The 43,461-nt window shown below is 66.2% G+C and carries 37 protein-coding genes (1 of these 37 running past the window's edge); 20 read left to right on the top strand and 17 right to left on the bottom strand.

The window, feature by feature from the left end; translation table 11 throughout:
• From AB4Y44_RS25695 to recD, 7 genes are all read left to right on the top strand, one after another.
• The coding region (locus AB4Y44_RS25695; protein ID WP_368701223.1) for an NAD(P)/FAD-dependent oxidoreductase at positions 1–1,091 on the top strand (1,091 nt) is incomplete at its 5' end.
• A gap of 311 nt (positions 1,092–1,402) precedes the next feature.
• Complete coding sequence (ugpA, locus tag AB4Y44_RS25690; protein ID WP_254317602.1) at positions 1,403–2,284, top strand: sn-glycerol-3-phosphate ABC transporter permease UgpA; 882 nt, start codon at positions 1,403–1,405, stop codon at positions 2,282–2,284.
• Positions 2,284–3,129 carry a sn-glycerol-3-phosphate ABC transporter permease UgpE gene (gene ugpE / locus AB4Y44_RS25685; protein WP_368701222.1) on the top strand — a complete coding sequence of 282 codons (846 nt, stop codon included), beginning with the start codon at positions 2,284–2,286 and terminating at the stop codon, positions 3,127–3,129. The genes ugpA and ugpE overlap by 1 nt, the downstream gene beginning before the upstream one ends.
• Before the next feature lie 25 nt (positions 3,130–3,154).
• Positions 3,155–4,231 (top strand): sn-glycerol-3-phosphate import ATP-binding protein UgpC, encoded by a 1,077-nt coding sequence (locus AB4Y44_RS25680; RefSeq protein ID WP_368701221.1) that lies wholly within the window; start codon positions 3,155–3,157, stop codon positions 4,229–4,231.
• 263 nt (positions 4,232–4,494) lie between these two features.
• A complete protein-coding gene (recC, locus tag AB4Y44_RS25675; RefSeq protein WP_368701220.1) occupies positions 4,495–8,079 on the top strand; it encodes an exodeoxyribonuclease V subunit gamma in 3,585 nt (1,194 codons plus the stop codon).
• A complete protein-coding gene (gene recB, locus AB4Y44_RS25670; RefSeq protein ID WP_368701219.1) occupies positions 8,076–11,912 on the top strand; it encodes an exodeoxyribonuclease V subunit beta in 3,837 nt (1,278 codons plus the stop codon). The genes recC and recB overlap by 4 nt, the downstream gene beginning before the upstream one ends.
• A complete protein-coding gene (gene recD, locus AB4Y44_RS25665; protein ID WP_368701218.1) occupies positions 11,909–14,119 on the top strand; it encodes an exodeoxyribonuclease V subunit alpha in 2,211 nt (736 codons plus the stop codon). The genes recB and recD overlap by 4 nt, the downstream gene beginning before the upstream one ends.
• A gap of 76 nt (positions 14,120–14,195) precedes the next feature.
• Here the strand turns inward: recD and AB4Y44_RS25660 are convergent, their stop codons facing one another.
• The 4 genes from AB4Y44_RS25660 to AB4Y44_RS25645 all read right to left on the bottom strand — a co-directional run bounded on the left by AB4Y44_RS25660 (position 14,196) and on the right by AB4Y44_RS25645 (position 17,038).
• Positions 14,196–14,621, bottom strand: coding sequence for an organic hydroperoxide resistance protein (locus AB4Y44_RS25660; RefSeq protein ID WP_133180170.1), 426 nt, complete (start codon positions 14,619–14,621; stop codon positions 14,196–14,198).
• Between the two features lie 281 nt (positions 14,622–14,902).
• Positions 14,903–15,466 carry a TetR/AcrR family transcriptional regulator gene (locus AB4Y44_RS25655; RefSeq protein WP_368701217.1) on the bottom strand — a complete coding sequence of 188 codons (564 nt, stop codon included), beginning with the start codon at positions 15,464–15,466 and terminating at the stop codon, positions 14,903–14,905.
• A gap of 101 nt (positions 15,467–15,567) precedes the next feature.
• Positions 15,568–16,203, bottom strand: a complete 636-nt coding sequence (locus AB4Y44_RS25650; RefSeq protein ID WP_342918724.1) for a LysE family transporter — start codon at positions 16,201–16,203, stop codon at positions 15,568–15,570.
• A gap of 112 nt (positions 16,204–16,315) precedes the next feature.
• On the bottom strand, positions 16,316–17,038 hold the full coding sequence (locus tag AB4Y44_RS25645) for a CerR family C-terminal domain-containing protein (protein WP_342918725.1): 723 nt from the start codon (positions 17,036–17,038) through the stop codon (positions 16,316–16,318).
• A gap of 95 nt (positions 17,039–17,133) precedes the next feature.
• On the opposite strand from AB4Y44_RS25645, the gene AB4Y44_RS25640 reads away from it, so the two are divergent.
• The 3 genes from AB4Y44_RS25640 to AB4Y44_RS25630 are packed head-to-tail and all read left to right on the top strand — an operon-like array spanning position 17,134 to position 21,377.
• The gene (locus AB4Y44_RS25640; protein ID WP_368701216.1) at positions 17,134–18,270 is read left to right on the top strand and encodes an HlyD family secretion protein; all 1,137 of its coding nucleotides are present in this window, start codon (positions 17,134–17,136) and stop codon (positions 18,268–18,270) included.
• Complete coding sequence (locus AB4Y44_RS25635) at positions 18,206–19,852, top strand: MDR family MFS transporter (protein WP_342918727.1); 1,647 nt, start codon at positions 18,206–18,208, stop codon at positions 19,850–19,852. The genes AB4Y44_RS25640 and AB4Y44_RS25635 overlap by 65 nt, the downstream gene beginning before the upstream one ends.
• 16 nt (positions 19,853–19,868) lie before the next feature.
• Positions 19,869–21,377 (top strand): efflux transporter outer membrane subunit, encoded by a 1,509-nt coding sequence (locus tag AB4Y44_RS25630; RefSeq protein WP_368701215.1) that lies wholly within the window; start codon positions 19,869–19,871, stop codon positions 21,375–21,377.
• On the opposite strand, the gene kdgR is transcribed toward AB4Y44_RS25630, so the two are convergent.
• The 3 genes from kdgR to kduI all read right to left on the bottom strand — a co-directional run bounded on the left by kdgR (position 21,374) and on the right by kduI (position 23,973).
• Positions 21,374–22,195: a DNA-binding transcriptional regulator KdgR gene (gene kdgR / locus AB4Y44_RS25625; protein WP_368701214.1), complete on the bottom strand. Its 822-nt coding sequence runs from the start codon at positions 22,193–22,195 to the stop codon at positions 21,374–21,376. The two genes, AB4Y44_RS25630 and kdgR, sit on opposite strands and share 4 nt — an antisense overlap.
• Positions 22,196–22,322: 127 nt before the next feature.
• Positions 22,323–23,093 carry a 2-dehydro-3-deoxy-D-gluconate 5-dehydrogenase KduD gene (gene kduD, locus AB4Y44_RS25620; protein WP_368701213.1) on the bottom strand — a complete coding sequence of 257 codons (771 nt, stop codon included), beginning with the start codon at positions 23,091–23,093 and terminating at the stop codon, positions 22,323–22,325.
• 43 nt (positions 23,094–23,136) lie between these two features.
• Positions 23,137–23,973 carry a 5-dehydro-4-deoxy-D-glucuronate isomerase gene (kduI, locus tag AB4Y44_RS25615; RefSeq protein ID WP_368701212.1) on the bottom strand — a complete coding sequence of 279 codons (837 nt, stop codon included), beginning with the start codon at positions 23,971–23,973 and terminating at the stop codon, positions 23,137–23,139.
• Positions 23,974–24,263: 290 nt separating this feature from the next.
• Between kduI and kdgT the strand changes: the two genes are divergently transcribed.
• Positions 24,264–25,280, top strand: coding sequence for a 2-keto-3-deoxygluconate transporter (gene kdgT, locus AB4Y44_RS25610; protein ID WP_342918732.1), 1,017 nt, complete (start codon positions 24,264–24,266; stop codon positions 25,278–25,280).
• Between the two features lie 47 nt (positions 25,281–25,327).
• On the opposite strand, the gene AB4Y44_RS25605 is transcribed toward kdgT, so the two are convergent.
• Both AB4Y44_RS25605 and AB4Y44_RS25600 read right to left on the bottom strand, forming a co-directional pair.
• Positions 25,328–25,873, bottom strand: coding sequence for a cytochrome b (locus AB4Y44_RS25605; protein WP_368701211.1), 546 nt, complete (start codon positions 25,871–25,873; stop codon positions 25,328–25,330).
• Entirely contained in the window at positions 25,870–26,928 is a 1,059-nt protein-coding gene (locus AB4Y44_RS25600; RefSeq protein ID WP_368701210.1) for a catalase family peroxidase, read from the bottom strand. The genes AB4Y44_RS25605 and AB4Y44_RS25600 overlap by 4 nt, the downstream gene beginning before the upstream one ends.
• Before the next feature lie 223 nt (positions 26,929–27,151).
• Here AB4Y44_RS25600 and AB4Y44_RS25595 point away from each other — a divergent pair, with 223 nt between their 5' ends.
• Entirely contained in the window at positions 27,152–27,550 is a 399-nt protein-coding gene (locus AB4Y44_RS25595) for a GFA family protein (protein ID WP_342918735.1), read from the top strand.
• A 35-nt stretch (positions 27,551–27,585) separates the two neighbouring features.
• Here the strand turns inward: AB4Y44_RS25595 and AB4Y44_RS25590 are convergent, their stop codons facing one another.
• The 4 genes from AB4Y44_RS25590 to AB4Y44_RS25575 form a co-directional block, all read right to left on the bottom strand.
• Positions 27,586–29,028 carry an NAD-dependent succinate-semialdehyde dehydrogenase gene (locus AB4Y44_RS25590; RefSeq protein ID WP_342918736.1) on the bottom strand — a complete coding sequence of 481 codons (1,443 nt, stop codon included), beginning with the start codon at positions 29,026–29,028 and terminating at the stop codon, positions 27,586–27,588.
• 258 nt (positions 29,029–29,286) lie between these two features.
• A complete protein-coding gene (locus AB4Y44_RS25585) occupies positions 29,287–31,419 on the bottom strand; it encodes a phosphocholine-specific phospholipase C (protein WP_368701209.1) in 2,133 nt (710 codons plus the stop codon).
• A 78-nt stretch (positions 31,420–31,497) separates the two neighbouring features.
• Entirely contained in the window at positions 31,498–31,965 is a 468-nt protein-coding gene (locus AB4Y44_RS25580) for a hypothetical protein (RefSeq protein ID WP_368701208.1), read from the bottom strand.
• Between the two features lie 175 nt (positions 31,966–32,140).
• Complete coding sequence (locus AB4Y44_RS25575) at positions 32,141–32,470, bottom strand: DUF1330 domain-containing protein (protein WP_342918739.1); 330 nt, start codon at positions 32,468–32,470, stop codon at positions 32,141–32,143.
• A gap of 314 nt (positions 32,471–32,784) precedes the next feature.
• Here AB4Y44_RS25575 and AB4Y44_RS25570 point away from each other — a divergent pair, with 314 nt between their 5' ends.
• The 4 genes from AB4Y44_RS25570 to AB4Y44_RS25555 all read left to right on the top strand — a co-directional run bounded on the left by AB4Y44_RS25570 (position 32,785) and on the right by AB4Y44_RS25555 (position 34,473).
• Entirely contained in the window at positions 32,785–33,267 is a 483-nt protein-coding gene (locus tag AB4Y44_RS25570; RefSeq protein ID WP_368701207.1) for an Hcp family type VI secretion system effector, read from the top strand.
• A gap of 19 nt (positions 33,268–33,286) precedes the next feature.
• Complete coding sequence (locus AB4Y44_RS25565; protein WP_342918741.1) at positions 33,287–33,805, top strand: DUF2778 domain-containing protein; 519 nt, start codon at positions 33,287–33,289, stop codon at positions 33,803–33,805.
• Entirely contained in the window at positions 33,786–34,067 is a 282-nt protein-coding gene (locus AB4Y44_RS25560; RefSeq protein ID WP_342918742.1) for a hypothetical protein, read from the top strand. Before AB4Y44_RS25565 ends, AB4Y44_RS25560 begins: the two co-directional genes overlap by 20 nt.
• Before the next feature lie 187 nt (positions 34,068–34,254).
• The gene (locus tag AB4Y44_RS25555; RefSeq protein ID WP_028206128.1) at positions 34,255–34,473 is read left to right on the top strand and encodes a hypothetical protein; all 219 of its coding nucleotides are present in this window, start codon (positions 34,255–34,257) and stop codon (positions 34,471–34,473) included.
• A 42-nt stretch (positions 34,474–34,515) separates the two neighbouring features.
• On the opposite strand, the gene AB4Y44_RS25550 is transcribed toward AB4Y44_RS25555, so the two are convergent.
• Both AB4Y44_RS25550 and AB4Y44_RS25545 read right to left on the bottom strand, forming a co-directional pair.
• Complete coding sequence (locus tag AB4Y44_RS25550; RefSeq protein ID WP_368701206.1) at positions 34,516–36,651, bottom strand: tetratricopeptide repeat protein; 2,136 nt, start codon at positions 36,649–36,651, stop codon at positions 34,516–34,518.
• Positions 36,652–36,978: 327 nt separating this feature from the next.
• Positions 36,979–38,043 (bottom strand): alcohol dehydrogenase, encoded by a 1,065-nt coding sequence (locus AB4Y44_RS25545; RefSeq protein WP_342918867.1) that lies wholly within the window; start codon positions 38,041–38,043, stop codon positions 36,979–36,981.
• Between the two features lie 204 nt (positions 38,044–38,247).
• Between AB4Y44_RS25545 and AB4Y44_RS25540 the strand changes: the two genes are divergently transcribed.
• Together AB4Y44_RS25540 and AB4Y44_RS25535 are read left to right on the top strand one after the other, a co-directional pair.
• Positions 38,248–38,664, top strand: a complete 417-nt coding sequence (locus AB4Y44_RS25540; protein WP_342918744.1) for a MarR family transcriptional regulator — start codon at positions 38,248–38,250, stop codon at positions 38,662–38,664.
• Positions 38,665–38,741: 77 nt separating this feature from the next.
• Complete coding sequence (locus tag AB4Y44_RS25535; protein ID WP_324151143.1) at positions 38,742–38,891, top strand: hypothetical protein; 150 nt, start codon at positions 38,742–38,744, stop codon at positions 38,889–38,891.
• A 57-nt stretch (positions 38,892–38,948) separates the two neighbouring features.
• Here the strand turns inward: AB4Y44_RS25535 and zwf are convergent, their stop codons facing one another.
• Positions 38,949–40,424, bottom strand: coding sequence for a glucose-6-phosphate dehydrogenase (zwf, locus tag AB4Y44_RS25530; protein ID WP_342918746.1), 1,476 nt, complete (start codon positions 40,422–40,424; stop codon positions 38,949–38,951).
• Between the two features lie 229 nt (positions 40,425–40,653).
• Positions 40,654–41,979, bottom strand: a complete 1,326-nt coding sequence (locus tag AB4Y44_RS25525; RefSeq protein WP_342918747.1) for an Nramp family divalent metal transporter — start codon at positions 41,977–41,979, stop codon at positions 40,654–40,656.
• 237 nt (positions 41,980–42,216) lie between these two features.
• Between AB4Y44_RS25525 and AB4Y44_RS25520 the strand changes: the two genes are divergently transcribed.
• Entirely contained in the window at positions 42,217–43,203 is a 987-nt protein-coding gene (locus tag AB4Y44_RS25520) for a beta-propeller fold lactonase family protein (RefSeq protein WP_342918748.1), read from the top strand.
• Between the two features lie 13 nt (positions 43,204–43,216).
• Positions 43,217–43,461, top strand: the 5' end (the start) of a protein-coding gene (locus tag AB4Y44_RS25515) for a sterol desaturase family protein (protein WP_368701205.1). It continues 763 nt past the right edge of the window; the window shows 245 of its 1,008 coding nt (coding positions 1–245); its start codon is at positions 43,217–43,219; the stop codon falls past the right edge of the window.

The raw sequence follows: 43,461 nt of genomic DNA, 5'->3' as shown, positions 1-43,461 counted from the left end.
AGGCCTATTTGAAGGGCGAGGCCGACGTCGAGCGCCTGTGGCTCAAACCGCGCGCGTTCTACGACGAGCAGCGCATCGAGCTGAAGCTCGGCGCGAGCGCGCAGTCGCTCGACCGCGCGAGCCGCACGCTCACGCTCGCCGACGGCAGCCCGCTGCAATTCGACAAGCTGATTTTCGCCACTGGCTCGACGCCGCGCGCGTTGACGGTGCCGGGCCACGATCTCGCCGGCGTGATCGCGCTGCGCTCGCTCGCCGACGCCGACGTGCTGCGCGAGCGCGTGAAGCCGGGCGAAAAGCTGGTGGTGATCGGCGCCGGGTATATCGGCCTCGAAGCGGCAGCGGCGGCGCGCCAGCTCGGCCACGAGGTCACGGTGCTCGAAGCCGCGCCGCGCGTGCTGGGCCGCGTGACGGGCGAGACCGTTTCCGCGTTCTACGCGAACGAGCATCGCGTGCAAGGCGTGGAACTGCGCCTGAACGCGAAGATCGAGGCGCTCGTGGGCGAGGGCGGCAAGCTCACCGGCGTGAAGCTCGCGGACGGCGAGATCGTACCCGCCACGCTCGCGCTGGTCGGCATCGGCATCCTGCCGAACGAGGCGCTCGCGAAGGCGGCGGGCATCACGTGCGCCAACGGCATTCAGGTGGACGACGACGCGCGCACGAGCGACCCGGACGTCTTTGCGATCGGCGATTGCACGCACCGGCCGCTTGCGCATTATGGCCGCGCGGGGCGCCTCGAAAGCGTGCACAACGCGGTGGAGCAGGCGAAGCTCGCGGCCGCTGCGATCGTCGGCAAGCCGCGCCCCGCGTGCGACGCGCCGTGGTTCTGGTCCGATCAGTACGACCTCAAGCTGCAGACGGTGGGCCTGCTCGAAGGCTATGACGAGGCCATCGTGCGCGGCGACCCGACCGCGCGGCGCTTCGCGGTGTACTACCTGAAGGACCGCGTGCTGCTCGCGATCGACGCCGTCAATTCGATGCCCGATTTCCTGTGCGGCAAGAAGCTCGTGGGCAAGGGCGTGAAGCTCGACCTCGACGCGCTGCGCGATCCGGCCACCGACATCGGCAAATTCGCCGCGGCGGCGCTCGCCTGAGCGGCCAGTCGAACGATGAAGTCAGGGGGCGCGCGACGCCCCCGCTATTTTCTCGATCGGGAGACGCTGCGCGCCGGATCAACACGCTCCGCAGCCCGATCGCCCGCCGCCTCCCTGCGTCACTCCCTCTCCCGGCGCCTCAGTTCGGACTCCAGTCCAGCGCTTCGACCCGTGCTTTGGCCCGCATTGTCACGCGTCTCGGCTAGAATGCGAACGCGGCGCCGCCCAAGAGGCGGCTCAATTCGATCAACAAGCCGCGTCAACCGGTGTTCGCGCCCGTCCGAACGCCGCCACTCGAGGAGAGTGACGCAATGGAACAACGCTCCCGTTTTGGGGCGAGCCTGCTGCCGTACCTGCTCGTCGGCCCGCAGCTTGCGGTGACCGTGATCTTTTTCCTGTGGCCGGCCGGGGTGGCGCTGCTGCAGTCCACCCAGGCCCAGGACGCCTTCGGCACGTCGTCGGTCTTCGTCGGCTTCGCCAACTTCACGCGGCTCCTGCACGATCCGCTCTATCTGGCCTCGGTCCAGACGACGCTCGTGTTTACGGCGCTCGTCACGTTCGGCGGCCTCGCCATTTCGCTGCTGCTGGCAGCCATGGCGCACCATGTGACGCGCGGCAAGCGCTTCTATCAAACGTTTCTCATCTGGCCGTATGCGGTCGCGCCCGTCATTGCCGCCGTGTTGTGGGGCTTTCTGTTCAACCCGAGCATCGGCCTCGTGACCTTTGCGCTCGCACGCTTCGGCGTGACGTGGAATCACGCGCTCAACCCCGGCCAGGCCATGGCGCTCGTTGTGATCGCATCGGTCTGGCAGCAGATCAGCTACAACTTCCTGTTCTTCTACGCGGGCCTGCAGTCGATTCCGCAGTCGCTGTTCGAGGCGGCCGCGATCGACGGCGCGGGCCCCGTGCGGCGCTTCTTCGGCATTGCGTTCCCGCTGCTTTCGCCCACGAGCTTCTTTCTGCTCGTGGTGAACGTGGTCTACGCGCTCTTCGACACCTTCCCCGTGATCGATGCGGCAACGGGCGGCGGGCCCGGCCAGGCCACGCGCACGCTCGTCTACAAGATCTTCGACGAAGGCTTCCGGGGCCTCGACATCGGCAGCTCGGGCGCGCAGTCGGTCGTGCTGATGGTGATCGTGACGGCGCTCACGATCTTCCAGTTCCGCTTCATCGAACGACGGGTGCAGTACTGATGGTCGAGAACCGTAAGTACTTCAACCTGTTCTGCCACGCCATGCTGCTGCTCGGTGTGGCGGTGGTGGCCTTTCCCGTGTACGTGGCGTTTTGCGCCGCCACGATGAACGAGAAAGAAGTCTTCTCGGTGCCGCTCTCGCTCGTGCCGGGCACCCATCTGTTCGCGAACATGGCCACCGTGTGGAACGTGGGCACGGGCAGCGCGGCGAGCCCGTTCGGCGTGATGCTCATGAACAGCATCATCACGGCGCTCGTGATTTCGGTGGGCAAGATCGCCATATCGATCATCTCGGCCTATGCGATCGTGTTTTTCCGCTTTCCGTTCCGGCGCCTCGCGTTCTGGCTGATCTTCGTGACGCTCATGCTGCCCGTGGAAGTGCGCATTTTCCCCACGGTGCAAGTCGCGGCTACGCTGCATCTCACGAACACTTACGCGGGCCTCACGCTGCCGCTGATCGCTTCGGCCACGGCCACGTTTCTGTTCCGCCAGTTCTTCCTCACGCTGCCCAACGAATTGATCGAGGCCGCGCGTATCGACGGAGCGGGGCCGCTGCGGTTCTTCTGGGACGTGGTGCTGCCGCTTTCGAAAACGAACATCGCGTCGCTGTTCGTCATCACGTTCATCTACGGCTGGAACCAGTATCTGTGGCCGATTCTCATGTCGAGCACGGCTTCGATGACGACCGCCGTGGTGGGCATCAAGAGCATGATTTCGAGCGGCGACGCAGCGACGCAATGGCACCTCGTGATGTGCGCGACGATGATCGCCATGCTGCCGCCGCTCGTGGTGGTGCTGGCCATGCAGCGCTGGTTCGTGCGCGGCCTCGTGGACGTGGAGAAATAAGCATGAATGCAATTCGGGGGACGGCATGGCGGCATTGAGCATACGGGGCGTCACGAAGTCGTACGACGGCGCGCAACAGGTGTTGCACGGCATCGACGTGCAGGTGGCGGACGGCGAATTCATGGTGCTCGTCGGCCCGTCGGGCTGCGGGAAGTCCACGCTGCTGCGCATGGTCGCGGGGCTCGAGACGATCACGTCGGGCGAGATCGCCATCGGCGAGAAAGTGGTCAATCGCGTGGAGCCCAAGGATCGCGACATCGCCATGGTGTTCCAGAACTACGCGCTCTATCCGCACATGACGGTCGCGCGCAACATGGGCTACAGCCTCAAGCTGCAGGGGCTCGACCGCACGACGATCGATGCGCGCGTGGCGGCGGCCGCCGAAATCCTCGAACTGGGCAAGCTGCTCGAGCGCAAGCCGCGCGAGCTTTCGGGCGGCCAGCGCCAGCGCGTCGCGATGGGCCGCGCGATCGTGCGCGAGCCTTCGGTGTTCCTGTTCGACGAGCCGCTCTCGAACCTCGACGCGAAGCTGCGCGTGCAGATGCGCCTTGAAATCCAGCGTCTGCATGCGCGTCTGCGTACGACGAGCCTGTACGTCACGCACGACCAGATCGAGGCGATGACGCTCGCGCAGCGCGTGATGGTGCTCAACGGCGGGCGCGCGGAGCAGATCGGCACGCCCAGCGAAGTGTACGACCGGCCCGCTTCGATGTTCGTGGCGAGCTTTATCGGCTCGCCGGCCATGAACCTGCTGCGCGGGCGCGTGGGCGACGACGGCCGGCGCTTCGAAATCGCGGGCAACGGGCCGCATCTGCCGCTCGGCGATGCGCCGGCCTGGCTGCCGAAGGGCGCCGAATGCGTGCTGGGCGTGCGGCCCGAGCATATGCACGCGCGCGGCGCCAACGAGCCGGTCACGCTCGAGGTCGAGACTTGTGAATTGCTCGGCGCGGACAACCTCGCGCACGGCCGCTGGGGCAGCGCGGATGTGGTGGTGCGTCTGCCGCACGAAACGCGGCCCACGCCCGGCGAGCGGCTGGCGGTGCACCTGCCGCCGGCGCGCCTGCATTTCTTCGATCCGGCTACCGGCAAGCGTTTGGGCTAGGCCGCGCCTGCCGGAGTCCACACCGCGGCCTGTGCGCGAAAGCGGCGCTCGCCGCGGTCCCGATTGTCGTAAACTGTCGCATCGCGCGGGCGCAATGCCGCCTGCGCCATTCGTATCGGCAAGTGCCGGCGCATATCGGCGCATATCGGCGCGTACCGGCACCAAACACGAACAGGCGACATGGCCGCAATTCCTTTTCTCCGCTTCCTCGCCTCATCTGCCCAACCCGCGCGTCACGTGGATCTGGCGCGCCGGAGCCTCGCTTGAGCGCGCGCGAACTGCCCACCGGGCTGATGCTCGTTCACGGCAATCAGCCCGAGCGCATGCGCGACCTGATCGTGAGCTGGATCGGCCAGAACCCGATCGCGCCACTCGAAAAGGAAATGTTCCTCGTGCAGAGCAACGGCATCGCGCAGTGGCTCAAGCTCGCGTTTGCCGCCGATCCCGAGGAGGGTGGCTGCGGGATCGCGGCGGCGTTCGAAATGTCGCTGCCGTCGCGTTTTCTGTGGCAGGTGTATCGCGCCGTGCTCGGCAACGACGCGGTGCCCGCAGTCTCGCCGTTCGACAAGTCGCGCCTCGTCTGGCGTCTCATGCGCATGCTGCCGGCGCTGCTCGACGAGCCGGGCTATCAGCCGCTCAAGCGCTTCATGGCCAACGACGAGGACCAGCGCAAGTGCTTCCAGCTCGCGCAGCGCGTGGCGGATCTGCTCGACCAGTACCAGGTCTATCGCGCGGACTGGCTCGCTGCGTGGGCGGCGAACGAGGACGTGCTGATCGACGCGCGCAACGTGCGCACGCCGTTGCCCGAGGAGGCGCGCTGGCAGGCGGCGCTTTGGCGCGCGCTGCTCGCGGACGTGGGCGCGCAGGCGCAAGACGGCATCGGCCTGCGCGACACCGGGCGCGCCGCCGTGCACGAAGCGTTCATGGCGCGCGCGCAGTCATGGCAGGAGGGCGAGGCCCGGCCGAAAGGCTTGCCGCGCCGGCTCGTGGTGTTCGGCATTTCGAGCCTCGCGCGCCAGTCGGTGGAAGTCCTCGCGGCGCTCGCGCGCTGGAGCCAGGTACTGATGTGCGTGCATAACCCCTGCATGCACTACTGGGCCGACATCGTCGCCGACCAGGACCTGCTGCGCGCACGCCACGCGCGCCAGCGCCGCCGCGCGGGCGCGCCGGACCAGCTCGACGAGGCGCAGCTGCATCTGCATTCCCAGCCGTTGCTCGCGGCCTGGGGCAAGCAGGGGCGTGACTTCATCGGCCTGCTCGACGAATACGATAGCGACGAAGCGCGCGAGACGTACACGCCGCATTTCACGCGCATCGGCCAGCGTATCGATCTGTTCGACGGCGAGGACGCGCTCACGCTGCTCTCGCAGTTGCAAGACGACATTCGCGATCTGCGGCCGCTCGGCGAAACGCGCGAGCGCTGGGAACCGGTCAATGCGCAGGAAGACGAATCGATTCGCTTTCACATCGCGCATAGTGCGCAGCGCGAAGTGGAGATCCTGCACGACCGCCTGCTCGCCGCGTTTGCGGCGGACCCCACGCTGCGCCCGCGCGACGTGATCGTGATGGTGCCCGATATCGAAGTCTACGCGCCGCATATCCAGGCCGTGTTCGGCCTGCTTGACGGCAACGATCCGCGCAGCATTCCGTTCAGCGTGGCCGACCGCGCGCAGCGCGCGTTCGACCCGCTCATCGGCGCGCTGGAAATGCTGCTTGCGCTGCCGTACTCGCGCGTGACGGTGAGCGACGTGCTCGACCTGCTCGAAGTGCCGGCCGTGCGCGCGCGCTTCGGTATCGACGCCGAAGACGTGCCGACGCTGCGCAACTGGATCGACGGCGCGAATATCCGCTGGGGCCTGCACGCTGGCCAGCGCGCGAGCCTCGGGCTCCCCCAGGCCGACGAACGCAGCGCACCCAACAGCTGGGCGTTCGGTCTGCGCCGCATGCTGCTGGGCTACGCCGCGGGCGAGCGTGCGGGCGCATGGCGCGGCATCGAACCGTACAGCGAAATCGGCGGGCTCGACGCCGCGTTGCTGGGCCCGCTCACGCGCCTCGTGGATGCGCTCGATCACGCGTGGCGCACGCTGCGCGAACCGGCCACGGTGGACGCGTGGTGCGAGCGTCTGCGCGCGTTGAAGGCGGCCTTTTTCGCGGCGCGGGACGAAGACGCCTACACGCTCGACCGCCTCGACGGCGCGCTCGAAACATGGCGCGAGGCCTGCGATGAAGCGGCGCTCACGCAGACCCTGCCGCTCGCCATCGTCGCGGAGAACTGGCTCGCGGCGCTCGAAGGCGGCGGCCTCTCGCAGCGCTTCTTCGCGGGCGCGGTGACCTTCGCCACGCTCATGCCGATGCGGGCGATTCCGTTCCGGCGCGTGTGCCTGCTCGGCATGAACGACGGTGACTATCCGCGCAGCCGCACGCCGCTCGACTTCGACCTCATGCGTCGCGACTATCGCCCCGGCGACCGCTCGCGCCGCGAAGACGACCGCTATCTGTTCCTCGAAGCGCTGCTCTCGGCGCGCGACCATCTGCATGTTTCGTGGATCGGGCGCAGCGTGACCGACAACACGCCGCGCCCGCCTTCGGTGCTGGTCGGACAGTTGCGCGACCATCTGAAGGCCGGCTGGCGGCTCGAAGGCGACGAAGACAACGCTGGCGAAGCGCTGCTCGACGCGTTGACCATCGAGCATCGCCTGCAGCCGTTCAGCCCGGACTATTTTCCGCCGCGCCCCGAAGAGGCGACGCTCTACACCTATGCGCACGAGTGGGGCAAGCCGGCACAGGTGCGGCCTGCGGCTGAAGCGAACGCCGAAGTCCTCGCGCCGACTGAACGCGACGAGCCGCTGTCGATTCGCGAACTCGGCGAATTCCTGCGCGAGCCGGTTCGCAGCTTCTTCCGGCAGCGTCTGCGCGTGTCCTTCGAAAGTGAAGATGCGGCGAGCGAAAATCACGAGCCCTTCGAGGTGGACGCGTTGCAGGCGTGGCAGTTCCAGGGCGAGCTGATCCGCGCGCAGGTCCTCGCGATGGAGCGCGGCGAAGACGATCTCGAACCGGCCGCGCTTGCGCGCCTCGAGCGCATGCATCGCAGCGGCGACCTCGCGAGCGGCGGCTTCGGCGAGGTGATCGGCGAAGAACTGCTCGCGCCCATGCCCGAGCTGTTCGCCGAATATCGCAAGGCGCTCGCGCGCTGGCCCGAGCCGCTCGCGCATCAATACGAAATTCGTCTCGATGCGACGCTGGAAGGCCGCATCGTTTCGCTCGACGACTGGCTCGACGATCTACGTGCGGGCCCGGACGGCGCGCTCGGCCGTGTGATTCTGGAGCCGGGCACGCTCGTGAAGGACAGCCGCTACCGCAGCGACCGTCTCGTACCTTATTGGGTCGCGCACGCGGCCGCGCAGATCGCGGCCGGTCCGGTGACCACGGTGATCGTGAGCAAGGTGGGCGTGGTGGAGTTCGCGCCGCTCGACGTGCAGGTTGCGCGTGACTATCTGCTCGCGCTGCTGGCCGCATGGGACGAAGGGGCGCGACGGCCCTTGCCGCTCGCGGTGAAGACCGCGTTTGCATGGCTGCGCAAGTTGCCCGATCCATTCGACGGCACGCGCGCGATGGTGCCTGCCGAAGCGTGGGAAGCCGCACGCGCGGCCTACGAGGGCAATGCCCGTTCGCCCGGCGAGTGCGAGACGAACGCGTATTTGCGCCGTGCCTTCCCCGATTTCAACGCGCTCGCTGCCCACGACGATTTCATCACGCTCGCCACGACGCTGCTGCTGCCGGTGAGCCGCGCGCCGCTCGCGTCGTCGCGTGCGAAGCGGGCCTCGAGCGAGGCAGGAGAGACGGCATGAATCCGCTCGGGAACATGGACGCGCAAATCCTGGAGCCGCTGCGCTTCCCGCTTTACGGCAGCCGCCTGATCGAAGCGAGCGCCGGCACGGGCAAGACCTTCACGATCGCGATGCTGTACGTGCGCCTCGTGTTGGGGCACGGCGCGCTCAACGCAGCAAGCGACGGAGCGGATTTCGATGACGAGGCGCGCACGGCAGGCCGCGCGCTCACGCCGCCCGAAATTCTCGTCGTGACCTTCACCGATGCAGCCACGAAGGAACTGCGCGAGCGCATTCGCGCGCGCCTCATCGAAGCCGCCGATTGCTTCCGCGTCGAGCCCGAAGACGTGCCCGAGCGCGAGCCGGGTGAAGACCTGTTGCACGACCTGCGCGAGGACTATTCGCCGGAGCAGTGGCCCGCGTGCGCGCGCCGCCTGCAACTGGCGGCCGAATGGATGGACGAGGCCGCGGTCTCGACGATCCACGGCTGGTGCAACCGCATGCTGAGCGAGCACGCGTTCGATAGCGACAGCCTCTTTTCGCAGACGCTCGAAACCGACCAGACGGAATTGCGCGCCGAAGTCGTGCGCGACTACTGGCGCACCTTCATGGCGCCCCTCGACGCAGCGAGCGCCGCCGAAGTGAGGGCATGGTTCGCGAGTCCCGACGAATTACACGACGCGATACGCGGGCTGCTCGCGCACGCCGATCTCCTGCCCGATGCATGCGACCCCGAGGCGGCGCTCGCAGACGCCCGCCAGCGCGCACGCGACGAACTCGAAACGCTGAAGGCGCCTTGGCGCGTCTGGATCGACGAGGTCGAGGCCTTGCTCAACGCGGCGCGCGCCGCGAAGCAGTTCGACGCCAGAAAGCTCAATTCGAAGCACAGCGAAACATGGATCGGCAAGCTGCGCGACTGGGCCAACGATCCCGAATCCGCGCATCCGGGCTTCGACGACAAGGCGGCCGTGTGGACGCGCCTCACCCCTGCCGGTCTGGCAGAGATCTGGGTGAAGGGCGAGCCGCCCGTGCATGCGGCCTTCGTGGCGATGGAAAGCTTGCGCGAGTCGCTGGCTGCGCCGCCCGTGGCGAAACAGGACCTGCTGTGTCACGCGGCGCGCTGGGTGGCGAAGCGCTTCGAGGAAGAGGAGACGCGCCGTTCGCAAATGGGCTTCGACGATCTGCTCACGCGGCTGCGCGCGGCGCTGCTGCGCGAGAACGGCCCGCGTCTCGCGGAAATCATCCGCAAGCAGTATCCGGTCGCGCTGATCGACGAGTTTCAGGACACCGACCCGGTTCAGTACCAGATCTTCGATGCGGTCTATCGCATCGCCGAACACGACGCCGAAACGGCCATCGTCCTGATCGGCGATCCGAAGCAGGCGATCTACGCGTTTCGCGGCGCGGACATCTACACCTACCTGCGTGCGCGCCGTGCCTGCGAAGGGCGGCTCTATACGCTCAAGAAGAACTTCCGCTCCACGCGCGCGATGGTCGAGGCGGTGAACCGCTGCTTCGAAGCGGCGGAATCGCGGCCCGAGGGCAGTGGTGCGTTTTTGTTTCGCAGCCCTGATGGATGCGAAAACGCGTTGCCGTTCGTGGCCGCGGACGCGCATGGACGGCCCGAGAAGCTGGTTGCAGCCGGTGCGGCGCTGCCCGCGCTCAACGTCTGGTGGATGCCGCCTCCCGCGGATGGCAAGCCGCTCAGCAAGGGCGCGTATCTCGCGGGCATGGCCGGCAGCTGCGCGACCGAGATGGTGCGCCTGCTCAATCTCGGCCAGGAGCAGGCAGCGGGTTTCTCGGGCGAACGCGGCATGCGGTCGTTGCAGCCCGCCGACATGGCGGTGCTCGTCAACAACCGCAGCGAGGCGCAGGCGATACGCGAAGCGCTGGCCGCGCGCGGCGTGCGCAGCGTCTATCTCTCGGATCGCGACTCGGTGTACCAGACGCCGCAGGCCGAGGAGCTGCGCTTCTGGCTCGCGGCCTGTGCCGAGCCCGACGACGGCCGCCTCGTGCGCACGGCGCTCGCTACGCCCACGCTCGGGCTCGCATGGGCCGAACTCGACCGGCTCGGGCACGACGAGATCGCGTGGGAGTCGCGCGTGCTGCAGTTCCGCGAGTACCGCGAATGCTGGCGCAGGAAGGGCGTGCTGCCGATGTTGCGCCGCTTGTTCAACGACTTTCACGTGCCGCAGCGCCTGCTTGGCGAGGCCGCTGGCGCGGGGCTCAATGGCGAGCGCGCGCTCACCAACCTGCTGCATCTCGCCGAACTGCTGCAACAGGCGAGCACGCAGCTCGACGGCGAGCATGCGCTGATCCGCTATCTCGACGAGCAGCGCGAAGACGAAAGCGCGGGCGGCGGGGGCGACGCGCGCCAGTTGCGTCTGGAAAGCGATGCGGGGCTCGTGCAGGTGGTCACGATCCACAAGTCGAAGGGCCTCGAATATCCGCTCGTGTTTTTGCCGTTCGCGTGTGCGCACCGCGCCGTCAAGCCCGACGACGTGCCGTTCAAGTGGCACGACGACGAAGGCGAATTGCGCGTCACGCTCGAGGCCGACGCGCGCGTGCTGCGTCAGGCCGATCGCGAGCGCCTCGGCGAAGATCTGCGCAAGCTCTACGTCGCACTGACGCGCGCGCGCTACGCGACGTGGGTCGGCTATGGACCGGTGCAGGGCGTCGAGGCGAGCGCGTTCGGGTACCTGCTGGGCGGCGGCGCGGCCATTCCTGCTCAGGAGACCGAAGCATGGCTCGACAGGTTGCGCGGCCCGTGCGCCGACATCGCCGTCGCGCCTGCGCCCCACGCGCGCCGGGACGTGCTCGCGCTGCGCGACACCGGCGCCGTGCGCGGCGAGGCGCGCACGCTCGCGCATCGCGAGCGCGAACGCTGGTGGATCGCGAGCTATTCGAGCCTGAAGACGCTCGAAACGTCGATCGGTTCCGGCGTGCCCGTCGAAGCGGACGATGTGCGCGGCACGCTCGACACGCGCAGCGAGGACGTGTTCCTCGAACTGCTCGACGCGAGCGTGCCGCCCGCGGACGACGATGCCTTTGCCAGCGCCGGCCAGACGCTCGTCGCACCCGCGCTTGCGCCGATGCACGGGTTCGAGCGCGGCGCGGACGCGGGCACCTTCCTGCACGAGCTGATGGAATGGGCCGCCAACGAAGGCTTCGCCGAAATCGCGCAGGACGAAGCGCGCGTGCGCGACATGGTCGCGCGCCGCTGCAGCGTGCGCGGCTGGTCGCACTGGATCGAGACGCTCACGGCGTGGATGCTGGAACTCGTGCGCACGCCGCTGCGCCTGCCCGACATCGAAGGCGAGCGCGTGGCGCCCGTGGCGTTCGCGCAGTTCGAACCCGGTGCGTATATGGCCGAGCTGGAGTTCTGGGTCACGGCGCATGCCGTCGATACGCTCGCAATCGACGCGCTTGTCACTGCATTCACGCTGGACGGCGAGGCGCGCCCCGCGCTCGACGCCGCCACGCTCAACGGCATGCTCAAGGGCTTCATGGATCTCGTGTTCGAACACGAAGGCCGCTATTACGTGGCCGACTACAAGTCGAACTGGCTCGGCCCCGACGATGCGTCCTACACGCCAGCGAAAATGCGCGCGCAGATCCTGCATTCGCGCTACGAACTGCAATACGTGCTCTATCTGTTCGCGCTGCACCGTCTGCTCAAGTCGCGCCTGCCCGATTACGACTACGACCGCCACGTGGGCGGCGCCGTGTATCTGTTCCTGCGCGGCGGCCGCGCGCCGGGGCAGGGGCTGCATTGCGAGCGGCCGCCGCGCGAGCTGATCGAACGATTGGACGCGTTCTTCGCGCGTCGCAACGCGCTGGAGGATGTGGCATGACGAGGCGCCGCACGAAAGGGCAGGACGGCCTCACCGGCGATCTGTTCGAGAATCTGGACATGCCGGAGGCCGCGCCGGAACCGAGGCCAGTGGCCGCGCGCGAAACGGCCGGGCAAATGCTCGGTGTGCTCGATAATTGGGTCGAGCGCGGCTGGCTCCGTACGCTCGATGCCGCATTCGCACGCTTCTTGTGGACGGAAGCGCCGCACAGTCCGCCGTTGCTGCTGCTGGCGGCCGCGCTGGCGAGCCATCAGCTTGGGCGCGGTCATGTGTGTCTCGACCTGAAGGCCACGCTGGAGGATCCGGCATTCGCGCTGTCCTTGCCGCCCGACGGGCCGCAAATGCTGGCCGCGGTGCCGGTGCAGCCGCCTGCCGAAGTGCTCGCGGGCGTGACGCTCGCGCAGTGGCGCGCGGCGCTCGCGGTGCCCGATCTCGTGAGCGAAGAGACGGCGGTTGTCGACGCCGCGCATGGCAATGCGCCGCTCGTGCTGGCGGGCACGCGGCTTTATTTGCGGCGCTACTGGCAATACGAACAGGACGTGCGCGAGGGCATCGAGCGCCGGCTCACACGCGCGGCACAGCTCGAAGCCGCGTTGCCGCTCGATATCGCGCGTGCGGCGCTCGACGCGCTGTTTACGCCACGCGCCGGCCAAGTTGCGCGCGCCGCCGACTGGCAGAAGCTCGCCTGCGCGCTCGCCGCGCGCAGCGCGTTCAGCATCGTCACGGGCGGGCCGGGCACGGGCAAGACGACGACGGTCGTGAGATTATTGGCACTCCTGCAGACACTCGCGCTCGGCCGTGCGGAGCAGGGAGCGCGTGCCGCGCGGCCGTTGCGCATCCGGCTTGCCGCGCCTACCGGCAAGGCGGCGGCGCGTTTGAACGAATCGATTGCGGGCGCGGTGGAGCGGCTGCCGTTCGACGCGCTGCAGGCGCATGTGGACGCCGTGGCGCTGCGCAACGCGATTCCGACCGTCGTGACCACGCTGCATCGCGTGCTCGGCACGCGGCCCGGCAGCCGGCGCTTCAGGCACGACGCCGCGAATCCGCTGCCCGTGGACGTGCTCGTGATCGACGAGGCCTCGATGGTCGACCTCGAAATGATGGCCGCCGTGCTCGACGCGCTGCCGCCCTCCGCGCGGCTCATCCTGCTCGGCGACAAGGACCAGCTTGCTTCGGTCGAGGCCGGGGCAGTGCTGGGCGAATTGTGCGACCGCGCGCGCGAAGGGCACTACACGCAGGCGTCGCGGGCGTGGCTCGAAGCGGCCACGGGCGAGCGCATCGACGCGGCCATGCTCGACGCGCGCGGCCTGCCGCTCGACCAGGCCATCGCGATGCTGCGCGAGAGCCATCGTTTCGCATCGGAGAGCGGCATCGGCGCGCTGGCCGAACTCGTCAACCTGGGCGATGCAGTGGGAGTCGCGAAGATCTGGTCGCGCGGTTACGAGGATCTCGCGCGCCTCGTGTGTCCCGCCGACGATGACGGCCCGTTGCGCTCGCTGATCGTCGATGGCCGCGTGGGCGAACACGGCGCCGCGCACGCGCAGCGCCAGGGCTACCGCCACTACCTCGAAACGATGCGCACGACCCGGCCCGAGCCCGGCGCGACGCCCGAGGCGCTGTCCGGTTGGGCCGCTGGCGTGCTCAAGGCGCACGGCGCGTTTCAGCTGCTGTGCGCGCTGCGCCGTGGACCGTGGGGCGTCGAAGGCCTGAACCGCCGCGTGGCGCGCCTGCTGCACGAAGAAGGACTGATCGACCCGCACGGCGACTGGTACGCGGGCCGGCCCGTGCTCGTCATGCACAACGACTACGAGCTTGGGCTCATGAACGGCGACATCGGCATCGCGCTGGAGTTACCCGTCGAGGTGGGTGAGCCGCCCGTGTTGCGCGTCGCCTTCCCGGCCGGCGACGGCTCGGGTGGCGTGAAGTGGGTCTCGCCGAGCCGGCTGCAGGGCGTGGAGACGGTGTTCGCACTCACCGTGCACAAATCGCAGGGCTCGGAGTTCACGCACGCAGCACTCGTGCTGCCCGATACGTACAGCCCCATTCTCACCCGCGAACTCGTCTACACCGGCATTACGCGTGCGCGTTCGTTCCTCACGCTCACGGTGCCCGAGGGGCGTTCCGTGCTCGATCGCGCGGTGCTCGCCAAGGTGCAGCGTGCAAGCGGCCTCATGGCGGGACTCGCGCGCGACGCTCAGGCTGCGTGAACCTGCGTGAGCGGCGGGCAAAAAACCGAGGGCCGCTCATGGCGGCCCCCGACTCGTGCTGCATGCGGCTCGCGGCTTAGACGATGGTGAGCGTCACGTCGATGTTGCCGCGCGTGGCGTTCGAGTACGGGCACACGATATGGGCCTTGTCGACGAGCGCCTGGGCGGCCGCGCGATCCATGCCGGGCAGCGAAATCTTCAGTTCGACTTCAATGCCGAAGCCATTCGGAATCTGGCCGATGCCGACATTGCCGGTGATCGAGACATCGGCGGGCAGGGAAATCTTGTCGCGCGCCGAGACGAACTTCATCGCGCCGATGAAGCATGCGCTGTAGCCCGCGGCGAACAGCTGCTCGGGGTTCGTGCCGTCGCCGCCCGCGCCGCCCAGTTCGCGCGGCGTGGTGAGCTTGAGGTCCAGGTTGCTGGCGGGAATGACGGCACGGCCATCGCGGCCGCCGGTGACGTTGGCTTCGGCGCGGTAGAGGACTTTTTCGATCGACATGACAGGCTCCTTTGAGCAAAGACGGTTCGTTGAAGGTACGGCGGAGTACGGCATTCAATTTAGTGGTGCAAGGCGACAACCATGTGCACCAGGGTCCAGCAGAAGAGCAGCGCTTGCGAATTTCCGGTCGTCCATTTCTGCATTCTATCTATTACCAGATAGATTTCCGGCCGTCGAAACACGTTCATCATGCTCCTCTTTCTAGCTATCTATCAGAAGATAAAATTCATCGCCCAAAAAGAGGCGGCTAGGCGCCCCGTCCTACAGGCAAGGATACGTTGCTAAGCCACGCGCCACATGGCTTCGACATCTTCGAGGCGCGACTTCGTGTGGAACAGCCGGCTCGCCAGGACGCTGCCCTGCAAGGCCGCGAACAACGTGCGGGCCGAGCTTTCCGGCTTGCCCCGCACGACCAGCGTGCCTTCTTTCGCGCCTTGGGCCAGCACCTCGGCCAGCCAGCTTTCGTTGGCGCGGAAGAATGCCTGCACGGCGTGACGCACGGTTTCCGGCAGCGACTCGATGTCGGCGGCCAGCATGCCGCACAGACAGATCTGGTTGCCTTCGCCCAGCGTCTTGCCGAAGAGCCGCGTGTACGTAGCGAGCTTTTCGCGCGCCGGCAGCGCCGCGTCGATCGACTCCAATCCCGCCATGACTTCGCCGCTGTACTGGCTCACCGCTTCGAGCACCAGGTCGTCTTTCGACGGGAAGTAATAGTGGATGCTCGACGTTTTCACCCCCACCAGTTCTGACAGGTCGCGGTAGCTGAACCCGTTGTAGCCGCGCAGCATCATGAGGGTGATGGCGTGGTCGAGAACTTGCTCCCGCACTGTCAGCTTCGTGTTCATGGACTCTAATTTATCTACTGGAAGATAGATTGTCAAGTGCCTCACGAAATAAATTCCGGTCCGCCGGGCGCGACCTGCTGGCCGCGTCCGGCAGGGCGACGTCAGATTCCGCGATGCCCGGCGCTGAAAATCAGCCGCAGGCCCAGCGCCCCGATCGCGCCGGCCGCAATGCGGTCGATCCAGCTCTTGGCGCGCAGATAGAGATCGCGGGGACGCTGGCTCGAAAAGCACAGCGCGACGACCGTGTACCAGCCGGTTTCGATCGCGAAGACGAGCGGCGGCAGCGCGAAGTAGCACCACAGCGGCGGGTTATGCGGCAGCAGCGCGACGAAGATGCCGCCGTAGGCAATCGCAGTTTTCGGGTTGCTCAACTGGGTGGTGAGGCCGCTCCAGTACGACTTGCCGGGGCGCTCGTCCGGTGTGGCCGTTCTGCTCACCGTGACGGGCGAGCCCGCGCCGCGCCAGATGCGCGAAGCGATGTAGAGCAGATAGACGCCGCCCGCGATCTTGAGCGCGGCGTACAGCCAGGCCACGGTGGCGAGCAGGGTGTAGAGCCCGGCGAGCGCGATGCCCGCGAAGCAGATCGCACCCGTGCCCATGCCTAGCGCGGTGGCGACGCCGTCGCGGCGCGAGAGACCGATCGAGTTGCGCGCGACGAGCACGAAGCTCGGGCCGGGACTCATGGCCCCGAGTAGAACAGCGAGGAGAATGCTGGCAACGGCGGCGAGGGGTGACATGCTGGCGGCTCCATGCGGGAGGGAATCCCGCACACTAACATGCGCGCGGAGGCGCCGCGTGGATTCCCCACTGGCGCCGCGGGATCGTGCCTGCCGCCTGAATAGTGCTTAGTTATCTTGAGCGATTGGGCTTGTCGCGCTCGCGATTCCAGTGGCGCAGCAGCACGCGCGTCTGTTCTGCGATGCTCACCTTCAGAAAATCGGCCTTCGCTCTGTCGATGTCGTCCCAGCCGAGCATCGTGAGCGTGGAGCGGCGCGCAATGAAGAACAGCAGAAACTGCCCATACAGGCTGAACATGCGCACCACGGTGAGCGGATCGTCGGCCGGCATGCCGGTTATGCGTTCGAGCAGTTCCACGTTGATGGTGTTCAGCGGCGAGCGCACGCGCTCACGCAGGATTTCCGAGCCGATCTCCGGCTCGCCGCCGCCCTGTTCGCGCGCGAAGAACAGACGCTGGTCCGGCCCATGCTGCTTGACGAAGGAGCGGTCGGCCACGGCCGACTGGATGTCGAGGAAGGCGTCGATCAGCGCTTCGGTGTCCGCATTGCGCTCGAGCGCTTCGCGCGCGCGCTGCACGGCCGGCTCGAACGACTGCCACGATTCGTCGGCGATCCACTCCGCGCAGGCACGGTACAGGCCTTCCTTGTTCTCGAAGTAATACTGCAGCGCCGGTGCATTCACGCCCGCGCGCGCGGCGATGTCGCGCGTGGAGGCGCCGTCGAAGCCGTGCTGCCCGAACAGGCTGATGGCCGCCTCGATGATCTTGCGACGTGTCTCGTCGCCACGCGCATAGCCTCCTTCGGGCGAGCGTCGCAGTTTCTTACCTTCGCTCATGCATTTCCTTTCGTATCCCTGCGAAATATAACACTTGACACAATTTTTCCAAGTGGAATAATTTTGCCGACTGGAATAAATTGAGAATCAACAACATGTCTACGACTGCAGGCGCGCCCGGACGCGACGTGCCGGACGCCGCCGCTGCACCTGCGCGCAGCGGCGCGAAGCGAACCCTTCTGATCCTGCTGGGACTGGCGGCGCTCGTCGCCGCCGCGGTGTGGCTGGGCCACTGGTGGGTCGTCGGGCGCTTCATCGACTCCACGGACGACGCCTATCTGCAGGCCGACAGCGTGACGATCGCCCCGAAGGTGAGCGGCTATGTGACGGACGTCTACGTGGCCGACAACCAGGCCGTGAAGGCGGGCGATCCGCTCGTGAAGCTCGACGCGCGCCAGTATCAGGTGGCGCTCGACCAGGCGCAGGCCACCGTCGACGCGCGCACGGCGGACATCGAGCATGCACAGGCGCAGATCGAGCAGCAGCGCGCGAACGTCGCTCAGGCACAGGCGCAGCAGGAAGTCGCCCGGGTGAGCCTGCGCCACGCGAACGACGAAGTGGCGCGCTACGCGCCGCTTGCGGCCACGGGTGCGGAAACGACCGAGCGGCTTGCCGAACTCAAGAGCGAACGCGACAAGGCGCAGGCCACGCTCGCCGCCGACGCAGCGGCCGTCACGGCCGCGCGCTCGCAGATCTCGGCGCTGAACGCGCAGCTCTCGCAGGCGCGCGCGCAGCTCGAGGCGGCGCGTGCGAACGCCGCGCAGTCGCAACTCGACCTCGACAACACCGTAGTGAAGAGTGCGCTGGCGGGCCGCGTGGGCGACCGCACCGTGCGCGCGGGCCAGTACGTGCAGCCGGGCACGCGCATGCTGACCGTCGTGCCGGTGCAGCGCACCTACCTCACGGCGAACTTCAAGGAAACGCAGATCGGCCGGATGCGCGCGGGCCAGCCCGTGGAGCTGCACGTCGACGCGCTGCCTGGCCACACGCTGCACGGCGTGGTGGACAGCTTCTCGCCGGGTACGGGCGCGCAGTTCGCGCTGTTGCCGCCTGAGAACGCCACCGGCAACTTCACGAAGATCGTGCAGCGCGTGCCGGTGCGCATCCGCCTCGAAACCGGGCCGGAAACGCGCAGTGTGCTGCTGCCGGGCATGTCGGTGACCGTCGATGTCGACACGCGCTCCGCGCGTGAGGACGACCGCCGTATCGACCAGGAGAACCACCGTGGCTAATACGGCTCGCGCAGCGGTGCCGCATCCGCATGGCGAGCGCGCGAGCGCGGCGGACTGGATCGCCGTCGCGGCGGGTGCGCTGGGCGCATTGATGGCCACGCTCGACATTTCCATCACGAACTCGGCGCTGCCGCAGATCCAGGGCCAAATTGGCGCGACGGGCACCGAGGGCACGTGGATCTCCACGGGCTACCTGATGTCCGAGATCGTGATGATTCCGCTCGCCGCGTGGCTCACACGGGTGTTCGGACTGCGAAATTTCCTGCTTGCGAACTCGGCGCTCTTCATCGCCTTTTCGATGATGTGCGGCTGGTCGACCACGCTCGGCATGATGATCGCCGGGCGCATCGGCCAGGGTTTCACGGGCGGCGCGATGATCCCGACCGGGCAGACCATCATCCGCACGCGCCTGCCGCTCTCGCAGCTGCCCGTGGGCATGACGGTGTTCGGCCTGATCGTGCTGCTCGGCCCGCTGCTCGGGCCCGTGGTGGGCGGCTGGCTCGCGGAGAACATCAGCTGGAGCTGGTGCTTCTTCATCAATCTGCCGGTGTGTCTCGCGCTCATCACGCTGCTTATCGTCGGGCTCGAACCCGACCGGCCGCACTGGGAAGCCTTCCTCAAGGCGGACTGGCTCGGCATTACCGGGCTGGCGGTGGGCCTGAGTTCGCTGACCGTCGTGCTCGAAGAGGGCCAGCGCGAACGCTGGTTCGAGTCGAGCTTCATCGTCACGCTCACGTGGATCTCGCTCGCGGGCATGGTGCTCATCGCGCTTTCGCAGTTCACCGCGAAAAAGCCGATTCTGCGTCTGTCGCTCATGCGCAATCCGCGCTATGCGAGCGTCATCATCATCGTGTTCGCGGTGGGCGCCGGGCTTTACGGCATTTCGTACCTGCTGCCGCAGTTTCTGAGCCTCGTTGCCGGCTACAACGCGCAGCAGTCCGGCGCGATCATGCTGCTTTCGGGGCTGCCCGCGTTCCTCGTGATGCCGATTCTGCCGCGCTTGCTAGGGAAGGTGGATTTTCGCATCCTGGTGGTGTCCGGGCTGCTGCTCTTCACGCTGAGCTGCATGCTCGACATTTCGCTCACGGCGCAGAGCGTCGGTCACGATTTTGTCTGGTCGCAGCTCGTGCGCGGCGTGGCGCAAATGCTCGCGATGATGCCGCTGAACCAGGCCTCGATGGCGGCGGTGTCGCGCGAAGATTCCGGCGACGCGGCCGGGCTCTACAACATGGCGCGCAATCTGGGCGGCTCGGTGGGCCTTGCGATCATCGGCACGCTCATCGACCGGCGCGAAACGTTCCATACGGCCGTGTTGCGCGAATCGCTCAGCGCCAATTCGGTCATCGGCCAGGAGCGCGTGGCCGGGAGCGCGGCGAGCTGGTTCACGCAGACCGGCGACATGGCACACTCGCAACTGCAGGCGCTCGGCCAGATTGCAGCGCAAATCACGCAGCAATCGATGGTCATCACGTACTCCGAAACATTCTGGGTGCTCGGCATCGCCCTGGCGGCATGCGTGCCGCTCGCGCTCCTGCTCAAGAAGCCGCAGCCTGGCGCACAGGCGCCGTCTGGCGGCCACTGAAGATTATCACTGACTCATGACGGCAACCCGTTACTTCCGACTCTCCTATGCCGCGCTGAGCGCGTGCGCCGCTGCCTGCGCGCTGGCCGCCTGCACCGTCGGCCCCGACTATCGCGGCGCACCGGCGGTCGCGCCCGAAGCGGCGAACGCCACTTCGTTCCTGCGCACGCCCGCGCAAGGCGTGACGCCCGCGCGCGCGCCGAGCCAATGGTGGCTTGCGCTGAACGATCCGCAACTGAACACGCTGATCGACGCCGCGCTCGCCCACAATCCCGATGTGCGCGCGGCGCAGGCGCGTTTGCGCGCCTCGCGCGCGCAACTGCAGCAGCAACGCGCCGCCGAGCTGCCGAAGGTCGGCGCGAGCGCGGCGGCGATCCGCATGCGTGAACCAAACCTGAGCGCCTTGACGTCGTCGGGCAGCAGTTCGGGGCAGGGCGGCTCTTCCGGCGGCGGCCCGATCACGTTCTACACGGCGGGCTTCGATGCCTCGTGGGAAATTGACCTGTTCGGCGGCACGCGCCGCGCCGTGGAAGCGGCGAGCGACGAGGCCGATGCCGTGGACGCCGATCTTGCGGATACCCAGGTATCGCTGGCGGCCGAAGTCGCGCAAGCCTACATCGACCTGCGCGACGAGCAGCAGCGCCTCGCCATCGCGCAGCGTACGGCGCAACTGCAACAGGAGATGCTCACGCTCACCGAGCAGCGCCGCGCGAGCGGCACGGCGGCCGAGGTGGACGTGGAGCGGCTCACCACCCAGGTGGAAAACACGCGCTCCACGATCACGCCGCTCGCGGCGCAAGTCGAAATATCGCTGGATCAACTGGCGGTGCTCACCGGCAAGGCGCCTGGCGCACTGGACGCAGAACTGGCACAGGCGCAGCCGCTGCCCACGATGCCGGCCAGCGTGCCCGTGAGCGATCCCACCACGATGCTCGCGCAGCGCCCCGATATTCGCGCGGCGGAGCGGCGTCTCGCCTCGAGCAACGCGCAGATCGGCGAGCACGTGGCGGACTTTCTGCCCAAACTCACGCTGTTCGGCGACCTGGGCTTTTCGGCGGCGGAGCCGGGGCACCTGTTCCGCAAGAGCAATTTCAGCTGGGTAGGGGCGCCGTATCTGCAATGGAACGTGTTCGACTTCGGGCGCACGCTGGGCGCGGTGCATGGCGCGCAAGCTTCGCGTGACGAAGCCGAAGCGCATTACGAAAAGGCCGTGCTCGCGGCGCTGCAGGACGCGAACGCGTCGCTCTCGCGCTATGGCTATCTGCGCGAGCATCTGGTGACCTTGCAGAAGGTGCAGGTTTCCGCCGAGCGTTCCGCGACGCTCATGCGCCAGCGTTACCGCGCGGGCGCGTCGAGCCTCGTCGATCTGCTCGACACGCAGCGCACGGAATTCGCCGCGCAGCAGAACGTGGTGTCGGGCCAGGCCGATTTGCTCAAGGACTTCGTGTCGCTGCAGAAGAGCCTGGGTCTCGGCTGGCAGACCACCGCGACGGCCGCGGCGGCGACGGCCGCCACGCCGGGTTAACCGGGTTCGGCGGGCGCATGCTCGTGCGCGGCCGGCTCGCGATAGCCGAGCCGCGCCGAGATCGCCGCGCCCGCGCGCTTGAGCAGGGCGACGTAGTGCGCTTTCGTGTCCGCGCCGCAGCGCATGGTCGGAAACGAGATCGAGAGGCCGGCGATCACATGCCCGAAGCGGTCGAACACCGGCACCGCCAGGCACTGCAAACCATCTTCCTGCTCTTCGTTGTCTTCGCCGTAGCCTTGCTCGCGCACATGCGGAAGAATGTTGAGCACCGCGTCGGCGGAAGTGAGCGTTTTCTGCGTCGACTTCCTGAATTCCACATGCGACAGCGTTTCCTGCGCGTCGGCTGGCGACATGAACGCGAGCAGCACCTTGCCGATCGCGGTGCTATGCAGCGGATTGCGCCGCCCGATGCGCGACTGCATGCGCAGGCCGTAATCGCAGTCGATCTTGTGGATGTAGATGATCGCGTCTTCGTCGAACGCGCCGAGATGAACCGCCTCACGCGTGGCTTGCGCAATGCGTCGCATCTCGATGTCGGCTTCGCGCACGAGGTCGACGCTTTCGAGCGCCTTCGCACCGAGTTCGAACAGTCGGATCGTCAGACGATAACGGTCGGTTTCGACTTCCTGCGCGACGTAGCCTAACGCCTTCAGCGTTTGCAGCACGCGGTGCACGGTGGTTTTGGAAAGCGCGAGGCGCTGCGAAAGCTCGCTGATGCCGATCGGCCCGTTCTCGCCCAGCGCGCCGAGGATCGCAAACACGCGGCCGATCGACGAGACCGATTCGCCTTTCTCCGTGCCGCCGTCCATTTCGTTCATCGCGTGCTCCTGTGCGCTGCGCTGCCCCTTGCCTGAATTTGCCGTTTTTTCTACGCCTGCTGCCATTGTCGCTGGTCCATGTGACTCCCTGACGGGAGCATACCGCGTCCCGTGCGCGCCGCGTGGGCTAGCGCGCAAGCCAGCCGCCGTCCACGGCGAGCGTGTGGCCATGCACGTAATCGGCTGCCGCCGAGGCGAGAAACACCACGGGGCCGGCGAGATCGTCCGGTTCGCCCCAGCGCGCGGCGGGAATGCGGCTGAGGATCTCGCCGTTGCGCTGGGCGTCCTCGCGCAATGCGGCCGTGTTGGCGGTCGCCATATAACCGGGCGCGATCGCGTTGACGTTGATTCCGTGGGCGGCCCATTCGTTGGCGAGCAGGCGCGTGAGGCCCAGCACGCCGCTTTTCGAGGCCGTATAGGAGGCCACGCGAATGCCGCCCTGGAACGACAGCATCGACGCGATATTGATGATCTTGCCGCCGCCGCCCTGCGCGACGAACTGGCGCGCGGCCGCCTGGGCGAGAAAGAACACGCTCTTGAGATTGACGTCCATGACGGCGTCCCAGTCGTCCTCGCCGAAGACGAGGGCGTCTTCCCGGCGAATCACGCCGGCGTTGTTCACGAGGATGTCGATTCGTCCACAGGCTTCGACGGCGGCGCGCACGATGTCCTCCACGGGCGCGATCGAGCCGAGGTCGGCGCGCACGTCGACGAAGCGGCGCCCGAGGGCTTCGACACGCGCGGGCGTGTCGCCGGGCTCGCCCCTGCAAACGCCGACGATGCTGCAACCGGCCTGCGCGAGCGCGAGCGCCATGCCCGCGCCGAGGCCCGTGTTGCTGCCGGTGACGATGGCGATCTTGCCGCTGAGATCGAACGGATTGAACGTGCTGGATGCCATGAGTGCGCGGCCCTCGTGTCGTAGGTCGATGCCGGTGTGGCGTTCAGCGCAGATCGCGTACGGCGAGATGGTCCATGTCGCCGAATACCTGGTTCTCCCCGACCATGCCCCAGATGAACGTATAGGCGCGCGTGCCGACGCCCGAGTGGATCGACCAGCTCGGCGAAATCACGGCCTGCTCGTTGTGCACGAGGAGGTGCCGCGTTTCGTGCGGCTCGCCCATCATGTGGAAGACGGCGGCGTCGTCGGCCACGTTGAAATAGAAGTACACCTCCATGCGCCGCTCGTGCGTGTGGCACGGCATGGTGTTCCAGAGGCTGCCGGGTTCGAGTTTGGTCATGCCCATCGAAAGCTGGCAGGTGGGCAGCACCTCCGGCACGATGAACTTGTAGATCGTGCGCCGGTTGCTCGTGGCCGCCTCACCGAGCGTTTGGGGCGATGCTTCGGATAGCGAAATGGTGCGCGTGGGATACGCCGTATGGGCAGGCGCGCAGTTGAGGTAGAACTTCGCGGGCCGCGCCGGATCGTCGCTGCCGAATGCGACGGCCTGCGTGCCCTTGCCGATATAGATCGCTTCCTCGTTGCGTACCGCGTGACGCACGCCGTCCACGTCGACCCAGCCGTCGTCGCCGATGTTGATCGCGCCCAGTTCGCGCCGCTCCAGCAGATAGCTCACGCCGATCGATTTGCCGAGCGCGGCGCTCAACTCGACGGCGCGCGTGGCGGGCATCGCGCCGCCCACGATGATGCGGTCCACGTGGCTGTAGGTGAGCGTCAGCGCATCGGACTCGAACACGCGTTCGATCAGGAACTCGCGGCGCAGTCCCGCCGTGTCGAGCGTCTTCGCGTATTCGCTGTTGAGGCTTTGTCTGACTTCCATGCCATGTCTCCGTCGGATGGGCGGTGCACCGTCTTTCGTGGACTATAGTGCAGATTCGCATTTTCGGAACGTCGGTCCGGAAATGTTGCGACGCCATGGTGCGTTTGGCAAGCAGTCTGCCCACATAGTGATCCGTTAGCGGGTAAACGTGGACGATTTTGCGCGTAAAAATCGGAACAGCGTTCCTTTCACGCTGCTATCCTGTTTCCGGAAAGGGAGCACCGCGAGAAAAAAGCCGGACGCGCCAACGTGCCGATCCGGCAACCGGATGCAAAGTCCACGGAGGAGGCATGAAGCTGAAGAAGGCCATAGACCGCATTCCAGGCGGCCTGATGCTGGTGCCGCTGCTGCTCGGCGCCTGTGTTCATACGTTCGCGCCGGGCGCGGGCAAATACTTTGGTTCGTTCACCAATGGACTGATCACCGGCACCGTTCCGATTCTCGCGGTGTGGTTCTTCTGCATGGGGGCGACCATCGACCTGCGTGCGACCGGCACCGTGCTGCGCAAGTCCGGCACGCTGCTCGTCACGAAGATGATCGTGGCCTGGGTCGCCACACTGGTCGCCGCGCATTTCATCCCCGTCGACGGCGTGAAAACCGGGCTCTTCGCGGGGCTCTCGGTGCTAGCCATCACGACCTCGATGGACATGACCAACGGCGGTCTCTACGCGGCCGTGATGCAGCAATACGGCACGAAGGAAGAGGCGGGCGCATTCGTGCTGATGTCGGTCGAGTCGGGGCCGCTCGTCAGCATGATCATCCTCGGCGCGACCGGTGTGGCCTTTTTCGAGCCGCGGCTTTTCGTGGGCGCCGTGCTGCCGTTTCTGATCGGCTTTGCCCTGGGCAATCTCGATAGCGATCTGCGCGAACTTTTCGGCCGCTGCGTGCATCCGCTCATTCCGTTCTTTGGCTTTGCGCTCGGCAACGGCATCGATCTCAACGTGATCGTCACGAGCGGCATCCCGGGCGTGGTGCTCGGCCTTGGCGTGATCGTCGTGACCGGCATTCCGCTGATTCTCGCCGATCGTCTGATTGCGGGCGGCAACGGCGCGGCGGGGCTCGCGGCTTCGTCCACGGCGGGCGCGGCGGTAGCGAATCCGGCCATCATCGGCGAGATGATTCCGCGCTTCAAGCCGCTCGTGCCGGCGGCCACGGCGATGGTCGCCACCGCCTGCCTCGTGACCGCGATCCTCGTGCCGATGCTCACGGCGCTGTGGGTGCGCCGCCGCAGCGCGCGCGAGGCGCTGCTTCAGGAACTCATGGAATCGCCCGTGCCGCCCGTTGCCGGGCGCGATGCGCACGTTTGATGCGCAGGCGAGGTTCCCGCGCGCTTCGAACGCGCAGGAGCCTCGCGTCAGCTGCGTGCCTCGCCGCGCGCCATGCTGGCGAGCACGCCGTCACGGCGAATGAGCGCGTGAAAGAGCGCGGCGCCCAGATGCAGCAGCACGGTCGCGTAGAGCGCCATGGCGAGCCACGTATGCGCGGCGCGCAGCCATGCATAGAGCGTGACGTCATGCGGCACGATCGGCGGCAGGTGCACGCCGCCGAACATCACGATGGGATAGCCGCCCGCCGAAAGCATCGACCAGCCGATCAGCGGCATGGCGATCATCAATGCATAGAGCACGAGATGCGAGGCGTGCGCGCCGAGGCGCTGCCAGATGGGCAGGTCGGCGGGCAAGGGCGGCGCGCCGCGCGTGAGCCGCACGGCCACGCGCAGCAGCACGAGCAAGAGCAGTGCGATACCCAGCGGCCGGTGGAGCGCGAGCAGGGTGTCATGCAGCCGCGAGACGGTCGAGACCATCCCCACGCCGACGAACAGCATCGTGACGATCAGGACTGCCATCGACCAGTGCAGCAGGCGCTGGAGTGCGCTGAAGTGTTGGCCCGGTTGCTTCATGGCTGTGCGCCTCCATGCGTTGGCGCGAGGTTGGCCTCCTCGCGCGTGCGTCGATTGAACGAAACGGCATACGCTGCCGAACGGGCGGCGAGCAGGGGGTCATCCGAAGGCTTCAGGCCGTTGGGCAGAATGGTCGGATCGTAGTTCACGTCGCGGCACATGCCGTTGGCTTGCGGTTCGGCGCGCTGCAGGACCAGCGTGCCGGCGTCGATCTGCTGGCGGTCCGCGGGCCATGATTGCGTGGCGTCGTTCGTGGGGTCGCCTGGGGCTGCGACCGTGAGCACCAGATGCCAGCGTAGCGGTCCCCCGGCGAAACGCGTAGTGAAGTCGTCGGCGAGGAAGTTCGGGTCGGCTTTTTCTGCCGGCGCTTGCGGCGCATAAGCGACTTCGGGCACGGTCTGCCAGCGCACGGCATGCTGGTTGCCGGCGGCATCGGTCGCGATGAACGCGTTGACGCTGTAGAACGCCGTATTCGCGAAACTGGAGGCGGGTGGGTGCGCCTTGAGCCACTGGCGGAACGGCAGCGTTTCCGGGTTTGCCTGGAAGAAGGCGTCGAGCTTTGCGGGGTCGGGCTTGCCCGTCGCCGGGTCCGGCTTCGAAGCGACCAGCTGGGTATAGAACTGCTTCGGGGTGCGAACGACGAAGATGGGTACGGAATTCATGCCGGTGCGCCACTGCTCGCCGTCCTGCAGCTGGAACAGCAACGCCATGCTGCGCACGGGCGTGCTCGCGTCCGGCGCGCCAGGGTTGCTGCCGGGAATGGCGAAGCGTCCGATCACGGGCGTGCGTCCGGGTGCGAACACGGCCGCACGCGAGACCTGCGCGCCGTTGCCGTTGCTTTCGAACCAGCCTTCCACGCAGAGCCCCTTGGCGTGATTGCGCCGATAGCCCGTATGGATGCCGTAGTTCGACTCGAACGTATTGATGATATGCGGCGCGGTGATGCGCTTCGGCGTGAGCCAGCCGGCCGTCCACGCAAATGCCGCGCCGGCGCAACCCACCACCAGCGCAATGGCCGCGAGCCGGCATGGCACGCAGATCGGGGCGCGGTTCACGGGCGGGCTCCGCTGCCCGCGCGCTGCAACGCATGCGAAAGCGAAAAGTGTGCGAGTGTATGCATGATGGATCCAGTCGATGGCCCGAGGGTCGTTACTGCCGTCAACAACACGTCACTGCGTTTTATTCCATGCGCGAAGCGAATTCGTGCAACCATGCCGAGGCGGTCGTGCTTACAGTGCCGAAAGCGATGGGCAGGCGAGGTGCGCGAAGGAGAGATCGATGCTGACTGGCGGCTGTCTATGCGGCAAGGTCCGCTACCAGATTTCGGCTGCGCCGGTTGGCAGCACGGTGTGTCATTGCGTGGATTGCCGGCGCGCATCGGGCGCGCCGTTCGTCGGCTGGCTCAGCGTGCCGTGGAGTGCGTTCCGGCTCGCTGCGGGCGCAACGAAAACGCATGCGTCGACTCCCGCTGTCGAGCGCGCGTTCTGCGCCGATTGCGGCACGCCGCTCACCTACCGGCACGCGGCGTTCGCGGGCGAGATCGACATCGCGACAGGCACGCTCGATCGTCCCGATGATGCGCCGCCCGACAATCACAGCTGGACCTCGCAAAAGCTGGCCTGGGTGCAGCTCGCGGACGGCTTGCCGCAATATCCGCGTGCGCTTCCCGGGCCGTAAGCCGAAGAAGCGCGCGCGTTTTCAGCGTGAAGCGATCAACGATGCTCGGTCACGAACTTCGTGACGAGATAGGCTTCCATCGCTTCGCTGCCGCCTTCCGAGCCGTAACCCGAGTCCTTCACGCCGCCGAACGGCGTTTCCGGCAGGGCGAGACCGTGATGGTTGATCGACAGCATGCCGGTTTCGACGTCGTCGGAGAGAGCGGCCGAAGTCGCGCTCGAACGCGTGTAGGCATACGCGGCGAGACCGTACGGCAGACGGTTCGCTTCGACGATCGCGTCCTTGTAGCTCAAGAAACGCGAGATCGGCGCGATCGGGCCGAACGGCTCTTCGTTCATGATGCGCGCGGAAAGCGGCACGTCGGTGAGCACGGTCGGCGCGAAGAAGTAGCCTTCGCGGCCCACGCGCTCGCCGCCCGTCAGCACCTTCGCGCCCTGTTCGCGCGCGTCGGCCACGAGGCGTTCCATGGCGGCGAGGCGGCGGTCGTTCGCGAGCGGACCCATCTGCACGCCGTCTTCGAGACCGTTGCCCACCTTGATCGCGCGCGTCGTCGCGACGAAGTGCTCGACGAACTCGTCGTACGCGGCGTCTTCCACCATGAAGCGCGTGGGCGAGATGCACACCTGGCCCGCGTTGCGGAACTTCGCGCTCGCGAGCAGCTTCGCGGCGCGCGGCACGTCGGCGTCGGCGAAGACGATGGCGGGGGCGTGGCCGCCCAGTTCCATCGTGGCGCGCTTCATGTGCTCGCCGGCCTTCGAGGCGAGCAGCTTGCCCACCGGCGTCGAGCCCGTGAAGGAGATCTTGCGGATCGCCGGATGCGCGATCAGGTACGACGACACTTCCGCGGGCACGCCGAACACCAGGTTCAGCACGCCGGCGGGCAGGCCCGCGTCGGCGAACACCTTCACGAGTTCGGCGCAGCTGGCCGGCGTTTCTTCCGGTCCCTTGAGCACGACGGTACAGCCCGAGGCGAGCGCGGCCGACACCTTGCGCACGGCCTGGTTGAGCGGGAAGTTCCAGGGCGTGAACGCGGCGACCGGGCCCACCGGCTCGCGCGTGACGATCTGGCGAACGGCGTCCGAACGCGACGGGATCACGCGGCCATAGGTGCGGCGGCCTTCTTCGGCGAACCAGTCGATCGTGTCGCCGCCCGCGAGCGTTTCCAGCTTCGCTTCGCCGAACGGCTTGCCCTGTTCGCGCGTCATGATCGCGGCGATGTCGTCCGCGCGATCGCGCAGCAGCTGCGCGGCGCGGCGCATGAGCTTGCTGCGCTCGAGCGGCGAGACCTTGCGCCAATCGCGGAAGGCGCGCTCGGCCGCGGTGGCCGCATCCGAAAGATCCTGCTCGCTGGCGAGGCTCAGGCGGCCGATTTCCGCTTCGGTCGCGGGGTCGATGACGGCAATCGTCTTCGCGCCGGCGCGCCATGCGCCGTCGATGTAGATCTGGGTGTCGGGATAGGGCTTCACGCTGGAACTCATGATGGGACGATCCTTGTCAACGGTTCAACGACAGGCGCCCGCCGCGCGCACGGCAATGCGCGCGGGCGCCGGAAAATGCGGAGCGCCCATTGTGCCACTGGATCGCCGAGGCTGCAGGGCGTGCAAAAGGCGAAGGGTGCGTTGACCCTTTTTAACCCACACTATGAGACGCTGCGCAAAAGCAAAAAAATGCGGCGCCCGAAGGCGCCGCAACCAGGGAAACAGAAAAGAAATCGTCAGACCGTGGCTTGCGTCGGCTCAGCTCAGCTTCGTGAGCGGCGCAACGGCCGCCGGATCGCTGATGCTCGGCCGGCCGTTCTCGATGTGTCCGGCGAAGCGCCAGGCAAACGTCGCGTCGTCGCGGCTCGTGACCGTGAGGTCGTACCAGTGATGGCTCGAGGCGAGAACCCAGACTTCGTCGATTTGCGCGCCGGCCGGCACGACTACGTTGCGCTCGTGCGCGCCATAGGCGTTGTCGGTCACGTTCAGGTGCGCGACGCTGCTGCCCGCGTTCGAGAACCTGAGGAAGAGGTTGCCGTTGGCCACGTCGTAGTGCGCCGTCACGGCAGGCGCCGGTGCGCGGCCCGACTTGCCCGGACCTGATTGCGCGGCCGTACCCGCAAAGCGGCGCAGGAAGCCGTTCGGGCCATGCACCTCGAACGCATAGACGCCGTTCGTGACGGTAAGGTCCCACGTGTCGTCGAGCGACTTGCCCGCTTCGACCGTATAGCGCCACGGGCCGTCGCTGCGGTTCGTGCCGTACACGTAGAAGTGCGCACCCTGGCGGCCCTTGTTCGCGAACGTGATCGACAGCGTGTTGTTCTGCGCTTCGGCTTTCCCGTTCACATGAAGCTCGTAGGGCAGCGCGCGCGCGTAGCGCACGCCGGGCTCCTGCGCGTCGATCGGCAGCGGCGTGGCCGGCACCGTGGGCGCGGAGTTGACCGAGCACTGGTTGTCGGCGATCGCCATGTAGTTGCTCGTGTCGGGCAGCGTCGGCATCGTGGCGTCGGGCGTGCGGAAGTCGAAGCACGTGGTGAGGTCGCCGCACACCGCACGGCGCCACGCCGTGATGTTGGGCTCCTGCACGCCGAAACGCGCCTCGATGAAGCGGATCACCGACGTGTGGTCGAACACCTGCGAGCAGACGAAGCCGCCCTTGGTCCACGGCGAGACGACCGTCATCGGCACGCGCGGTCCCAGGCCGTAGGGCAGGCCGTCGGCGGTGTACTTGCCGCCGCGGCCCGCCGGGTTGATCACGTTGTGAATTTCGCCGTCCACGCTCACCGTCGACTTGCCCTGCGTGGACGTCGTGGGCGGCTGCGGCGGCACGATATGGTCGAAGAAGCCGTCGTTCTCGTCGTACATGATGAAGAGCACGGTCTTGCTCCACACGTCGGGGTTCGAAGTGAGCGCTTCGATGATCTGCGAGGTGTATTCCGCGCCATAGGCCGGCGTGTACTTCGGGTGCTCCGAGAACGCCGCTGGCGGCAGCAGCCACGAGACTTGCGGCAAATTGTTCTGGAGTACGTCGTTTTTCAGGTCGGCGATCGTGCGCACCGTTTGCGCGCGCTGGTAGAGCGCAGAGCCGGGCTGCGCGTTGATGAAATTCGCGAAGTTCTGCAGGATGTTGGTGCCGTAGTTGCCGTTCAGCGGGTCGCTGCCGTTCGTGCCCTGCTGGTAGATCTGCCAGGAGATGCCGGCGGCCTGCAGGCGCTCGGGGTAGGTCGTCCACGAAAGCAGTTGATACGTGGGCGGCACATCGCCGTCCACGAAGTCGTTGTTGTCGAGCAGCGGGCCGCCCATCGTGCCGGTCGGATCGACCATGCCGGTCATCAGATACGAGCGGTTCGGGTGCGTCGGGCCAGGCAGCGAGCAGAAGTAGTTGTCGCACACCGTGAAGGCGTCGGCCAGCGCGTAGTGGAACGGAATGTCCGCACGCAGGTAATAGCCCATCGTCATGTCGGTCTTGTACTGCGGCCACTGGTTGTACAGACCGTTGTTGATCGCGTACTGCGTCGGGTACCACGAGTGGTCGAGGTCGCCCACGCATTGCGCGCTCGTCTTGAACGTGTCGAGGTGGAACGGCAGTACGGGCTTCGTGGCGTCTTCCTTCGACGGCTGATACCACACCGGCAGGCCGCCCGGCAGCGGAATGGGCAGGCGGTCGTTATAGCCGCGCACGCCGCGCATATGGCCGAAGTAGTGGTCGAACGAACGGTTCTCCTGCATGAACACGACGATGTGCTCGACATCGCGGATCGTGCCCGTGCGCGAATTGGCCGGAATGGCCAGCGCATTGCGGATCGATTCGGGAAGAACGGTCATCGCTGCTGCGGCGGCGCCCGATTGCGCGACGGTCTGCATGAAACGGCGACGGCTGTTTGACGTCATTGTTGCTCACCTTTCTGCTTGGGGTTGGAGTGTCGTGCCCGACGGCGTACTCGCACAAGGGCACGCAGGTGCAATGCTTCAATGGCTGGATGTTGCGGGACTGCTGGGATCGTTGCCGTTGCTGGCCTGGGTCTGTGCGCTGTCTCCAGGCGCGTAGCTCAGGACCGGCGTGACCTGGTCGCTGTCGGCGGCGAGGCTGGCCTGTGCGCCTTGCACGGGGTCGCTCGCGGTGTTCGCGGCGGTTGCCGCGTTCGCGCCATAAGCGAGAATGGCGCTCGGGTTCGACGAGGTGTTTGTCGAGGCGTTCGCCGACGTATTCGGCGACGGGTTCGTGTCGAGTGTCGGCAGCGGCATGATGCGCGCGCTATTCGCCAATGGCGATTGCGATTGCGTTGCGGCGCTCTGGCTTTCCGATGGATCCGGCGTCGACGAAGCCGCCGACGAGCCGTAGCCCGGGCCGCATGCATCGAGCATGATGGTTGCGAGTACAACGATCGCCGCGGTCGACAGGGTCGTCGGCACGCGGTTGGGACGGCGTATTCTCATATGCGCATCCGTTCTGTGGGGATGGGTCGCGCACAGTTTCGCCGTCGATGAAGAAAAAATTGTGAAACGCACGAAAACGTTTGCAGGCGATGAATTTCCTTTACAAAAGTGCTGTGCGAAAAGCATTCGCTGCCGGTTGTGAGCTAACGAAATGCTTTCATTTCGCCGAGCCGTTTTAGTGAGCGGGACGCAGCACGTCGGTCGCGCGATGCGGCATCTCGACCTGATCGATCAGGAACACTTCGCCGCGCGAGTGCTCCGCGCGCAGCGGCAGGATCGCCTGGTACGCGCTCGAGCGATACCACGCGCGTGCGATCTCGCGGCTCGCAAATTCGATCATGATGAGGTCGCCGGAAAACTTGCCCTCGAGCCGCTCCACGCGGCCTCCGTGAATGATGAAGCGGCCGCCGAAAGGGGCGAGCGTAGCGTCGATCTTTTCCAGATATTCGACGATGGCGGGGCAAGGTTCGACGTCGCGCAGATGGGCAATGGCGTAGGCGGTCATGGCAGGTCTCGTGAGTGTGAAAGGGTGGGTCCACGCTTGCGAGAATAGGGCGCGCCGGGCAGGGAATCGATTACCTGGGAGGTAAAGACCGCGGGTGCGGCAGCCCTTCCTCTCGATTAATTCTCTCTCGAAAGGCTTTTTTTCTTGACCTGTATCGGGCTAAGGCACGATTTACCCAATTCCCATTGCATCTTCATTGCACAGGAGATTTCCCTCGGGTAGAACTGTGGGTTCACCGTTCTAATCGCGCATGGCTGTTCAAATGGCCCGGTTGTGGCGCGAGGCTCATTCGCTTTTCCAGGGAGTATTTCGATATGCCAATTCCTGCTCATTTATGGCTTAAAGATGATGGTGGCGCGGATATCAGGGGCTCGTCGACGGTCGAAAGTCGTGAAGGGAGTATCGAAATCATCAGCTTCAGTCACGGAGTCAACCTTCCCGTGGACAGCATCGCCGGAAAAGTTACCGGTGGGCGCACGCATGCGCCGATGGTGATAGAGAAGGAATTTGATGCCTCCAGCCCTTATCTTTATAAAGCAGTGTCAAGAGGGCAAACGCTGAAATCAGCGGAAATAAAGTGGTATCGCATCAATGACGCCGGCAAGGAAGAGGTGTATTTCATCATGCTCCTGGAGGGTGTGAAAATCACTGGTGTCAATCCCGGTATGGTTAATATCAAGCTGGCACAAGCGTCGGCGCTGAATCACGTTGAATGTGTTTCCATGATGTACGATCGCATCACGTGGCACTACACGGATGGAAATATAAAATATACCGACGCATGGACTGAGCGCTGATTATTGGGAGAGGCGTCAAATGGCCCTGCAAGGAAAATTCCTCGTGAACAACGCGCCTTTCTCGCCTTTGGCGATTTGCGGAGTCGGAACGTTTAGTGCGTTCTCGGGTAACGGTATATATCGTAACCGGGGAGGATGTACAGCAATTCCGGACAACGGTCCGATCCCTTCCGGTCGATACTGGATAGTGGACCGGCCTAAAGGTGGTATCGGATCGCAGGCCTGGACCTGGACAAAAGATGCGTGGAATACCGTCACTGGCATCCCTTCCCATCATTCGGAGTGGTTCGCGCTCTACCGCGACGACGGCAAGATTGACGATTTCACGTGGGTTAAAGGCGTAGAGCGCGGACACTTCCGCTTGCATCCGGCTGGAGGCCGCGGTATCTCGTTAGGCTGCATCACTTTGCCGAGTTATGCCGATTTCGCGAGGATCCGGCAGGCTCTGTTGCACACGCCTGCCGTCTCGGCTCGTGACTCGGGACTTCGCGCATATGGAACCATCGAGGTAATAGCATATGGCGACACTTGCCCGTAGGCTCGCTAAAGCGGCATTGATTATCGGATTGTTTTTGCTTTCCGTTCGCTACGTCCATACGTATCCGCTGCGGATGCCTGAGAGTCAGCTTTCCGTATGGCTATCTGTTTCAAACCGCATGGGTATCCGGGATCCGGACGATCTCTACATTCCGGTGATGCTCATTGCAGAACTCGTCGTTACGCTTTTTCTATATGCGACGATCGTCAAAATCTGGCGCTACTACTGGACAAAGCGCCGGGGCATGACGGCCCGAGGCTAACCGTAACGACGTCGGAGTGCGATGTTGGTGAGAGGAGCGTCGAGCGCTGTGATCTGCTCAGGTTCGAGCGGCGATGTCCATGCAAATGTCTATTGTGGCGCGGGTCAATCGCCTGGCATCTCTGAGAGTAAAATACCCACCATCCGCACTCCGGATCGAGACGCTTTCGCTTTCCGCCACCGCCGCCATGAACCCGTCACCCGAGAATAAACCCGCGCGCAAGCAGCCGCCCACGTGGCTGCTGAACACCCTCACGGCGCTCGTGGGCGTGCTCACGCTCGCGCTGGGTATCGGCTGGATCGTCTACAAGTGGGTCGTCGATCTGGAGATTCCGTACTTCGCCATTCCGCTCGTGATGTGCGTGCCGGTGATCGCCGCCGTGGCGTTCCGCAACATCTGGGATTGAGGCGCGCGAGCGCCTCCTCATCCCCCGAAATCCCGCGAAGTTTCAAACGCCGAAGTGTTCCGCACCCGCCGCGCGCACGCGCTCCACGACGGCGCTCCACGCTTCGTTCATGCGCTGGCGGAACAGGCGCATCGTGCCCGGATACCACGGCGAGTCTTCGCGCTCGTGCATCCAGCGCCAGTCGAGGTCGTACTGCGGCAGCAGCACCCAGCACGGTTTGCCGAGCGACGCCGCCAGATGCGCCGTGGACGTATCCACGCAAATCACGAGATCGAGCTGCGCGATGATCGCCGCGGTATCGACGAAATCGCGCACGTCGGTGCCGAGGTGCAGCAGCGGCAGGCTCGCGGGCGGATTCTGCGCTTCGTCTTCTCCCTGGCCTTTTTGCAGGCTCACGAACTGCACGCCCGGCAGGTTCCAGAGCGGAGCGAGCGCGGCCAGCGAGGGCAGCGAGCGATGCGCGTCGTTGAAATGCTTCGGGTTGCCCTTCCAGACGATGCCGATGCGCGGGCCCGGCGCGAGCGTGGCCAGGCGCGCCCCCCAGTGCTCGACGAGCGCGGGTTCGGGCGTATAAACGAGAGGCGCGGGGATCGTCTCCAGCGTCGTGCCCAGGCGGTGGGGCATGCTGATCGGGCTCACCCAGTAGGCGAACTGGCCGGCCGCTGCCGCGCCGGCTTCATGGTCGAGCACGGCGTCGATGCCTTCCACGCCGCGAAAGAGCCGCTGCAGCGGCGGCTGGCAGGCGAACGCGACGTGCGCCGCGCCCTGCGCCTTGAGCACGCGCGCATAGCGCCCGAATTGCAGCATGTCGCCGAGGCCATCTTCCTGCCATAGCAGCAGCGATTTGCCGGCGAGCGGCTCGCCCTGCCAGCCGGGGCACTGCAGCAGACGTTGCGTCGCGTGATGCACGAAGCCGGGCATGGTGTAGCGGCATTCGTAGCGCGCGAAGCCTTCTTCGAAGCGGCCCATGCTGATGAGCAGCGTGGCGAGGCGGAACTTCGCGTCGCCGTATTCCGGGTTCGCGTCGAGCGCGCGGCGGTAGCCGGCCTCGGCTTCGTCGAGCCGGCCGTATTCCTTGTGCAGGCTCGCGATATTGAAGTGCGCCTCGGCGAAATCGGGCCGCACGGCAACGGCTTCGTGTAGTACCTCGAGCGCTTCGGCGCGGCGCCCGAGCGCCATCAGCACACAGGCGAGATTGTTATAAGCCTCGACGCGGCCCGGCAGGCGGCGCAGCGTCTCGCGATACGCCGTTTCGGCCTCGGGCATCCGTTCGAGCGTATGCAGCGCGACGCCGAGGTTGTACTGCGCCTCGGCGTGATTCGGCGCGAGTGCGAGCGTCTGGCGAAAAGCCACCTCCGCCTCGGGTACGCGCTTGAGGTCGGTGAGCACGCAACCCAGGTTGTTCAGCGCATCGACGAAATTGGGGCGAATCTGCAGTGCGAGGCGCACCGCGAGTTCCGCTTCGGTGAGCTTGCCGGACGCCTTGAGCAGCGTGGCGAGATTGTTGAGCGCCTCCGGATACTGCGGGTGGATCAGCAGGGCCTGGCGAAAGGCCTCGGCGGCTTCGTCGCCGCGCGCCTTGTCCCGCAGTAGTGTGCCCAGCGCGTTGTACGCCTTCGCATGACGCGCATTCGCAGCGACGGCGCCGCGAAACGCGCTTTCGGCTTCTGCGTGGCGGCCTTGTCCCTGCAGCAGGAGGCCGAGATTGTAGTGGGCGTCGGCGTGATCTGGGCGGTCCGCGAGCACGGCGCGAAAGGCAGCTTCCGCTTCTGCGTGACGCGCCTGGCGCTGCAGGACGACGCCCAGGTTGCTGTGTGCGTCGGCGTCGGCGGGCGTGAGGCTCAGCAGCCGTTCGTAGAGCGCCTGGGCCTGATCGAGGACGCCGAGCGCCGCAAAGAGTGCGGCGAGGCCGCTGTACGCCTGCGCGAAGTCGGGCTTTGCCGCGATGCAGCGCTGCCACAACGCCTGGGCGCGCGCCGCGTCGCCCGTGCCCATGGCGCTCAGGGCCGCGAGATTGAGCATCGGCGCGAGCGCGGCGTCGTCCGTTGCCCCGGGTTGGCCGTCGACATGCGGTTCGAGCAATGCGAGCGCGTCGGCGAAGCGGTGCGCTTCGCAGTGCGCATTGGCTTCGCGCAGGATGTCGTCGAGGGCGGGCGCGAGGGGCGTCGAAATGGTCACAGTGAAAATCGTAAGAGACGGGGCGCGACGCGTGGGCGACACGGACAATGCGGCAGTGTCGAGATTACGACAGCTCGTGCTCAGTCAACGGCGCGAATTGAGCGCATCCGGTGCGCTTATTCGGGCGATAAGCGCATCTGGCCCGCAAAAGCTTGCAGATGGCTTGCAAAATGGAGTGAGCGCCGGAGGTAGCCCGTAAGGGGGCGTTTTGGGCGCTTGCGCGTGCAGAAGGGAAATCGTCACCATGAGCCGATTGCCCCGATTGATTCGAATTCCGAACGATTGACTATCGCGCGCGCCGAACCAGGCCGCGCGCGATGAAATGCATCAGGGCACCAGTATCTGCCGCCCGACCACCTTGCCCTGCACGAGCGCTTCGAATGCCTCGTTGATTTCCGTAAGCGGCCGCGTGGAGACGGGCGAGGGCTGCATCTTGCCTTCGCGCATCAGCGTCACGAGTTCGCGCAACTCGGGCAGCGTGCCCACATAGCTGCCCTCGATCCTCAGCGGCCGCATCGGGATGATGGGCAGCGAGAGCGTGAGGTCGCCGCCCATCAGCCCGACGATCACCACGTGGCCGCCGCGCGCGCAGGCGTCGAGCGCGAGCTTGACGGTGGGCGTCGCGCCGACGAGGTCGAGCACCGCGCGTGCGCCGCCGCCCGTTGCCGCGATGATCTGCTGCACGGCGTCGTCCGCGCGCGCATCGATGGCCGCGAGCGCGCCCGCCGCAAGCGCGGCTTCGCGCTTGGCGGGGTCCACGTCCACGACGATCGCGCCTTGTGCGCCCATCGCCTTGAGCACTTCGAGCGCCATCATGCCGAGGCCGCCCGCGCCGATGACGACCACGGGGCCTTCATGGATACGCGCGCCGAACTTCTTCACCGCCGAATACGTCGTCACGCCCGCGCAGGCGAGCGGCGCGGCCTTGACGGGATCGAGGCCGGCGAGATCCACGAGATAGCGCGGATGCGGCACGATCACATAATCCGCAAAGCCGCCGTCGCGCAGCACGCCAAGCGATTGCGGCTTCGCGCAGATGTTCTCTTCGCCGCGCTCGCAGGCCGCGCATGCGCCGCAGCCGATCCATGGATGCACCACTACCGACGTGCCCGCCGCGAGTGCTTCCGGCGCGCCTTGCGCGTCGGGGCCGAGCGCCGCGACCTCGCCGCAGATTTCATGGCTCGGCGTGAGCGGCAGCTTGATGCCGCGATCGGCGAGCGAGAGTTTCTTGCCGCCGCCCAGGTCGTAATAGCCCTCCCAGATGTGCAGATCGGAGTGGCACAGGCCCGCGGCCTTCACGCGCAGCAATACCTCGGTGCCCTTGGGCTCGGGCACGTCGCGCTCGACCAGCTCGAGCGGTTTGCCATGATGGATAACGCAGTAACAGCGCATTTGCATCGATGTCTCCGTGAGTGTTGTGTACGGCGGCCAGACACAGCCCGGCGATTGCGGCGTATTCGCATCATAGCCGATGCGGTCTAAATTCGTCCGATCGTTCTATTTTCTGCTGCTGTGCGCGTCGATTGGTCAGAAGGCCGGTATAAGCATTCGGCGTAGATCGTTGCATAGCTAACTATATTGGGTTATCCTGTGCGCATGTTCGATCATTGCCTTTACTTCAACACCACGGCGCTCGCGCGGCGCCTCGAACGCGAATGGGCGCAAGCCTTCGAGTGCTTCGAGCTCACGCCGCCGCAGGGTTTCATGCTGCGCGCCGTGCTGGAGCGTCCCGGTTTGCCGCAGCGCGAACTGGCCGATCTGCTTTCCATCGCGCGGCCCACGGCCACACGCGTGCTCGACGGCCTGGAGGCGCGCGGCTACGTGGAGCGTCAGCGCACCGATGGCGATGGCCGCGAAGTGGCGATCGTGCCCACGGCGCAGGCCATCGCGATTCGCGAGGTGCTCAATGCGGCGAGCGCGACAGTCGCGAGCCGCCTGAAGCGCACGCTCGGCGGCGAGGCGTTCGTGGATACGGTGTCGCGTCTGCGTACGGCGCGCGCGACGTTGGGCTGATCTCGAGCTGAAAGCGCGCGGCACGCGTTATGTGCGGCAACGCTTCAGAAGGGCATTAAAGCTTAGGGAGTGGCATCATGCGGCGCATCGGCGCTTTCTGTCTTTCAACCTGGCTTGCGGCCGCGGTTCTTTTTCTCGGGCGCCATTCGGTGCCGTTGATGGCGCTCAGCGGTGTGATCGTATTCGCCGGCTTCGATCTTTTTCGTCCAGATTCGGGCGACCAGTAAAGCCAAAAGCATGCTGCGAGCGCCCCGCATGCGGCGCGGCGCCCGCGGCCCTTCACATTACATCTCTTCGGCCCACGACATGTTCTCGCGCGCGAGCAGCGCCGACGATGCCGCCGGCCCGAACGTGCCCGCCGTGTAAGTGCGCGGGCGGTCGTTCAGTTCCTTCCAGCCGTCGAGAATCGGCTCGACCCACGTCCATGCGGCTTCCAGTTCGTCGCGGCGCATGAAGTGCGTGAGACGGCCGCGAATCACGTCGATCAGCAGGCGCTCATAGGCTTCCGCGCGGCGCTCGGGAATGGCCTGCTGCAGGTCGAGATTCAGGCTCACGGGCAGCATGTTCATGCCGCTGCCCGGTTCCTTCGCGAGCATCTGCAGCTGGATCGACTCTTCTGGCTGGAGCTGGATCACGAGACGGTTGCCGTAATTGCGCGGGCCGCTCGGGAAGATCGAGAACGGCAGGTCCGCGAATTCGATCACGATTTCCGACTGGCGCTTCTGCATGCGCTTGCCCGTGCGCAGGAAGAACGGCACGTTGGCCCAGCGCCAGTTATTGATGTGCGCGCGCAGCGCGACGAACGTTTCCGCCTTGCTGTCGGCCGGCACGTTGTCTTCCTGCAGATAGCCCTTCACCGGCTGGCCGTCCACGGCGCCCGCCGCGTACTGGCCGCGCACGGTGTCGCGCGCAATATCGGCGAGCGACATGGGGCGCAGCGAGCGCAGCACCTTGAGCTTTTCGTCGCGCACGGCGTCCGGGTCGAGCGAGACGGGCGGCTCCATCGCCACGATGCACAGCAGTTGCAGCAGGTGGTTCTGCACCATGTCGCGCAGCGCGCCCGTGTGATCGTAGAAGCCCGCGCGGCTGCCCACGCCTACCGTTTCCGCCACCGTGATCTGCACGCTGCGGATATACGGCGCCTGCCACAGCGGCCCGAAGATCGGGTTGCCGAAGCGCAGCACCATCAGGTTCTGCACCGTTTCCTTGCCCAGATAGTGGTCGATCCGGTAGATCTGCGATTCGGAGAAATGCCGGCCCACCGACTCGTTGATTTCCTTCGCCGAGGCGAGATCGTGGCCGAGCGGCTTTTCTAGCACCACGCGCGAGCTGCCGTCGATCAGGCCGCCCGCCGTGAGGTTGTCGCAAATCGTCGTGAACAGTTCCGGCGAAGTCGAGAGATAAAACACGCGCAGGGCATGCTCGCGCGACGCCGCCTTGAGGTTCGCGTAGTTGCCGGGATCGTTCACGTCGATGATCACGTACTGGAACAGGTTCAGATAGCGGTCCCACGCTTGCGCATCGAACGCTTTCGCGTCGATGAACGGACGCGACTGTTCTTCCATGAACTTGCGATAGTCGTCGATCGTCCAGTTCTTGCGGCCCACGGCGATGATGCGCGTTTCCGGCGGCAGGTTGCCGTGCAGGTGCGCCATGTAGAGCGCGGGCAGCAGTTTGCGCGCGGCCAGGTCGCCTCCGCCGCCGAAAATGATCATGTCGACGGGCTGTTCGGGCAAGGCTTGGGCAGGCTGATTCGTCATGGCAGGTCGGAGGTGACGCGCGCTCGGGCAACGTGGTTGAGCACGACCGCTAGCGCGCGGTTGCAGAACCCGCGCCCGGCGCAAGAGCGGGGCGCGGCGAAAACGCTAATGGTGCATGGTTTCGCGCGAGTTTGCACGCACGTCGCGAACGAGGCGTCGCGCGAGACGCCCTGTCGTCGATAAACCGACCGGCCGTTCATGCATCCATCGCGCGGCGGCCAGCCGATCCTTACCCGAGCCCCGGCACCGCGACGCCGAAGGTCGTGAGCACCAGCACGACATTGAGCGAGAGCACCGCCGCCGCGCCCGCCACGGCTGCCGCAGCCGTGAGCGCGCGGTTACGATGAGACCCCATCACGTCGCCGTGGCACGTGAACCACACGAGCGCGGCCATCGGGAACGGCAGCGCGAGGCTCAGCACGACCTGGCTCATGACGAGCGCGTCGGTGGCGTTCACGCCCAGCGCCACCACGATGAAACTCGGCACCATCGTCACCGCGCGGCGCAGCCACAGCGGAATGCGAAAGTTCACGAAGCCTTGCATGATCATCTGCCCCGCGAGCGTGCCGACCACCGAACTCGAAATGCCCGAGGCGATCAGCGAGACGAGGAAGATGCTGGCCGCCGCCGCGCCCAGCAGCGGCGCGAGCGTGCGGTAGGCGGTCTCGATTTCGGCGACATCCGCGTAGCCCTGGTGGAACGCGCCGGAGGCCATCACCACCATCGCCATGTTGATGAGCCCGGCCACCGAAAGCGCGACCACGACCTCGACGTTAGAAAACTTCACGAGGCGCTTGCGCTCGGCGTCGTTGCGCGCAAGCACACGCGCCTGGGTGAGCCCCGAGTGCAGAAAGAGCGCATGCGGCATGACCGTGGCGCCGATGATGCCCACCGCGATCGTCACGGCTTGCGCGTCGGGCAGGCGTGGCGTGGCGAGGTGGCGCAGCAGGCTCTGCCACTCGACCGGCGTGATGAAAAGCTCCAGAACGTAGCAAATGCCGATCACGCCCACGAGCGCGCCGATCAGCAGTTCGAGCGGCCGGAAGCCCGCGCGCTGGAGAAACAGCAGCGCATAGGTCACGACAGCCGTCACTGCCATGCCCGCGAGCAGCGGCAGACGAAAGAGCAGCGCAAGGCCGATCGCGCCGCCGAGGAATTCGGCGAGATCGGTGGCCATGGCCGCGATCTCGCTCACGCCCCACATGAGCCACACGAGCGGCGCGGGCAGGCTGTCGCGGCACAGCTCGGCGAGATTGCGTCCCGTGGCGATGCCGAGCTTCGCGGAAAGCCCCTGAAACAGCATGGCGATGACGTTGGCGAGCAGCACGACCCAGAGCAGCGCGTAGCCGTAGCGCGCACCGGCCTGGATGTTGGTCGCGATATTGCCGGGGTCGATATAGGCCACCGAGATGACCACGGCCGGACCCGCAAGCGGCAGCAGAAGGGCGACGCCGCGGCGGCGTCCTTCGAGCGCTTCGCGTACCGCTGCGGCCGTGTTGCGTGTGAGGCCGTCGGGGGCGCGCTGCACCTCGTCATCGCGGGCGCGATGATCCATGCAACTTCTCGCGCGGGCCGGGGTCAGAAGCCGCAGCCCATCGCTCTGTGGCACGCATCGAGCATGTGTGAATACGTTGAAAGTGCGTCATCGGAATCGGGCCCTCACGCGTTAAGCAGGCAATCCGCATGCTTGCCTTGGCGCTATCTCAGCACAAACCGGCGCGCCGCGCCTTCGCTGCTCTCTTTCCCTTACGAAATGCCTGAATTCCCGATCTTTTCGTTTACACCGGTCCGTATGAAGAAACCGTTCGCGACTGCGCTGCTGATAGGCGGCCTCGCATGGGGCGCGCTCGCCCACGCCGACGACAAGGTCATCGTGCTCGACTCGGGCGAGGCGAAGCTCTCGCTCATCGACCAGGCAAGCCGCACCGTGGTCGGCACCGAGCCCACGGGCAAGGAACCGCACCACCTGATGATCACGCCCGATGGCAAGTCGCTCATCGTCGCCGATTCGGTGTCGAACGACCTGCTGTTCCTCGACCCGCATACGGGTCAGGTGCAAAGCCGCCTGGAAGGGATCGAAGACCCGTACCAGCTCGGCTTTTCGCCCGACCATAAATGGTTCGTGACCGCGGGCCTGCGACTCGACCGCGTGGACGTCTATCACTACGACGGCAAGAACCTCACGATCGCCAGGCGCATTCCGCTCGGGAAAACGCCGAGCCACATCACGTTCGCCTCCGACAACAAAACGGCATTCGTCACGCTGCAGGACACGGGCGAAGTGGCCGCCATCGACCTGCCGACGCAGACGGTGCTCTGGAAACTGCAAGTGGGCAACACGCCCGCGGGCCTGTGGATGACGCCGGGCGACAAGTACCTGCTCGTGGGCATGACGGGTGAGGACAACGTGGCCGTGGTGGACTGGCACAACCGCACGGTCGTGAAAAAGATCCAGACCGGCCGCGGCGCGCATAACTTCCGCAATCTGGACGATGGCAAACATATTGCCGTCTCGAATCGCGTCGAGAGCACGATCAGCATTCTCGACTACACGACGCTCACGAAAGTCGCCGACATCACGGGCCTGCGCCCCGGTCCCGACGACATGGAACTTTCGGCGGACAAGCGTTACCTATGGGTGACGTTCCGTTTCGCGAAGCACGTGGGCATCATCGACCTGAACACGCGCAAGCTGATCGACACGATCGCGGTGGGCCGCTCGCCGCACGGCATCTACTTCGCGAACAGCGCGCCGGTGTACGCGCCGAACCCGGACTGATTGAGGAGTCTCGATGCTCGATACGCTGATTTCGCAGGCCGACAACCTCGTTTCGTGGCTGCAGACGCTCGTCTACGTGGACGTGGTGCAGCCGGTCTTCTACAAGGTCGGCCTGATGGGCTACGACGAGGACACCTATGACGCGCTTTACTGGGTGATCGTCGGCGTGCTGCAGATCTGTGCCTCGTATGTGCTGCTGCGCCCGCTCGAAGCGCTGCGGCCCGCGGAAGACTGGGGCGATCGCCGTGCGCTGCGCGC

This window comes from Paraburkholderia sp. BR10937 (genome assembly GCF_040965695.1).
In the GTDB taxonomy this organism is placed as follows: Bacteria; Pseudomonadota; Gammaproteobacteria; order Burkholderiales; family Burkholderiaceae; genus Paraburkholderia.
Note: the sequence above shows the minus strand (reverse complement) of the source record. Positions and strands in the feature narration are given on the sequence as shown.

Coding starts and splice junctions, on each gene's coding strand:
- ugpA (WP_254317602.1), top strand. CDS start 1,403: ATGGAACAACGCTCCCGTTTTGGGGCGAGCCTGCTGCCGTACCTGCTC.
- ugpE (WP_368701222.1), top strand. CDS start 2,284: ATGGTCGAGAACCGTAAGTACTTCAACCTGTTCTGCCACGCCATGCTG.
- AB4Y44_RS25680 (WP_368701221.1), top strand. CDS start 3,155: ATGGCGGCATTGAGCATACGGGGCGTCACGAAGTCGTACGACGGCGCG.
- recB (WP_368701219.1), top strand. CDS start 8,076: ATGAATCCGCTCGGGAACATGGACGCGCAAATCCTGGAGCCGCTGCGC.
- recD (WP_368701218.1), top strand. CDS start 11,909: ATGACGAGGCGCCGCACGAAAGGGCAGGACGGCCTCACCGGCGATCTG.
- AB4Y44_RS25660 (WP_133180170.1), bottom strand. CDS start 14,621: ATGTCGATCGAAAAAGTCCTCTACCGCGCCGAAGCCAACGTCACCGGC.
- AB4Y44_RS25655 (WP_368701217.1), bottom strand. CDS start 15,466: ATGAACACGAAGCTGACAGTGCGGGAGCAAGTTCTCGACCACGCCATC.
- AB4Y44_RS25650 (WP_342918724.1), bottom strand. CDS start 16,203: ATGTCACCCCTCGCCGCCGTTGCCAGCATTCTCCTCGCTGTTCTACTC.
- AB4Y44_RS25645 (WP_342918725.1), bottom strand. CDS start 17,038: ATGAGCGAAGGTAAGAAACTGCGACGCTCGCCCGAAGGAGGCTATGCG.
- AB4Y44_RS25640 (WP_368701216.1), top strand. CDS start 17,134: ATGTCTACGACTGCAGGCGCGCCCGGACGCGACGTGCCGGACGCCGCC.
- AB4Y44_RS25635 (WP_342918727.1), top strand. CDS start 18,206: ATGTCGACACGCGCTCCGCGCGTGAGGACGACCGCCGTATCGACCAGG.
- AB4Y44_RS25630 (WP_368701215.1), top strand. CDS start 19,869: ATGACGGCAACCCGTTACTTCCGACTCTCCTATGCCGCGCTGAGCGCG.
- kdgR (WP_368701214.1), bottom strand. CDS start 22,195: ATGAACGAAATGGACGGCGGCACGGAGAAAGGCGAATCGGTCTCGTCG.
- kduD (WP_368701213.1), bottom strand. CDS start 23,093: ATGGCATCCAGCACGTTCAATCCGTTCGATCTCAGCGGCAAGATCGCC.
- kduI (WP_368701212.1), bottom strand. CDS start 23,973: ATGGAAGTCAGACAAAGCCTCAACAGCGAATACGCGAAGACGCTCGAC.
- kdgT (WP_342918732.1), top strand. CDS start 24,264: ATGAAGCTGAAGAAGGCCATAGACCGCATTCCAGGCGGCCTGATGCTG.
- AB4Y44_RS25605 (WP_368701211.1), bottom strand. CDS start 25,873: ATGAAGCAACCGGGCCAACACTTCAGCGCACTCCAGCGCCTGCTGCAC.
- AB4Y44_RS25595 (WP_342918735.1), top strand. CDS start 27,152: ATGCTGACTGGCGGCTGTCTATGCGGCAAGGTCCGCTACCAGATTTCG.
- AB4Y44_RS25590 (WP_342918736.1), bottom strand. CDS start 29,028: ATGAGTTCCAGCGTGAAGCCCTATCCCGACACCCAGATCTACATCGAC.
- AB4Y44_RS25585 (WP_368701209.1), bottom strand. CDS start 31,419: ATGACGTCAAACAGCCGTCGCCGTTTCATGCAGACCGTCGCGCAATCG.
- AB4Y44_RS25580 (WP_368701208.1), bottom strand. CDS start 31,965: ATGAGAATACGCCGTCCCAACCGCGTGCCGACGACCCTGTCGACCGCG.
- AB4Y44_RS25575 (WP_342918739.1), bottom strand. CDS start 32,470: ATGACCGCCTACGCCATTGCCCATCTGCGCGACGTCGAACCTTGCCCC.
- AB4Y44_RS25570 (WP_368701207.1), top strand. CDS start 32,785: ATGCCAATTCCTGCTCATTTATGGCTTAAAGATGATGGTGGCGCGGAT.
- AB4Y44_RS25565 (WP_342918741.1), top strand. CDS start 33,287: ATGGCCCTGCAAGGAAAATTCCTCGTGAACAACGCGCCTTTCTCGCCT.
- AB4Y44_RS25560 (WP_342918742.1), top strand. CDS start 33,786: ATGGCGACACTTGCCCGTAGGCTCGCTAAAGCGGCATTGATTATCGGA.
- AB4Y44_RS25555 (WP_028206128.1), top strand. CDS start 34,255: ATGAACCCGTCACCCGAGAATAAACCCGCGCGCAAGCAGCCGCCCACG.
- AB4Y44_RS25545 (WP_342918867.1), bottom strand. CDS start 38,043: ATGCGCTGTTACTGCGTTATCCATCATGGCAAACCGCTCGAGCTGGTC.
- AB4Y44_RS25540 (WP_342918744.1), top strand. CDS start 38,248: ATGTTCGATCATTGCCTTTACTTCAACACCACGGCGCTCGCGCGGCGC.
- AB4Y44_RS25535 (WP_324151143.1), top strand. CDS start 38,742: ATGCGGCGCATCGGCGCTTTCTGTCTTTCAACCTGGCTTGCGGCCGCG.
- zwf (WP_342918746.1), bottom strand. CDS start 40,424: ATGACGAATCAGCCTGCCCAAGCCTTGCCCGAACAGCCCGTCGACATG.
- AB4Y44_RS25525 (WP_342918747.1), bottom strand. CDS start 41,979: ATGGATCATCGCGCCCGCGATGACGAGGTGCAGCGCGCCCCCGACGGC.
- AB4Y44_RS25520 (WP_342918748.1), top strand. CDS start 42,217: ATGAAGAAACCGTTCGCGACTGCGCTGCTGATAGGCGGCCTCGCATGG.